The sequence below is a fragment of the Paracoccus contaminans genome (genome assembly GCF_002105555.1).
GTDB classification, from domain to species: domain Bacteria; phylum Pseudomonadota; class Alphaproteobacteria; order Rhodobacterales; family Rhodobacteraceae; genus Paracoccus; species Paracoccus contaminans.
Genome location: NZ_CP020612.1, coordinates 1170001 through 1227671, shown reverse-complemented (window position 1 = coordinate 1227671; position 57671 = coordinate 1170001). Strand labels below are relative to the sequence as shown.

Annotated in this window: 50 protein-coding genes, 1 tRNA gene and 1 pseudogene (2 of these 52 only partly in view); 28 read left to right on the top strand and 24 right to left on the bottom strand. The window is 66.8% G+C overall.

Annotated features, from left to right (window positions below; translation table 11 throughout):
- The 4 genes in view from B0A89_RS05765 to B0A89_RS05750 are tightly spaced (each overlapping or abutting the next) and all read right to left on the bottom strand, a layout consistent with a single transcriptional unit that may run on beyond the window.
- On the bottom strand, nucleotides 1–723 hold the 5' portion of the coding sequence (locus tag B0A89_RS05765; protein WP_240558658.1) for a YihY/virulence factor BrkB family protein. Its footprint begins 246 nt before the window's first position; only the first 723 of its 969 coding nucleotides appear in the window; its start codon is at nucleotides 721–723; the stop codon falls past the left edge of the window.
- A complete protein-coding gene (gene dnaQ, locus B0A89_RS05760; protein ID WP_085378774.1) occupies nucleotides 707–1417 on the bottom strand; it encodes a DNA polymerase III subunit epsilon in 711 nt (236 codons plus the stop codon). The genes B0A89_RS05765 and dnaQ overlap by 17 nt, the downstream gene beginning before the upstream one ends.
- Complete coding sequence (gene coaE, locus B0A89_RS05755) at nucleotides 1410–2006, bottom strand: dephospho-CoA kinase (protein ID WP_085377315.1); 597 nt, start codon at nucleotides 2004–2006, stop codon at nucleotides 1410–1412. Before coaE ends, dnaQ begins: the two co-directional genes overlap by 8 nt.
- On the bottom strand, nucleotides 2003–2887 hold the full coding sequence (locus B0A89_RS05750; RefSeq protein ID WP_085377314.1) for a shikimate dehydrogenase: 885 nt from the start codon (nucleotides 2885–2887) through the stop codon (nucleotides 2003–2005). The genes coaE and B0A89_RS05750 overlap by 4 nt, the downstream gene beginning before the upstream one ends.
- A gap of 439 nt (nucleotides 2888–3326) precedes the next feature.
- Between B0A89_RS05750 and B0A89_RS05745 the strand changes: the two genes are divergently transcribed.
- From B0A89_RS05745 to B0A89_RS05715, 7 genes are all read left to right on the top strand, one after another.
- Nucleotides 3327–3773, top strand: a complete 447-nt coding sequence (locus B0A89_RS05745; protein WP_085378773.1) for a CopD family protein — start codon at nucleotides 3327–3329, stop codon at nucleotides 3771–3773.
- A gap of 124 nt (nucleotides 3774–3897) precedes the next feature.
- Nucleotides 3898–5169, top strand: a complete 1272-nt coding sequence (gene rho, locus B0A89_RS05740; protein WP_085377313.1) for a transcription termination factor Rho — start codon at nucleotides 3898–3900, stop codon at nucleotides 5167–5169.
- Nucleotides 5170–5226: 57 nt separating this feature from the next.
- On the top strand, nucleotides 5227–6429 hold the full coding sequence (gene mnmE, locus B0A89_RS05735; protein ID WP_085377312.1) for a tRNA uridine-5-carboxymethylaminomethyl(34) synthesis GTPase MnmE: 1203 nt from the start codon (nucleotides 5227–5229) through the stop codon (nucleotides 6427–6429).
- Nucleotides 6430–6437: 8 nt separating this feature from the next.
- Entirely contained in the window at nucleotides 6438–8294 is a 1857-nt protein-coding gene (mnmG, locus tag B0A89_RS05730) for a tRNA uridine-5-carboxymethylaminomethyl(34) synthesis enzyme MnmG (protein ID WP_085377311.1), read from the top strand.
- Complete coding sequence (gene rsmG / locus B0A89_RS05725) at nucleotides 8291–8869, top strand: 16S rRNA (guanine(527)-N(7))-methyltransferase RsmG (protein WP_085377310.1); 579 nt, start codon at nucleotides 8291–8293, stop codon at nucleotides 8867–8869. The genes mnmG and rsmG overlap by 4 nt, the downstream gene beginning before the upstream one ends.
- On the top strand, nucleotides 8862–9647 hold the full coding sequence (locus B0A89_RS05720) for a ParA family protein (RefSeq protein ID WP_085377309.1): 786 nt from the start codon (nucleotides 8862–8864) through the stop codon (nucleotides 9645–9647). The genes rsmG and B0A89_RS05720 overlap by 8 nt, the downstream gene beginning before the upstream one ends.
- Nucleotides 9640–10518, top strand: a complete 879-nt coding sequence (locus B0A89_RS05715) for a ParB/RepB/Spo0J family partition protein (protein WP_085377308.1) — start codon at nucleotides 9640–9642, stop codon at nucleotides 10516–10518. Before B0A89_RS05720 ends, B0A89_RS05715 begins: the two co-directional genes overlap by 8 nt.
- Nucleotides 10519–10524: 6 nt before the next feature.
- On the opposite strand, the gene hemW is transcribed toward B0A89_RS05715, so the two are convergent.
- From hemW to rph, 3 genes are read right to left on the bottom strand one after another with little or no spacing between them, the layout of a single operon-like run.
- Nucleotides 10525–11721, bottom strand: coding sequence for a radical SAM family heme chaperone HemW (hemW, locus tag B0A89_RS05710; RefSeq protein WP_420814434.1), 1197 nt, complete (start codon nucleotides 11719–11721; stop codon nucleotides 10525–10527).
- A complete protein-coding gene (rdgB, locus tag B0A89_RS05705) occupies nucleotides 11718–12323 on the bottom strand; it encodes an RdgB/HAM1 family non-canonical purine NTP pyrophosphatase (RefSeq protein ID WP_085377306.1) in 606 nt (201 codons plus the stop codon). The genes hemW and rdgB overlap by 4 nt, the downstream gene beginning before the upstream one ends.
- Entirely contained in the window at nucleotides 12320–13033 is a 714-nt protein-coding gene (gene rph, locus B0A89_RS05700) for a ribonuclease PH (protein ID WP_085377305.1), read from the bottom strand. The genes rdgB and rph overlap by 4 nt, the downstream gene beginning before the upstream one ends.
- A gap of 79 nt (nucleotides 13034–13112) precedes the next feature.
- On the opposite strand from rph, the gene hrcA reads away from it, so the two are divergent.
- From hrcA to B0A89_RS05685, 3 genes are read left to right on the top strand one after another with little or no spacing between them, the layout of a single operon-like run.
- On the top strand, nucleotides 13113–14165 hold the full coding sequence (hrcA, locus tag B0A89_RS05695; protein ID WP_085377304.1) for a heat-inducible transcriptional repressor HrcA: 1053 nt from the start codon (nucleotides 13113–13115) through the stop codon (nucleotides 14163–14165).
- 58 nt (nucleotides 14166–14223) lie between these two features.
- Nucleotides 14224–14727, top strand: a complete 504-nt coding sequence (locus tag B0A89_RS05690; RefSeq protein ID WP_240558681.1) for a nucleotide exchange factor GrpE — start codon at nucleotides 14224–14226, stop codon at nucleotides 14725–14727.
- A 2-nt stretch (nucleotides 14728–14729) separates the two neighbouring features.
- On the top strand, nucleotides 14730–15830 hold the full coding sequence (locus B0A89_RS05685; RefSeq protein WP_157115257.1) for an N-acetylglucosamine-6-phosphate deacetylase: 1101 nt from the start codon (nucleotides 14730–14732) through the stop codon (nucleotides 15828–15830).
- Nucleotides 15831–15834: 4 nt separating this feature from the next.
- Here the strand turns inward: B0A89_RS05685 and B0A89_RS14945 are convergent, their stop codons facing one another.
- The 7 genes from B0A89_RS14945 to B0A89_RS05660 form a co-directional block, all read right to left on the bottom strand.
- On the bottom strand, nucleotides 15835–16533 hold the full coding sequence (locus B0A89_RS14945; protein WP_205949784.1) for a hypothetical protein: 699 nt from the start codon (nucleotides 16531–16533) through the stop codon (nucleotides 15835–15837).
- The gene (locus B0A89_RS05680; protein WP_205949783.1) at nucleotides 16476–18200 is read right to left on the bottom strand and encodes a glycosyltransferase family 4 protein; all 1725 of its coding nucleotides are present in this window, start codon (nucleotides 18198–18200) and stop codon (nucleotides 16476–16478) included. Before B0A89_RS05680 ends, B0A89_RS14945 begins: the two co-directional genes overlap by 58 nt.
- Nucleotides 18193–19179 carry a zinc-dependent alcohol dehydrogenase gene (locus tag B0A89_RS14940; RefSeq protein ID WP_205949782.1) on the bottom strand — a complete coding sequence of 329 codons (987 nt, stop codon included), beginning with the start codon at nucleotides 19177–19179 and terminating at the stop codon, nucleotides 18193–18195. Before B0A89_RS14940 ends, B0A89_RS05680 begins: the two co-directional genes overlap by 8 nt.
- Before the next feature lie 124 nt (nucleotides 19180–19303).
- Nucleotides 19304–21376: a glycosyltransferase gene (locus B0A89_RS14935; RefSeq protein ID WP_205949781.1), complete on the bottom strand. Its 2073-nt coding sequence runs from the start codon at nucleotides 21374–21376 to the stop codon at nucleotides 19304–19306.
- 14 nt (nucleotides 21377–21390) lie between these two features.
- Nucleotides 21391–23781, bottom strand: a complete 2391-nt coding sequence (glf, locus tag B0A89_RS05670) for a UDP-galactopyranose mutase (protein ID WP_085377302.1) — start codon at nucleotides 23779–23781, stop codon at nucleotides 21391–21393.
- Nucleotides 23781–24941: a glycosyltransferase family 4 protein gene (locus B0A89_RS05665; RefSeq protein WP_085377301.1), complete on the bottom strand. Its 1161-nt coding sequence runs from the start codon at nucleotides 24939–24941 to the stop codon at nucleotides 23781–23783. Before B0A89_RS05665 ends, glf begins: the two co-directional genes overlap by 1 nt.
- Before the next feature lie 198 nt (nucleotides 24942–25139).
- A complete protein-coding gene (locus B0A89_RS05660) occupies nucleotides 25140–25583 on the bottom strand; it encodes a cell wall hydrolase (protein WP_085377300.1) in 444 nt (147 codons plus the stop codon).
- A gap of 165 nt (nucleotides 25584–25748) precedes the next feature.
- Here B0A89_RS05660 and gfa point away from each other — a divergent pair, with 165 nt between their 5' ends.
- From gfa to B0A89_RS05615, 9 genes are all read left to right on the top strand, one after another.
- Nucleotides 25749–26324: an S-(hydroxymethyl)glutathione synthase gene (gene gfa, locus B0A89_RS05655; protein ID WP_085377299.1), complete on the top strand. Its 576-nt coding sequence runs from the start codon at nucleotides 25749–25751 to the stop codon at nucleotides 26322–26324.
- 90 nt (nucleotides 26325–26414) lie between these two features.
- Nucleotides 26415–27542, top strand: a complete 1128-nt coding sequence (locus tag B0A89_RS05650) for an S-(hydroxymethyl)glutathione dehydrogenase/class III alcohol dehydrogenase (protein ID WP_085377298.1) — start codon at nucleotides 26415–26417, stop codon at nucleotides 27540–27542.
- 67 nt (nucleotides 27543–27609) lie between these two features.
- Nucleotides 27610–28266, top strand: a complete 657-nt coding sequence (locus B0A89_RS05645; RefSeq protein ID WP_085377297.1) for an ATP-dependent Clp protease proteolytic subunit — start codon at nucleotides 27610–27612, stop codon at nucleotides 28264–28266.
- Nucleotides 28267–28268: 2 nt separating this feature from the next.
- Complete coding sequence (locus B0A89_RS05640) at nucleotides 28269–28772, top strand: GNAT family N-acetyltransferase (protein ID WP_085377296.1); 504 nt, start codon at nucleotides 28269–28271, stop codon at nucleotides 28770–28772.
- The gene (fghA, locus tag B0A89_RS05635) at nucleotides 28769–29602 is read left to right on the top strand and encodes an S-formylglutathione hydrolase (protein ID WP_085377295.1); all 834 of its coding nucleotides are present in this window, start codon (nucleotides 28769–28771) and stop codon (nucleotides 29600–29602) included. Before B0A89_RS05640 ends, fghA begins: the two co-directional genes overlap by 4 nt.
- Before the next feature lie 255 nt (nucleotides 29603–29857).
- Nucleotides 29858–31861 (top strand): methanol/ethanol family PQQ-dependent dehydrogenase, encoded by a 2004-nt coding sequence (locus tag B0A89_RS05630; protein ID WP_085377294.1) that lies wholly within the window; start codon nucleotides 29858–29860, stop codon nucleotides 31859–31861.
- A gap of 121 nt (nucleotides 31862–31982) precedes the next feature.
- Entirely contained in the window at nucleotides 31983–32591 is a 609-nt protein-coding gene (locus B0A89_RS05625; RefSeq protein ID WP_085377293.1) for a c-type cytochrome, methanol metabolism-related, read from the top strand.
- Nucleotides 32591–33406 (top strand): quinoprotein dehydrogenase-associated putative ABC transporter substrate-binding protein, encoded by an 816-nt coding sequence (locus B0A89_RS05620; RefSeq protein ID WP_157115256.1) that lies wholly within the window; start codon nucleotides 32591–32593, stop codon nucleotides 33404–33406. The genes B0A89_RS05625 and B0A89_RS05620 overlap by 1 nt, the downstream gene beginning before the upstream one ends.
- Nucleotides 33403–33951, top strand: a complete 549-nt coding sequence (locus tag B0A89_RS05615) for a rhodanese-like domain-containing protein (RefSeq protein WP_085377291.1) — start codon at nucleotides 33403–33405, stop codon at nucleotides 33949–33951. The genes B0A89_RS05620 and B0A89_RS05615 overlap by 4 nt, the downstream gene beginning before the upstream one ends.
- Before the next feature lie 12 nt (nucleotides 33952–33963).
- Here the strand turns inward: B0A89_RS05615 and B0A89_RS05610 are convergent, their stop codons facing one another.
- A complete protein-coding gene (locus B0A89_RS05610; RefSeq protein WP_085377290.1) occupies nucleotides 33964–34824 on the bottom strand; it encodes a Stf0 family sulfotransferase in 861 nt (286 codons plus the stop codon).
- Between the two features lie 20 nt (nucleotides 34825–34844).
- Nucleotides 34845–36209, bottom strand: a complete 1365-nt coding sequence (locus tag B0A89_RS05605) for a glycosyltransferase family 92 protein (RefSeq protein WP_085377289.1) — start codon at nucleotides 36207–36209, stop codon at nucleotides 34845–34847.
- A 143-nt stretch (nucleotides 36210–36352) separates the two neighbouring features.
- Between B0A89_RS05605 and B0A89_RS05600 the strand changes: the two genes are divergently transcribed.
- Complete coding sequence (locus B0A89_RS05600) at nucleotides 36353–40831, top strand: glycosyltransferase family protein (protein WP_085377288.1); 4479 nt, start codon at nucleotides 36353–36355, stop codon at nucleotides 40829–40831.
- Nucleotides 40832–41184: 353 nt separating this feature from the next.
- Here B0A89_RS05600 and B0A89_RS15140 read toward each other — a convergent pair whose 3' ends face one another.
- The 3 genes and pseudogenes from B0A89_RS15140 to B0A89_RS05590 all read right to left on the bottom strand — a co-directional run bounded on the left by B0A89_RS15140 (nucleotide 41185) and on the right by B0A89_RS05590 (nucleotide 45781).
- Nucleotides 41185–42384, bottom strand: coding sequence for an aminomethyl transferase family protein (locus B0A89_RS15140; protein WP_240558656.1), 1200 nt, complete (start codon nucleotides 42382–42384; stop codon nucleotides 41185–41187).
- Nucleotides 42385–42530: 146 nt separating this feature from the next.
- Nucleotides 42531–43742 (bottom strand): annotated as a pseudogene (locus B0A89_RS15135) (NAD(P)/FAD-dependent oxidoreductase); the annotation flags it as partial.
- A 2-nt stretch (nucleotides 43743–43744) separates the two neighbouring features.
- Complete coding sequence (locus B0A89_RS05590; RefSeq protein WP_085377287.1) at nucleotides 43745–45781, bottom strand: oxidoreductase; 2037 nt, start codon at nucleotides 45779–45781, stop codon at nucleotides 43745–43747.
- Between the two features lie 146 nt (nucleotides 45782–45927).
- Between B0A89_RS05590 and B0A89_RS05585 the strand changes: the two genes are divergently transcribed.
- From B0A89_RS05585 to B0A89_RS05570, 4 genes are all read left to right on the top strand, one after another.
- Nucleotides 45928–46605: a TetR/AcrR family transcriptional regulator gene (locus B0A89_RS05585; protein WP_085377286.1), complete on the top strand. Its 678-nt coding sequence runs from the start codon at nucleotides 45928–45930 to the stop codon at nucleotides 46603–46605.
- Between the two features lie 71 nt (nucleotides 46606–46676).
- On the top strand, nucleotides 46677–47678 hold the full coding sequence (locus B0A89_RS05580; protein WP_085377285.1) for an ABC transporter substrate-binding protein: 1002 nt from the start codon (nucleotides 46677–46679) through the stop codon (nucleotides 47676–47678).
- Nucleotides 47679–47753: 75 nt separating this feature from the next.
- Nucleotides 47754–48644, top strand: coding sequence for an ABC transporter permease (locus B0A89_RS05575; protein WP_085377284.1), 891 nt, complete (start codon nucleotides 47754–47756; stop codon nucleotides 48642–48644).
- On the top strand, nucleotides 48637–49662 hold the full coding sequence (locus tag B0A89_RS05570) for a quaternary amine ABC transporter ATP-binding protein (protein ID WP_085378771.1): 1026 nt from the start codon (nucleotides 48637–48639) through the stop codon (nucleotides 49660–49662). Before B0A89_RS05575 ends, B0A89_RS05570 begins: the two co-directional genes overlap by 8 nt.
- Nucleotides 49663–49720: 58 nt before the next feature.
- Here B0A89_RS05570 and B0A89_RS05565 read toward each other — a convergent pair whose 3' ends face one another.
- Both B0A89_RS05565 and B0A89_RS05560 read right to left on the bottom strand, forming a co-directional pair.
- A complete protein-coding gene (locus B0A89_RS05565) occupies nucleotides 49721–50785 on the bottom strand; it encodes an FAD-binding oxidoreductase (protein WP_157115255.1) in 1065 nt (354 codons plus the stop codon).
- Nucleotides 50775–52061, bottom strand: a complete 1287-nt coding sequence (locus B0A89_RS05560; RefSeq protein ID WP_240558655.1) for an aromatic ring-hydroxylating oxygenase subunit alpha — start codon at nucleotides 52059–52061, stop codon at nucleotides 50775–50777. Before B0A89_RS05560 ends, B0A89_RS05565 begins: the two co-directional genes overlap by 11 nt.
- 119 nt (nucleotides 52062–52180) lie before the next feature.
- Between B0A89_RS05560 and B0A89_RS05555 the strand changes: the two genes are divergently transcribed.
- Nucleotides 52181–53104, top strand: a complete 924-nt coding sequence (locus tag B0A89_RS05555; protein ID WP_205949780.1) for a LysR substrate-binding domain-containing protein — start codon at nucleotides 52181–52183, stop codon at nucleotides 53102–53104.
- A gap of 604 nt (nucleotides 53105–53708) precedes the next feature.
- Here the strand turns inward: B0A89_RS05555 and ykgO are convergent.
- Together ykgO and B0A89_RS05545 are read right to left on the bottom strand one after the other, a co-directional pair.
- On the bottom strand, nucleotides 53709–53834 hold the full coding sequence (gene ykgO, locus B0A89_RS05550; RefSeq protein ID WP_036700801.1) for a type B 50S ribosomal protein L36: 126 nt from the start codon (nucleotides 53832–53834) through the stop codon (nucleotides 53709–53711).
- 81 nt (nucleotides 53835–53915) lie between these two features.
- Nucleotides 53916–53990, bottom strand: a tRNA-Val gene (locus B0A89_RS05545).
- 156 nt (nucleotides 53991–54146) lie between these two features.
- Here B0A89_RS05545 and B0A89_RS05540 point away from each other — a divergent pair.
- Both B0A89_RS05540 and B0A89_RS05535 read left to right on the top strand, forming a co-directional pair.
- A complete protein-coding gene (locus tag B0A89_RS05540; protein WP_085377281.1) occupies nucleotides 54147–55016 on the top strand; it encodes an N-formylglutamate amidohydrolase in 870 nt (289 codons plus the stop codon).
- Entirely contained in the window at nucleotides 55013–55471 is a 459-nt protein-coding gene (locus B0A89_RS05535) for an NUDIX domain-containing protein (protein ID WP_085377280.1), read from the top strand. The genes B0A89_RS05540 and B0A89_RS05535 overlap by 4 nt, the downstream gene beginning before the upstream one ends.
- A gap of 79 nt (nucleotides 55472–55550) precedes the next feature.
- Here the strand turns inward: B0A89_RS05535 and pyrF are convergent, their stop codons facing one another.
- On the bottom strand, nucleotides 55551–56255 hold the full coding sequence (pyrF, locus tag B0A89_RS05530; protein WP_085377279.1) for an orotidine-5'-phosphate decarboxylase: 705 nt from the start codon (nucleotides 56253–56255) through the stop codon (nucleotides 55551–55553).
- Nucleotides 56256–56524: 269 nt separating this feature from the next.
- Between pyrF and clpB the strand changes: the two genes are divergently transcribed.
- A protein-coding gene (gene clpB / locus B0A89_RS05525; RefSeq protein WP_085377278.1) for an ATP-dependent chaperone ClpB crosses the window boundary here: on the top strand, nucleotides 56525–57671 show its start. The gene runs 1481 nt beyond the window's last position; only the first 1147 of its 2628 coding nucleotides appear in the window; the start codon lies at nucleotides 56525–56527; its stop codon lies off the right edge, out of view.

The window sequence follows — 57671 nt, the reverse complement described above, 5'->3', positions numbered from 1 at the left end:
AAATCCCACCGAAGCCGCGCCCCAGGCCATGGCGGCGAACAACGCGCCCCAGGTGAAGATCGGGGTGCGCGGCGTCTTTACGTTGGGACCATAGCGGTAAAGAATGCCGATTCCGAAGATCACGATGACGAACATCGCCAGCCACGGGATCGCGCCGATCAGCCAGCTGCGCAGCGGGCCGACCTCCAGAAAGTTGAAGGCGAGCGGCACGATCAGGATCATGGCCAGCCCCATCAGCACCACGCCCACGATCACCAGCGTCAGCACATAGGCCAGAACCCAGCCAAAGATGGTCGAATGCGAGCGCACCCCATAGGCGGCGTTCAGCCCCCGCACCAGGGCATCGACGCCCGCTCGCGCGGCGATGGTGGCAACGACGAAGGATATCCCCGATGCCCAGCCAAGCTGGGTGCGCCCGCCGGCGGTCAGCGCATCGATCTGCGAATGCAGGATCTGGGCGGCGCCTTCGGGAAGAAAATCGTCAACATAGCGGTCATATTGCTGGATGATCGCCGGGTCGAACCACAGCCCCCAGAGCGTGATCAGGGCGGCCAGACCGGGAAAGACCGCGAACATGGCGTAAAAGGCCACGCCGGCGGCGATCAGGCTCATGTGGATCTTGTCCATCCGTTCGGCCAGCGAAAGGATGAACTTGAAGGATTCCCGCAGATAGCTGACAACCGCACCGATCTGGCGGCGCAGCCATTCAAGAACCGCCATCATCCCCATACCGCAACCAGACCGCATTCTGCCCCAGCCGCGCCACAAAGGCGGCATGGGCCTCCGTCTCGGCCGGCGTGATCCGGGCGGGCAGCGGGACGGGCCGGGGAAGGCGGCGGGTGATGCCGCGGCCCGGGGCGGCGCTGGGACCGGCCGCGGGCGTGCTGACGAGGACAAGGTCGGGTTGGCGGCCGCCGATCAGTTCCAGATAGACCTCGGCAAGAAGCTCGCTGTCCAGCAGGGCCCCGTGCAGCGTCCTGCCCGAGTTGTCGATGCCCCAGCGCCGGCACAGCGCGTCCAGCGAAACGGGGGCGCCGGGAAACTTTTCCCGGGCCATGGCAACCGTGTCGAGCGCCCGCGTCATAGGGATCGGGGCAAGGCCGGCCCGGCGAAGTTCCCAGTTGATGAACTTCATGTCGAAGGCCGCATTGTGTATCACGAGCCGGGAATCGCCGATAAAGGCGGTAAAGTCGTTGCAGATGTCGGCAAAGCGCGGCTTGTCGGCCAGAAATTCCGTGGTCAGCCCGTGGACGGCCAGCGCCTCGGCCGGCATGTCGCGTTCGGGGTTGATATAGACGTGAAAATGCCGCCCCGTGGGCAGATAGTTCATCAGCTCGATTGCGCCGATCTCGACCAGGCGGTCGCCGGTTTCGGGATCAAACCCGGTGGTTTCAGTATCTAGGACGATTTCACGCATCAGGCCCAACCTGTGCGACATCATGAAGGATGGCGTCAACCGCCGCTTCGGCCTCGGCCGGCGATTCGGTGGGAATGATCCAGTCGGCACGGGCGCGCCTGTCGCTATCGCTCATCTGCCGGGCCAGGATCAGCTCCAGTGTTTCGGCGGTCATCCCCGGCCGCGACAGCACCCGCGCCCTTTGCACCGCCGCCGGGGCCGATACGACCGCAACGCCGTGCATCTGCCGATCCGCGCCTGTTTCAAAAAGCAAAGGGATGTCCAGCAGGATCACGGACGCATCGGCATGGGCGTCGATGAAGGCTGCGCGGTCGGCCGCGACGAGCGGATGGACGGCCGCCTCAAGCTCGGGAAGGCGGTCAGGGGCGTCGGCAAGCAGCCTGCGCAGGATGCCTCGGTCGATACCCTGCGTGCCAATCGCCGCCGGGAAAAGCCGGCCGACCGGCGCGACCGCGTCCCCACCGGGAGCATAAAGCCGGTGAACGGCGGCATCCGCATCCCAGACCGGTACGCCCCGCGCGGCGAACAGGGCGGCGGTGGTCGTCTTGCCCATCCCGATCCCGCCTGTCAGTCCAAGAAGATAGCTCATTCAAGGACGGCCATGCGCAAGGCCGCGTCAACCTCGGGTTTGACGCCGAACCAGCGTTCAAATCCCGGCGCCGCCTGGTGAAGCAGCATCCCCAGACCATCCACTGTCCGGCAGCCGCGAGCGCGCGCCTCGGCAAGGAACAGGGTGTCGAGGGGGGTATAGACGAGATCCGTCACCAGCGCATCGGGGCGCAGCGCGTCCAGCGGCATGCGCAGGGGCTGCATGCCCTCCATTCCCATTGAGGTGGAATTGACCACCGTCGCCGCGCCTTCGAGCATGTTGCCGATCTGCGCCCAGTCATAGACGACGACGCGGGCGCCGAACTCGGCCCGGATCTGGTCGGCGCGGATGCGCGTGCGGTTGGCGATGCGCAACTCGGGCACGCCGTGTTCAAGCAGCGCCGCGACCACGGCGCGCGCTGCACCCCCCGCCCCGATCACGGCGGCCGGTCCTGCGGCGGCCTGCCATTCGGGGGCATGCTGCTGCACATTGGCAATGAAGCCGTAGCCGTCGGTATTGTCGGCATGAATTCGCCCGTCGGGCCGGAAGATCAGCGTATTGGCCGCCCCGATCAGCGCCGCCCGATCGGTCACGACATCGGCAAGGGCCAGCGCCGCCTCTTTATGCGGGATGGTGACATTGACCCCGACAAAACCTGCCCGCGGCAGGCTGTGCAGCACCTGCCCCAGATGTTCCGGCGCCACCGCCAAGGGCACGTAATGCCCGCGCAGGCCATATCGCTTCAGCCAGTGCCCATGCAGCCGGGGCGAGCGGGAATGCCCGATCGGCCAGCCGATCACCCCGGCCAACGGGACGGCTGACGACCCGGCGGGCAGGGGCGGCTGCGCCGGGATGCCGGTGAAATGCGGCTCGTCGGTCATGATGTCCTCGGTTGCCTGTCATTCCTGTCTAGCCGCCCTGCCGCGCATAGAAAAGCAACTGTGGACAGATCAAGGGACAAGCGCGGGGCAAGGCACGCATGAAAAGCCCGAAACAAGCCGGCGGCACCGGAAAGGCGGGAAACCGGCCAGTCCGGCCCGGCTTGGCCGGGCGGCGATCCACAGGCGCATAATTTTCCACAAGCCGTTCACAGGCTGGGGACAGCCTGTTCATGCACAGCCGGTGATCTTGAATAAATATATGAAAAAAAATGATTTTCCGGGATGCTGCGCAGAATGATCACAGATTCATCCACAGGCTTGGGATTGTTGATGGAATCTGGCGAGGCGCTGTTATTCCCATGTTCCACCCCCCTACAACCACATCATCCCTTTCTCTCTTATCCATGTTAGAGAGAAGGCTGTGACGGAGCATGAGATGATTTCAGACCTGCTGAGCACCCTTTATCCGTGGATGAAGGCGTTTCACGTCATGGCGGTGATGTCGTGGATGGCGGGGTTGTTCTATCTGCCGCGGCTATATGTCTATCATGCGGAACGGGGATCGGGACCGGGCGAGCCGGGCGAGAGCCTTGCCGTGATGGAAGCCAAGCTGTTGCACTTGATCATGGGTCCGGCATCCGTCGCGACCTGGGTGGCAGGGCTGATCCTTGTCATGACGCCGGGCATCGTCGACTGGTCGATGATCTGGCCATGGACCAAGGCCGCCGGGGTCATCGCGATGACGCTGTTCCATCACTGGCTGATGATCCAGCGGCGCAGGATTGCAAGCGGCAAGGGGTTGAGCGGGCGGCATTACAGGATGATGAACGAAGTGCCCACCTTGTTGATGGTGGTCATCGTCCTGTCCGTGATCGTCAAGTTCTGACGTTTGACTCTGTGATCGTTGCCGCCTATACGCCCCGTCGCGGGCCGTCCGGCGCGTGACCTTCCACATCAGAAAATCCGCCGGCTGCCGTCCTGACAGGATGCAGTCCGCGCATGGTAGCATCATGAGCGACGAACGTCTCAACCTGGCCGACCTCAAGGCCAAGAGCCCTGCCGATCTTCTGGCGATTGCCGAAGAATGGGAAATCGAGAATGCCTCGACCATGCGCAAGGGCGAGATGATGTTCTCGCTGCTGAAGGAACATGCCGAGGAAGGCTTCGAGATCGGCGGAGACGGGGTTCTGGAGGTCGTGCAGGACGGTTTCGGCTTCCTGCGCTCGCCCGAGGCGAATTATCTGCCTGGACCCGATGATATCTATGTCAGCCCCGACATGATCCGCCAGCACAGCCTGCGCACCGGGGACACGGTCGAGGGTGTGATCCGCGCGCCCGGCGAGAATGAACGCTATTTCGCCCTGACGAAAGTCGAAAAGATCAACTTCGAAAGCCCCGAGAAGGCGCGCCACAAGGTTGCCTTTGACAACCTGACGCCGCTTTATCCCAATGAACGGCTCAGGCTGGAGCTGGATGATCCCACGACCAAGGACCGTTCGGCCCGGATCATCGACCTGGTGTCACCCATCGGCAAGGGCCAGCGCAGCCTGATCGTGGCGCCTCCTCGGACCGGCAAGACGGTTCTGCTCCAGAACATTGCCAGTTCAATCGAGAAGAACCACCCGGAATGCTATCTGATCGTGCTGCTGATCGACGAGCGCCCCGAGGAGGTGACCGACATGCAGCGTTCCGTCAAGGGTGAGGTGATCTCATCGACCTTTGACGAACCGGCCACGCGGCATGTTGCTGTCAGCGAGATGGTGATTGAAAAGGCCAAGCGGCTTGTGGAGCACAAGCGGGATGTGGTGATCCTGCTGGATTCGATCACCCGATTGGGCCGGGCGTTCAACACGGTCGTCCCCTCCTCCGGCAAGGTGTTGACCGGGGGTGTGGATGCGAACGCCCTGCAACGGCCGAAGCGCTTCTTTGGTGCGGCCCGGAATATCGAGGAAGGTGGCAGCCTGACCATCATCGCGACTGCGCTGATCGACACGGGAAGCCGCATGGACGAGGTGATCTTTGAAGAGTTCAAGGGCACCGGCAACAGCGAGATCGTGCTGGACCGCAAGGTGGCGGACAAGCGCGTCTTTCCGGCCATGGACATCCTCAAATCCGGCACCCGCAAGGAGGAGCTGCTGGTTGATTCCAAGGATCTGCAGAAGACCTATCTGCTGCGGCGTATTCTCAACCCGATGGGAACGACGGATGCCATCGAGTTCCTGATTTCCAAGCTGAAGCAGACCAAGACCAACGCCGATTTCTTCGAGTCCATGAACGCCTGAGGATGGCATGGATACGATCTATGCCGAAGCCACCCCCCCGGCCGGGGCGGGGTTTCGATTGTCCGCCTGAGCGGGCCGGATGCGCGGCGGATCGGCGAGGATCTTGCCGGGCCGCTGGAACAGGCACGCCATGCCTATTTACGGCCTGTGCGGGATGGCGAACTGATCGATACCGCCTTGGTGATGCGGTTTGATGCGGGGGCGAGTTTCACGGGCGAAGACGTCGTGGAATATCACCTGCATGGCGCGCCCGTTGTCGTGCGCCGACTGGAACGGGCGCTGCGCGATCGCGGCGCGCGTCTTGCCGAAGCAGGCGAGTTCACGCGCCGCGGGTTTCTGAACGGTGCCATTTCCCTGAGCGCGGCCGAGGCTCTTTCCGATCTGTTGGTTGCGGAAACCGAAGGGCAGCGCAAGCAGGCGATGCGGGTCGTGGCAGGCGATCTGTCGCAATGGAGCCTGAACCTGCGCGAGAAGCTGGTGCGGGCCGGGGCGCTGGTTGCTGCATCCCTGGATTTCGCGGATGAGGATGTGCCGGATGCGGTGCCCCAGGAAGCCTATGACCTGGTTCGGGTCGTGCGGGACGAGATCGCGGCGCAAATTGCCGCTTTCCCTGCGGCCGAGCGTCTGCGCGCGGGGTTTGAAGTTGCCATCGTGGGGCCGCCCAATGCGGGCAAATCATCGCTGCTGAACCGGATTGCCGGCCGCGAGGTGGCTTTGGTCAGTGACCAGGCTGGAACGACCCGTGACGTTCTGGAGTTGCGCACTGATCTTGGAGGTCTGGCGGTCACTTTCCTTGACACGGCCGGGCTGCGCGAGGCGCAGGACAGGGTTGAGCAGCTTGGGGTTGCGAGAGCACGTGATCGCGCGAACCAGGCCGATCTGCGTGTGCATTTGTCGGAAGATGGATCTGCGCAGGTTGCCTTGTGGCAGGACGGCGACATCTTGGTAAGGTCCAAGGCTGATCTGGGAATGGGTGATCTGTCTGCGCTGACCGGGGCAGGCATTGATACGCTCCTTGATCAGATCCGGTCGAATTTTTCGGCTAGGGTGGCTGGGGCTGGTTTGCTCTCGCGTGAGCGTCACTGTCAGGCAATGCAGGATGCTGGCGAGGCATTGGCCCTTTGGTGCGGACCGGCCGAACCCGAGTTGCTGGCCGAGACGGTGAGGCTGGCCAGCCAGCGTCTTTCGGAATTGATTGGCCGTGTGGCACCGGATGATTATCTGGATCAGGTCTTTTCCTCTTTCTGCATCGGAAAGTGAGGCTTCACGTGAAGCAATATGATGTGATCGTGGTTGGCGCTGGTCATGCAGGCGTCGAGGCTGCAGCGGCCGCAGCACGGATGGGCGTGTCCGTCGCCTTGGTCACATTGACCCAGGAGGATGCAGGCACGATGTCGTGCAATCCGGCCATCGGCGGGTTGGGCAAGGGCCATCTCGTGCGCGAGGTCGACGCGCTGGATGGATTGATGGGACGTCTTGCGGATGCCGCCGGGATTCAGTTTCGCCTGCTGAACCGTCGCAAGGGGCCAGCGGTCCAAGGTCCGCGGGCGCAGGCTGATCGACGCCTTTATCGCGCCGCTGCCCGGCAAGCTCTTGCTGGCATCCCCGGTCTGTCCGTGGTGTTAGGCGAGGTTTTCAGCCTGGAGCTCGAAGGTGGACGGATCCGTGGGCTCACCCTGTCGACGGGTGAAAGCCTGCTTTCGGAAAGGATCATCCTGACTGCCGGCACCTTTCTGAACGGACTGATTCATATCGGCGATGTTTCGCGCCCGGCAGGCCGCTGGGGCGGCGCATCATCCAGCGGACTTGCCCGCTCGCTTCTATCATTAGGCCTGCCGCTGGGCCGTCTGAAGACGGGCACACCGCCTCGATTGTCCAGGTCGTCGATCAACTGGATCGCGCTGGATCAGCAGGCGGGTGATGACCAGCCGACCATGCTGTCCTTTCTCAGCGACGCGCCAATCGCGCCACAGGTGACCTGCGCCATTACCCACACCACAGCCGCCACTCATCAGATCATCCGGGACAATCTGTCCCGGTCAGCCATGTATGGCGGGCGGATAGATGGTGTCGGGCCCAGATACTGCCCTTCGATCGAGGATAAGGTCGTTCGTTTTGCGGAAAAGGAATCCCATCAGATCTTCCTCGAACCCGAAGGCTTCGACAGCGATGTCGTTTATCCGAACGGCATCTCGACCTCACTGCCCGAGGATGTGCAGCTTGCCTATGTGCGCTCGATCCCCGGCTTGGAAGAAGCGGAAATCCTTCAGCCCGGCTATGCGGTAGAATATGACTACATCGACCCCAGGGCTTTGACCAGGTCGCTGGAAACCCGCGATGTCGCGGGTCTTTTCCTGGCTGGTCAGATCAACGGCACGACTGGCTACGAAGAGGCGGCTGCGCAAGGCCTTGTGGCCGGGGTGGCTGCTGCCTGTTCGGTATTGGGTAAGGAACCAGTCCAGTTCAGCCGGACCACCAGCTATATCGGTGTGATGATCGATGATCTTGTCACCCGCGGGGTGACGGAGCCCTATCGCATGTTCACCTCACGGGCCGAGTTCCGCCTGTCCTTGCGTGTCGATAATGCTGATCGGCGGCTTACCGGGTTGGGAATCGATTTGGGATTGGTGAGGCCGCCGCGGGCTGAAAAATTTGCCGACAAGATGCGGCGTTATGGCGCCGTCAGAGCCTTGGCCGAAAAGGCTCAGTTCACCCCTACCGAACTGATGGCTGCGGGTCTTTGTGTCCGTCAGGATGGCCAGCGCCGTACCGCATTTGAACTGCTGGGCCAACGCGGTTTGTCCGAGGATATCGTTGAATCCCTGCTTCCTGCCGAAGCAAGGGCCGATCAGCCAAGCCTTGATCTTGTAAGGAACGACGCGCTCTACGCACAGTTCACCGAACGCCAGCAGCGTGACGCCGCCGATCTTCAGCGACAGGAATCCATCGCCATTCCATCCGATTTGGATCTGGGTGCATTGCCGGGCCTCTCTCATGAGTTGCGGGCCAAGCTGAAACAGCGTCGTCCGACGACGATTGCTGCCGCGGCAGCCATCGAGGGCATGACTCCGGCGGCACTGACGCTTCTTCTTGCCACGGTTCGAAATAATCGGCCTGCTGCATGAATGCTTCACGTGAAGCGCGCTTTGCCGCCTATGCTGCGCTGTTGCGCAAGTGGAACCCTTCCATCAATCTCGTCGCGCCGAACTCTCTTGCTCAACTGGAAGATCGGCACTTGGCCGACAGTGCTCAACTGGCCCAGCTTGCCCCGGATGATGATGAGCCTTGGCTTGATATCGGCAGCGGTGGGGGCTTGCCGGGCCTGGTCCTCGCTATCGAACAGCCTGATCGCCCGATAAGGCTTGTCGATTCAGACGGGCGCAAGGTCGCTTTCCTGCGAACCGTCATTCAGTCGCTTGGGCTTTCCAACTGCACGGCTCTCCAGGCCCGAATCGAGGAACTGCCGCCTGCCTCTGTCCGCCATATCAGCGCCCGCGCCCTTGCCCCGCTGCCGCGGCTTGTGCCATATCTCGACCGACATCTGGCAGAGGGTGGAACCGGCTGGCTGCTGAAAGGGCGCAACTGGCAGGCCGAGTTTGAACAGCTCGGTTCTCTGGATCACTACAGGCTGACTGTTCATCCCAGCAGGACAGACCCACAGGCCGCCATATTGCAATTGGACAGGAAGACGATTGGCTGACCGGCACATCATTGCGATCGCAAACCAGAAAGGCGGCGTCGGCAAGACAACGACGGCCATCAATCTCGGGGCTGCTCTTGCTGAACAAGGGCAGGCGGTGACGATCATCGACCTTGATCCCCAAGGAAATGCTTCGACCGGGGTCGGCGTCGATGCGGCCGACCGCAACCCGAACAGCTATGACCTGCTGACCGGGGATGTGTCCTTTGGTGCGGCGCAAAGGCCGACGGCCCATCAGAACCTTTCGGTCATTCCGGCAACGGCCGATCTCGCTTCGGCCGAAATCGACATTGCCGCGCGCCCGCGCCGGGTCCAGCTTCTCTCGGATGCCTTGGCGGATGCGGCAGGAACGGTGCTCATCGATTGCCCGCCCGCGCTTGGCCTGCTGACGCTGAATGCCATGGTTGCGTCGGATAGTGTCATCGTTCCCCTTCAGGCAGAGTTCTATGCTCTGGAAGGATTGTCCCAACTGATGCTGACTATTCGGCAGGTGCGTGCCAGCGCCAATCCCGGCCTGCGGATCGAAGGGGTCCTGCTGACCATGTCCGACAACCGCAACAACCTGTCCTTGCAGGTCGAGGCGGATGCCCGCAAAACCCTTGGCCCCCTGGTCTTCCAGACGGTCGTGCCGCGCAATGTCCGGGTGTCCGAATCCCCCTCGCACGCCATGCCGGTCATCCATTACGATCCGACCTCGAAGGGCAGCACGGCCTACCGGGCGCTTGCCCAGGAAATCCTGTCTGCCGAACGGCGAAGAAAGGATCTCGTGCATGGCTGAAAACCGTACCCGCAAGGCCGGACTCGGGCGCGGCCTGTCGGCACTGATGGCTGAAGTAGACCTTGCCCCTGGTCCTCTGTCCCACGCGCCTCAGCTGGTTCCGGTCGAACAGATCATACCAAACCCTGATCAGCCGCGCCGTGCCTTCGACCCCGAAGCACTGGCGGAACTTGCTGCATCGATCAAGAATCGCGGTGTCCTGCAGCCGCTGATCGTCCGCCCGCATCCGACCGAACCGGGCCTTTACCAGATCGTCGCAGGCGAAAGGCGTTGGCGCGCGTCGCAGATGGCGCGCCTGCATGAACTGCCTGTCATCATCCGTGCCCTCAACGATACCGAGGTGCTTGAAGTCGCGCTGATCGAAAACATCCAGCGCGCCAATCTCAACCCCATCGAGGAAGCGGCCTCTTTCCGCCAGCTGATGGACCGTTTCGGGCATACCCAGGAAAAGCTGGCCGAAGCCCTGGATAAAAGCCGCAGCCATATTTCCAACCTGCTGCGGCTTCTGACCCTGCCCGATCAGGTTCAGGTTTACGTGCAGGAAGGCAAGCTGACGGCGGGCCATGCCCGCGCCCTGATCACGACCCCTGATCCCGTCGCCCTCGCCCGCCGCGTCATTGACCGCAGCCTTTCCGTCCGCGAAACCGAGGCATTGGCCCGTCAGGCCGCACAGCCTTCCGAACCATCCGCTCAACGCGCGCGCAGCGATAAGGATGCCGATACGCGCGCATTGGAAAACGACCTCAGCGCGCATCTCAGAATGCGCGTCAGGATCGATCATCAAGGGAACGAGGGTGGACGGCTTACCATCACCTACCGCGATCTCGATCAGCTGGACCGTTTGTGCCAGATGCTGAGCGGGGGCAGCTAAGCCTCCTCAGGCAAGCGCCCTGAGGATCGCGTTCAGGACCGGCCGCCCGGCGGGCGTGACTCTCAGCCGTTCCCCTTCAACGACGATCAGCCCCATGCCGGCAAGATCGGCAAGCGCGCCTTGATCCAGCGCCTTTCCGGCCAAGGCGGCGTGGCGGCTCATGTCCATGCCCTCGGACAGGCGAAGCGACATCAGCAGATATTCTATTGCCTGTTCGTTCAGGGGGATGGCGTGGCGCGGCATTTCTCCCGACCCCTGCAGGGCTGCCGCCAGCCAGGCCGATGGGGCACGGATCGCTTCGGTGGCATGGCGCATCCCGCCATGCAGCGTAAGCCGGCCATGCGCGCCAGGCCCGATCCCGACCCAGTCGCCTTGCCGCCAATAGACAAGGTTGTGGCGCGACTCTGCCTCAGGCGCGGCATGGTTGGATATTTCATAGGCAGGCAATCCGGCCGCCGCGCAGATCTCCTGCGTGTCCAGATACATGTCCGCTGCAAGATCGTCGCATGGCAGGCCGGCCAGCTTGCCCGCAGCGGCACGAGCCCCGAAAGCCGTCCCATCCTCGATCGTCAGCTGGTAAAGGGACAGGTGATCCACCGCCATCCCAAGGGCCTGGCGCAGTTCCTGCCGCCAAGCTGCGCGGCTCTGATGCTGGCGGCCATAGATCAGGTCAAAGCTGACGCGGCTAAACTGCGCCCGCGCAATGTCAAAGGCAGCTTGGGCATCGGCAACGCTGTGCAGCCGTCCCAGGCGGCGCAAGTCCTCGTCATTCAGCGCCTGCACCCCCATGGACAGCCTGTTGACCCCCGCGCCAGCATAGGCCCGAAAGCGGCCCTGTTCGACGCTGCCCGGATTGGCCTCCAACGTGATCTCGATGTCATTGGCAAACCGCCATGCCAAGGCGGCTTCCTCGATCACGCCCGCGACCACGTCCGGGTCCATCAAGGACGGGGTTCCCCCGCCAAAAAAGATGCTGCGCAGCACCCGTCCGGGCGTTTCCGCGGCTGCCCGCCGGATCTCGCCCCGAAAGGCCGCTAGCCAGGCAGACTGGTCGATCGCGGCAGCAACATGGCTGTTGAAATCGCAATAGGGGCATTTCGAGGTGCAGAAGGGCCAATGCACGTAAAGGGCAAAGCCCCCCGCCTGCCAGTCCTCGACGCTGGCCCTGTCCGGGCGCGTGCTTGGCGGGGCCAGGGCGGTCAGGTCAGCGCCTCCTGCAGCAAGCGCACAGCCATCGCACGATGGCTGATGACATTCTTTTCGTCGGCGCTCATTTCGGCATAGGTGCGCTCATGCCCGTCTGGCACGAAGATCGGATCATAGCCGTGCCCCAGTGCGCCGCGCGGCGGCCAGACCAGACGGCCGGGCGCGACACCCTCGAACACCGCTTCCTCGCCATCCGGCCACAAGACCAGCAGCGTGGCGCGAAATTGCGCCCTGCGCGGCTCGGGCACGGCTTTCGCCTCCAGTGCGGCCCAGGTCCGGCTCATCGCCTGCATGAAATCGCGTCCATGTTCCGTTTCGGCCCAGTCGGCCGTATGAACCCCAGGTGCGCCATCCAGGCCATCAACGGTAATGCCGCTGTCATCGGCCAGCACCGGCAGCCCGGTTGCCGCCATCGCAGCCTTCGCCTTGATCCGGGCATTGCCGACAAAGCTGTCCTCGGTTTCGGCGGGCGCTTGCAGGCCCAGTTCAGCTGCGCCGATGACCTCGACACCCGCAGGGGCAAGCAGCGCCCGCATCTCCTCCAGCTTGCCGGCATTGTGGGTCGCCACCAGCAGCCTGCCTTCGCTCAGGCGCCTCATGCGACGGCCGCCTTCTGCGCGGCCACCAGCTGGGCAAGGCCCGCCTCGGCCAGATCCAGCAGCGACTCCATCTCGGTCCTCGTGAAGGCTGCCCCCTCGGCCGACATCTGGATCTCGACCAGCCGACCCGCGCCGGTCAGGACAAAATTCCCGTCCGTCCCAGCGGCGCTGTCCTCGGCATAATCGAGATCCAGCACCGGCTGCCCGGCATAGATCCCGCAACTGACCGCCGCGACATGATCGATGATGGGATCACTGGTCAACAGGCGGGCCTCAAGCAGGCGGTTGACGGCCAGGCGCAGCGCCACCCATCCGCCGGTGATGGCCGCACAGCGGGTTCCGCCATCAGCCTGGATCACGTCGCAGTCGATGACGATCTGCCGCTCTCCCAGCGCCTGGCGATCCACGCCGGCGCGCAAGGCCCGCCCCACAAGCCTCTGGATCTCCTGCGTGCGGCCGGACTGCTTGCCCGACGCCGCCTCGCGCCGGTTGCGGGTATGGGTCGCCCGCGGCAGCATGCCATATTCCGCCGTCACCCAGCCCTGCCCGGTGCCGCGCAGAAAGGGCGGCGGCTTGTCCTCGACTGATGCCGAACACAGCACATGGGTTCCGCCGATGCGGACCAGGCACGATCCCTCTGCATGGCTCATCACGCCGGTTTCGATTGAAATCGGTCGCAACTCGCTTAACTTCCGGCCTGAGGGTCGCATGAGGTGGTCCTTTCTGGCCCGCGAAGGGGCTTTTTGCTATCCGTCAGATACAGGCCCCGTGCCCCACATCGCAACCCGAATGCCCGGACCCAACCTGCTGGCCGATCTGAATGACCGCTCGCGCGAAATCTTTCGCCGCGTAGTTGAAATGTATCTGGAAAACGGCGAGCCGGTCGGCTCGCGCACGCTGACCCGCGGCATGTCCGTATCCGCCGCGACGATCCGCAATGTCATGCAGGATCTTGAACTGATGGGGCTTCTGGAAAGCCCCCATGTCTCCGCGGGCCGCTTTCCCACCCAGCTGGGCCTGCGCATGTTCGTGGACGGGCTGATGGAGGCCGGCCCGATCGGCCCCGAGGACAGGGCCATGATCGTCGATATCGTGGGTAACACGGCAAGGGATACGGGGGCATTGCTCGACCGCGTCTCGACCGCGCTTTCGATGCTGACCCGCGGGGCCTCTGTCGTCCTGATGCCCCGCCAGGAAGAAGCGCCGGTTCATCACATCGAGTTTGTCAGCCTCGCCCCCGACCGGGCATTGGTCATCCTCGTTCTGGCCGATGGGCGGGTGGAAAACCGCCTGTTCGCTCCCCCGCCCGGACAGACACCCGGTTCGCTGCGCGAGGCGGGCAACTACCTGTCCGCGCGCGCGGCGGGCCGGACCCTGTCCGAGCTGCGGCGCGATCTGGCCGACCATATCGCCGCCGACCGCCGCAAGCTCGACAGCCTCGCCGCGCAGCTTGCCCAGGCCGGCCTTGCCCAATGGGAGGATGCGGCATCCGATCCCCGGCTGATCGTGCGCGGACGCGCCAATCTTCTCGATCACGAGGCAGCCGATCTCGACCGGGTGCGCAGCCTCTTTGACGATCTTGAACGAAAGCGCGACATCGCCCGCTTCCTCGAACTCGCCGAAGAGGCGGAAGGGGTACGGATTTTCATCGGATCGGAAAACGAGCTTTTCTCACTTTCCGGTTCCTCTCTCGTCGTTTCATCCTATATGAACGCTGACCGAAAGATCGTGGGCGCTGTTGGCGTGATCGGGCCGACCCGGCTCAATTACGGACGGATCGTCCCGATCGTGGATTACACCGCCCAACTCGTCGGTCGGGTGCTGTCCGACCGGAAAGGATGAGACGATGAACGACGCGACAAACCCCGCCGACCTGACCGATGTTCCGGTGCAGGACGACATGATGGCCGAACTGCCCGGTCAGGCCGATGCCGATGCGCTCAGCGCGCTGGCGGCCGAACGGGATGATTATCGTGACCGTTTCATGCGGGCGCTGGCCGATGCGGAAAACGCGCGCAAGCGGGCTGACAAGGATCGGCGCGAGGCGGAAAACTACGGCGGCTCAAAGCTGGCGCGCGACCTGCTGCCCGTCTATGACGCGCTCAGCCGGGCCATCGACGCGGCCGGCGCCGAACGTTCCGCGGCCCCCCAGCTGATCGAAGGGGTGGAGCTGACGCTGCGCGAATTGCAGAACGTCTTTGCCCGCCATGGGATCAAGGTCATCGTCCCGCAGGTCGGCGACCGCTTCGATCCGCAAAGCCACGAGGCGATGTTCGAGGCGCCCGTGCCGAACACCGTGGCGGGCGACATCATCCAGGTCATGTCCAACGGCTTCATGCTGCATGACCGGCTGTTGCGCGCGGCGCAGGTGGGGGTTTCCTCGCTGCCGGGCGGCGCGGGCTGAACTTGCCGGCCTCGGGCACAGCCGCAACCATCCTGCCCGATGCGGTTTTCGATGGCGAGCGGCTGCGGCCCGGACTGGCCCTTGACCTGTCCGGCGGCGCGGTGCGGATCGTTCCGGCAAACGGGGGCCACAGGCGCATGGCCGGGATCGTCACGCCGGGCCTCGTCGATCTTCAGGTCAACGGGGGCGGCGGGGTGCTGCTGAACGCCTCGCCGACGCCCGAAGGCATCGCCGCCATCATCGCGGCGCATCGGCGTTTCGGAACCACCCGCCTGCTGCCCACTCTCATCACCGATGCGCCCGAGGGGGCCGAGGCAGCGGCAGCGGCGGTCATCGCGGCTTGGGGCACCCCCGGTCTGCTCGGCCTGCATCTCGAAGGGCCGCATATCAGCCCTGCCCGGCGCGGCACCCATGACGGCCGCTTCATCCGCCCGTTGGATGAGCGCACCATCGCCTTGGCCGAAGGCCTGTGCGGACGCGGCATCCCCGTTCTGCTGACCCTTGCGCCCGAAATGGCACGCCCTGCACAGATTGCCCGCCTTGCCGCCGCCGGCGTGACGGTGTCGCTTGGCCACAGCGATGCAACGGCGGATCAGGTGCAGGCCGCGCTGGATGCCGGCGCCAGCAACTTCACGCATCTTTACAATGCCATGTCACAGATGACCGGCCGAGAGCCGGGCATGGTGGGCAGCGCCATCCTCTCGGGCGCGGACATGGGCATGATCTGCGACGGCGTGCATGTCAGCGATGCGATGCTGCGGCTGGCGCTGGCCGTTCATGGGGTCGGGCGCAGCCATATCGTTTCGGACGCCATGCCGACGGTTGGCGGGCCGGATGCTTTCCAGCTTTACGGGCGATGGGTACGGCTGGCCGGGGGCCGGCTCGTCAATGACGAAGGAAACCTCGCCGGCGCTCATACCACCATGGCCGAAGGCGTTGCCCGGCTTGTCCATGTGATCGGGCTGGCCTTCGAGGATGCCCTGCGGCTGGCCATCACCAATCCCGCCCGCGTCATGGGCGCCCCCAGCGCCATCGAAAGCAGCCCGGCTGCCGACCTGCTGCTGTGGCAGGACGGCAGGCTGACGGGCTTCGTGCTGCCCTAGGCGCTCAGCCCACGCGGCCGGCGATGGCCTTTGCCAGCCATTCGTCCACCGACCGCCCGCCCTGTTCGACATGGGGGCCAAGCAGGCCATTGGGGCACATCCGGTCATCGTCCCAGCCTGGATGCTCGGCGATGGGGTAAAGGCAGATCCCCTCTACAGGGGCGCCCCTCTGGCGCGCCCGCGCTGTCTCGGCCGCGACATAGTCGAACCACGCCCCGCGCCTGATGCCCTCGGTGCCGGTTTCGGCCACCATCAGCGGGCGATCATAGCGGGCGGCGACCTCGACCAGCAGGTCCGACAAGGGACGATAGATCACGTCGTCCACGTCAACGGGCTGCCCGCCATGGATCCACTGGTTGTTGAAGTAGTAGTTCACCCCGACAAGGTCGAGCCATTCCTCGCCCCCCCCGATCTGGGGCCAGAGCCGGCCCGACACGAGATCGAAGGCCTGGAACTGGGCGTCGTGCCAGCCATGCGCCTCCCACAGGGGCCGGCCGCTCCATCCGACATGGTGAATGGCGATCAGCGGCTCGGCCATCAGGAACCGTGCCCGGCGATCCAGCGCGCGCAGCTCGGCCGCGGCGGCCAGATAGGCGCGGGCAAGCTGGACCTTCAGCTCGTAGCCGCGTCCGGCGGCAAAGGGGTTCAGATAGCGCGCGTCCCCCCGGCCCAGGAAAAGAAGCTGATCTCGTTCACAGGGCACCAGAACGGCACCGTGTCGGTGAGGTTGCGGATATGGTTGCCGGCGGCGCGGGCCATGGCGGCGAAGCGGTTCACGAAGGCCGGCGACCAGATGTCCAGATCGTCCGGCCAGCCATAATGCAGCAGATCCCACACGATCTGCGTGCCCGTATCACGGGCCGCCTCGACCATCGGGGTCAGGCTGGAAAAGTCATATTGCCCCGGCGACGGCTCGATCAGGTGCCAGCGGATACCGTCGCGGCAGGCATGGATGCCGTGCTGCTGAAGCTGCCGGTAATCGGATGCGGCATGGCGGTCGTGCCCGGTCGCCGCCAGCACGTCCAGCCGCCGCCCGTCATGGCGCCGATGGGTCGAGCTTTCCCACCCCCCCAGCACGAAACTCGAAAAGGTCGAGGGTGGCGGTGCCGGCCGGCGCTCGGCCAGCACCTCGGCGAACAGGCGTTCCCACTGCGGCACGACCGCTTCGGCCGAATAGCTCGCCTCGACATGGGTGCGCAGCCTGCGGCCCAGGCGCTGGCGCTGGCCCTGGTCGGCAAGCAGGCGCCGGATCGCCGCCGCCACGGCGGGGGGATCCTCGTGCGGAACGAACAGGCCCGTCTCGCCATCCCTGATCTGCTGGCAGGCGCCATTGTCGGGCGTGGCGATCACCGGCAGCCCTGCCGCGCCTGCTTCCGCGATGACATGGGGCATTCCCTCGCCGCGCGACAGCCAGCACAGCATGTCCATCCCCATCAGCAGGTCGGGCACGTCCTTGCGATCGCCGGTAAAGATGATCCGTTCGCCCAGCGGGGCGGCCAGATGGCGCAGCTCGTCGGCATATTCGGGCATGAAGGCATCGGGGCCGCCCACGACGATGAACCGCGCCTGCGGATCATCGCCCGCGACGATCATGGCGGCGGCGATGAAATCCTCGACCCGCTTCTTGCGGTCCAGGCGGCCGACCCAGCCGATCAGGCACTGATCCGGCGCGATTCCCAGCGCCGCGCGCGTGCGATCGCGCGCCGCAGGATCGAACTCGGCCAGATCGACCATGGACGGGATTTCAAGGGCATGGTGCGGCCGGTCGGGCATCCGTCCGGCCGCGGCCGCGCGGATCGAATCGCACACGCCGACATAGCGCGCAGTGTGGTGCTTGGGACCGGACAGGGCCTCGCGGACCAGCCCGCCATGTTCGATCAGCGGCGGGCGCACGCCCAGCCGGTCGAGCGCCGGATAGATATCCGCCACGTCCTGCGACGAAATGACGATATCCGCGCCGTTCAGCTTGCGGCGCAGATAGTCGATCGTGTCCCCGAAGCTCAGCCCATAGGCCGTGGTGTCCACGTGGATTCCCAGCGCGCGCAGCTGTTCGTGGCTCTGGTCGGGCATTCCGGGCTTGCGGAAACAGGGAATCACGTCGATGCGATAGCGGCTGCGATCCAGCTTCTGCGCTAGCAGGCGGACCTCGGTTTCCTCGCCGCCCACGACCAGCCAGGCAAAGACCCACAGGATGCGGATTTTGCCGGCGTCGGGATGCGGCTCGGGGATGCGGCCCGAATGCAGCGCGGCAAGGGCGCGCATTTCCTCGCGCTCACGCTCGGTCGGCTCGCGCAGCGGCACTGTCCCGCCCTGGGGCGGGGCGGTGACGGCGGCGGCGTCGGCTTCGTTCAGGTGCTGGTGCTCAGTCATGCTGGAATACGACCTGCAGGAATTCGGGCCGGTCCCGGACCAGATGGCGCAGGAAGGCCGGCGCCTCGTCATAGGGCACGACATGGGTGATCATCTCGCGGCGGATCAGATCACCCTCGGCCGCCAGCAGGCGCAGCGTTTCCTGCGCCAGCCGGCGCTGGTCCCATGCCGCCGCCACCGGGCGGGGCATCCGGTTGATCTGCGCGCAGCGGATCGACAGGCCGTTGTGGTGGAACTCCTCGCCCAGGCGCAGGCCGTCCATGCCCCCTTGATAGAAGGCCAGGTCGATCACCGTCCCCTGCGGGCGCAGCGCCCGCAGGCACAGGTTCAGGCTGCCCGAATGGGCGCGGGTCTGGAACACGATCTCGGCCCCGCGTCCGCCGGCCTTGTGGTGCCAGCGGGCTTTCGCATGGCGCCAGGCCTCGTCCTCGCCCATCGCCTCGAAACCCATGCGCCGCGCCAGATCCTGCCGCCAGGGCGAGGGGTCCACGACCACGATCTCGGACGCGCCGCCCTGGCGCGCGAACAGCGCGCAGAACAGCCCGACGGTGCCGCCGCCCCAGACCAGCACGGGCCGGCCTTCGACCCCCGCGCCCAGGGCGGGCACGGCGGCGCCGAACTGTTCGGCATCGGCATGCAGGATGCCGTTCGCCGCGATCGGACCCATCTGGGCGACGAAGATGCCCAGCATCGGGTCGATCCCGGCCGGCATTGTCAGCAGCAGGTCATGGCCCGGGTTCGCGGTATGGCCTGTCTTGTGGCCGAAGGTCGTCGCCACGATGTCGCCATAGGCAAAGCCGCGGGCGCGGCTGTCGATGACGCGGGCGACTTCCATATAGCCGAGGAAATTGACCGGAAAGCGCGCCGACGGCTCGCCCGGAACAAAGACGCCCTGCCAGTCGTCCCAGCGGCTGTGCAGATAGGGGTTCGATCCCTTCATGAAGGTCAGCTCGGTCCCGGCCGAAAGGCCGGTATACATCAGGTCCAGCCGGACCTGCCCGTCGCCTGCCGGACCTTCGTCATAGCCGAAGAAGTAGGGCTCGTTCTCGCGTTCGATCCCGAGGCTGCGGATGTGCCGGTGCTGATGGGGCAGCGTCGGGATCTTACGCAGAGGCTTGGCGAAAAAAGGGCTGCGGGTTCAACCGCAGCACCTCCATCTTCACGAGTTCGCCCGAGGTGGCCGATTTCGACACGGCCAGCGCGACACGGTGGGTTTCCAGCGCCTCGGCATAGGGGCAGCGGATGCGGTTTTCGCGGCCCTGCACGGCGTCGATGAAATCGCGGTCCTCGCGCCAGACGGGATCGCCCTCGGCATGGCGCACGGGCCGCCCCTGGCCCACGTCGATCATGATGTCGTGGTCGGTGATCTCCATCGCCAGCGCATCGGCAAAGACATGCAGGCCGACCCGGTGGTTCCAGCGCAGAAGGCAGGTCGCCGCCAGGTTGGCGATGGTCCCCGAGGCAAAGCGCAGCGTGGCCGTCGTCGCGGTGGGCACCGTCAGCCCCTGGAAATCGGGACGCTCGCGCAGGGTGGACAGGCCGAACACCTCGGCCACGTCGCCCGACAGGAACCGCGCCAGGTCGATGATGTGGGTGGCCTGCTCGACCACCTGCCCGCCCGAGGCATCCTCGCGCCACCACCATTGCGGCGGCGGCGTCTGGTCCAGCCAGAAGCCGGTCATCAGCTGCGCCGGGTTGTCCTTCAGGATGGCGCGCGCTTCGTCCACCGTGTCGAGATAGCGCCAGTGATAGCCGACGGCGGTGATCAGCCCGGCGCGTTCCACCTCGGCCGCGATCTCCTCGGCCAGCGACAGGTCCAGCGACAGCGGCTTTTCGACAAAGAACGGCAGCCCGCGCGCGATGCAGGCCCGTTCCGCATCGCCATGGGCAAAGGGCGGCACGCAGATATAGACGGCATCGACCTCGACCGCTTCCAGCATCGCCTCATGGCCGGCAAAGGACTGCGCGCCGAAACGCTCGGCCGCCTCGCGGGCGCGGCCTTCGTCGGGGTCGGCGACCGCGACGATCTGCACATCGGGCATCTGTTCCAGCACGCCGAAGTGCCGGTGGGCGATGCCCCCCGCGCCGATAAAGCCAAGCCGAGTTGTCATTCGTTCAGTCCCTTTCTGGCCGCGCATGACCGCGGCATAGATACGGGCGGTGTCTTCGCCCATGCGTGTCGCCGTGTAGAACGCCTCATAGCGCGCGCGCGCGGCGGTTGCAGCCCCCTTGCGGCCCTGCACGTCATCCAGCGCCCTGGCCAGCGCCCCGGCCAGGGCAGAGGGATCGCCCGGGGGCACCAGCCATGGGTGATCGGGACCAAGCGCCTCGATCACGCCGCCGATGCGGGTGGCCACGACTGGCGTGCCCACCGCCATCGCCTCAAGCACGACCAGCGGCAGCCCCTCGAAGGACGAAGGCAGCACCAGCAGGTCGGCCGCGGCCATCAGCGCGGGCACGTCGCTGCGCGTGCCCAGGAAATCGACGGCGCCGGCGATCCCCAGTCGCGCGGCCCGCGCCCTCAGCTGCGGGGCAAGCTGCCCGTCGCCGGCAAGCTGCAGCCGCGCCTGCGGATGGGTCCGGCGCAGCCGCGCAAAGGCGGACAGCAGCGTCCGGTGCCCCTTCTGCGGCGTGAAGCGTGCAACGCACAGGATCGTCTGCCCGCCCGCGGGGTCATGCCGCGTGCCCGGATCGGGGATTCCGTTCGGAATGCAGGCCAGCGGCAGGCGCGGCCCCGCCATGCCGGCAAGGGTCTGCCGCCAGCCGGGCGCTGCCCCCCGGCCCACCGCGATCACGGCATCGACCTGCTGGACCATATGGGCATAGTCGGCGCGCTGATGCGCGTCGGTGATCAGCCATGGCAGGTGTTCGGTCCGCACCACGGCCGCACCGGCCCGGCGGGCGGCGCGGACGATCCCGTGCCCTTCCCACCCGATGCCGGCATGGACGTGAACCAGCGCCGCCCCGCGCAGGGCGCGTTCCCAGTTGCCTGCGTGGACGACCCCGGCGACCAGCCCCTGCGCCCGCGCCTCGGCCGCCAGCGCCAGGCCGGGGGGGTGCCAGGGGAACAGCACCCGCAGGCGCAGGCCCGGATACAGGGCCGCCAAAGCCGCGGCCAGGGCAAGCATGTGCCGGCCGACCCCGGAGGGGTCGGGGCTGTCCGTGGCCAGAACCACCTTTGCGTCAGGGGTCAGCAATCCTGGGCGGCCATCGTTCCTGCGGACCCGCCGGCCGCCATCCGTTCGGCCATCCGGCGGTGGACCGACAGCGCCTGACCGACCACCTGGTCCATGTTGTAGTAACGATAGCTGCCCAGCCGGCCGGCGAAGATCACGTCCGGCTCGGCGTCGGCCAGCGCCTCATAGCGCTTGAACAGCGCCTGGTTTTCGGGCCGCGGGATGGGATAGTAGGGCTCGCCCTCATCCGACGGGATTTCATAGGTGATCGACGTGCGCGGATGCACCTGCCCGGTGAGATGCTTGTATTCGGTGATCCGCGTCCAGGCCACGTCCTCGGCCGGATAGTTGACGACAGCGACCTCCTGAAAGCGTCGCCTGTCCACGGTTTCGTGCCGGAACTGAAGGCTGCGATAGGGCAGCGGGCCGAAGCGGTGGCCGAAATAGGCGTCGATCGGGCCGGTATAGACAGTCAGCGCGCCGCGATCCTGCGCCGGCAATTCGTGGAAATCCACACCCAGCGCCAGATCGATGTTCGGATGGTCCAGCATCCGCTCGAACATGCGGGTGAAACCCTCGCGCGGCATCGCCTGGAAGCTGTCGGTGAAATAGCGGTCGTCGTCCGAGGTGCGGGTGGGCACCCGCGCCGTCACCGACTTGTCCAGCTGGCTGGGGTCCAGCCCCCATTGCTTGCGCGTATAGCCCTGGAAGAACGTCTCATACAGCCGCGTTCCGACCGCATTCACCACCACATCCCGCGCGGTTCGGATCTCGGCGACCGGCTCGGCCAGGCGGGCCAGGAACGCCGCCGCTTCCGCATCGGTCGACATGTCGAGGCCGTACAGCGCATTCAGCGTCGTGCGGTTGATGGGCATGGGCACCCGCCGGTCCCCCACCTGCGCCAGCACCCGGTGTTCATAGGGCCGCCAGGCGGTGAAGCGGGACAGATAGCGCACCACCTCGTCGCTGTTGGTGTGAAAGATGTGCGGGCCATAGCGGTGGACGAGGATGCCCGCCTCGTCCAGATGGTCATAGGCGTTGCCCGCGACATGATCGCGCCGGTCCACGACCAGCACCCGCTTGCCCGAAGCCTCGGCCAGGCGTTCGGCCAGCACCGCGCCGGCGAAACCCGCGCCGCAGACGGTCACGTCATATTTGCGCGCGCCCCGGCGGATGCCCGGCGCCGGAAAGCGGTCCGAGGGCGCGGGGCCGGCGGCCCGGCTGCGGGCCGCCTCGTTCACCAGGCGGCTCATGTGGTGGAAGGTGGTGTCCCAGCTTTGCGTGGCCAGCATCCGGTCAGCCTCGCCGCGCCATTCCGCATCAGCCCCGTTGGCAGCCAGCGCGGCCTCGCAGGCGGCGATGAACCCCCCGGCATCGCCCGCGATGCGCACGGCAGAGGTGGCGCCGTAATGGCGCACCACATCGCGCACCGGGGTGGACACCACCTGCCGCCCCCCGGCCAGGTATTCGGGTGTCTTGGTCGGGCTGATGAAGCGCGTCGCCTCGTTGATGGCAAAGGGCATCAGGGCGACATCCCAGCCGGCCAGATAGGCAGGCAGTTCGCCATAGGATTTCTGGCCCAGCCAGTGGATGTTCGCTGCCTGCGGCAGATCGCCGGGCGACAGCTTGGCGACCGGGCCGACCATGACGATATGCCAATCGGGCCGCGCCGCGGCCATGTCGCGGATCAGGCCCAGGTCCAGCCGTTCGTCGATGACGCCGTAATAGCCCAGCCGCGGGCGCGCAATCCCGGCCTGATCGGCCGGCTCGGGCAGGCCGCCCCGCGCCTGTGCGAAATGGGGCGCATCGACGCTGGACGGAAGGGCATGGATGTTGTCATGCCGGTCGCGCTTGGCCTCCCAGATCGACCAGCCGCCGGTGAAGACGACATCGGCCGCCTCGATCAGCTGCGCCTCGCGCGAGACAAGGTCGGGCGGAGCAAAGCGGAAGGCCGACAGCTCGTCCATACAGTCATAGACCACGGCGGCCGCATCAACATGCCGCGCGATCGGCCACATCATCGGGGTATAGAACCACAGCACCGGACGCTCGATCCCCGTGAGGCCGAGCATCTGGTCCAGCAGCCCCGGCAGCGCGCGCTCCTGGTCCTCGGGCGACCAGCGATCGGGAACCCGGGGCCGCACCGACTGGACCGAGGTGCCCTCGAAGGCGTGGAATTCCAGATAGGGCAGGTGATGGGTGGTGGGAATCGCCTCTTCCCAGAACAGCACGCGCCGGCCCTGGGCGGCAAAGCGGCCGATCAGGTGCTGGGGACGCTGCAGGACAAAGTCCCAGCGCAGATGTGAAAAGCAGATCAGCGGGGCCGTTGCGGCACGGCCCTCGGCCAGGACCGGACAGGCGATGTCCACGGCCGGCGTTTCCTCAAGTGGGGTGGCGTCGTTCATCAGGCGTCCTTTTCGTCCTGCGCGCGGCGGATGTCATCGATTTCCGCGCCAAGTCGCGCGATGGAGGCAGGCCAGCCCCAGCGATCAAGCGCGGCCCTGCGGGTGTCATACTGCCCGGCCCCGTCCAGCAGCTGGCGCAGCGCCGCGGCAAAGCCTTCCCCCTCGTCGGCGGCCAGCCCGGTCTGGGGCGTGATGTATTGCCGTCCGCAGACCAGCCCGGCATTAGCCAGCACCGGCAGGCCGGCCAGCATGTATTCGGTCAGGATCGCCGGCGCGCCGTCATCGCGCCCGCAGACGACGCCCACGCGGGCGCGGTTGATCTGGACATTGACCTCGTCATGGCTGAGCGGGCCGACGATCTCGACATCAAGGCCGCGCCGCGCGGCATCCTCGCGGATGGCTTCCGTCAGATGCCCGTAGCCGACCACCAGCAGCGCCGTGGTGCCCGGCAGCCGTTCCAGCGCATCCAGCAGCACCTTGTGGCGCTTGTAGGGCTGGGTGCAGGCCACATAGACCACGTCCCGGTCCTTGGGCTGGCCGGTGGGAAAGAACGTGTCGCCCGAGGCGAATTCCGGCCCGATCGGCAGGACCAGCGTCCGGGCGCCCGGCACGCGGGCGCGGATCTCGTCCGATTGCCATTCGGCGCCGGTCAGGAACAGGTCAAAGCGCGCCGCCTCGTCATCGGGGATGCGCAGCGCCGGGGCGTCGATGGAATTATAGATGCGCACCGAGCCCGCGCAGGCATCCAGCAGCGCGCAATCGACACCGATGCCCCAGACGCACAGGATGTCGGGCGCGCCGGTCCGCGCCAGATGCGCCAGCGCATCGGCCGAGCCATAGGGCGCGGGATGCCCATCCGCCCGGAACAGCCGCCGCGTCAGGCCGGGGCGCCCCGGGTCCGGGGTGCCTTGCGGCCGCCCGGTTTCACTGTCCGCCCGCCCGTCCGTGCCCGTCCAGCTCCAGATCTCGGCGCGCGGGGTCAGCCCGGCGGCAACGGCTGCCAGGGGCAGGCGTTCCAGATACCCGCCGGTGACGCGCACATCGGCCCGGGGGACCGGCCCTTCCAGCGCATCGCTGCCCCATGATGCGCCCGGTGCATGCACCGGATGGGGCGGCACGGTATCGCAATGATCGGAAATGCACACGATGCGCCCCGACATTGGGGGGGGCGAAGCTTGGCGGCCAGCGGGGGTATGCAGGGTCCGCCGCAGCGGGCCAGAGAGAAGGGTCATGGCGCGGTGCTTATCGCGGCGGCGGGAAGGTTTCCCGGTGCGTTCGACATAAATTATGTTGCATGCTGCGCACTCGGCTCGCAGGCCATCCCCTTCGCATGGGGACAGCGCCCCCCGGCCGATCGTTCAGATCCGTTCGTAAAAAGCATTTCCCCCCGCAATGAGAACATAGTGCGCGTTGTCATAGCCCGTGCGCAACCCGGCCTGGTGAAAGAACATGGCATTCCCGATGCGGGGATGGCGTTCGCCGCGCAGCACCGCTGCCGCGGCCTCTTGCGCCAGGCGCATGTCGCGCGCCTTCATCGGCCGCGTCAGCACGCCCGGCGCGAACTGCCTGGGCTGTCCGACGACGCCGCAGACCGAACGGGGGTATTTTCCCGACTGAAGGCGGTTCATCACCACGCTTCCGACGGCGATCATGCCCTCGCGGCTGGAGCGGTTCGATTCGAAATACATCGCGCGCATCATGCAGTCCTGCTCGCTCTGGCGCCGGGCCAGGCCGCAGCCCGACAGCGCAAGCCCCAGCATCAACCAGAGCGCGGGGCGGATCGGCGGGCGGGATGGCAGCATCGGCAGGCTCCTTCAAGCTGGCGTTCAGCATGGCCCGGTTCGCGCGCGAAGGCCACTGCCCGCAAAGGGGGCCATACAACCTTCCGCTGACTTGCCGCTCGCCTGCGGGGCCGCCAAGCTGGCCGGGACAAGGGCGGCGACAAGAGCGGCAAGGGGGGGGCGGCCATGAACATCCATCCCGCGGTCAATGACGGCGCAAGAACGGGCAGGCCGGGTTTTTCGGGGGGGATGCTGGCCTGCCGGTGCAAGGATCACCCTGTCCGGGTGCGCATCGGCGCGCAGGTCGCGCATAACCATGTCTGCGGCTGCACCAGGTGCTGGAAGCCCGAGGGCGCGATCTTCAGCCAGATCGCCGTGGTCGGCCGCGATGCGGTCGAGGTCGTCGAGAACGCCGACAAGCTCGACATCGTGAACAGCGACGCGCCGATCCGGCGCCATGCCTGCACGGGCTGCGGCGTACACATGTATGGCCGGATCGAAAACACCGACCACCCGTTTTACGGGCTCGATTTCGTCCATACCGAACTGTCCGAGGAAGACGGCTGGTCCGCGCCGGAATTTGCCGCCTTCGTGTCCTCGATCATCGAATCGGGTGTTGATCCGCAGCGGATGGGGGATGTACGGGCGCGGCTGAGGGAACTGGGCCTGGAACCCTATGACATGTTGTCGCCGCCCCTTATGGATGCGATCGCCGCCCATGCAGCCAGGAAATCGGGCAAGCTGGGCACGCTGCCTGTCTGAGCCGCCCTTCCTGGCGCGCGCAGCCGGGGCCGGTCATCGCCGGCCCCTTTGCCATGATCCGGCCCGAGCGGCCGCCGAAAGGAGAAAACGATGAGAACCCGCGCCGCCGTCGCCCTGCAAGCCGGCAAACCGCTGGAAATCATGGAGGTGAACCTCGAGGGGCCGAAAGCCGGCGAGGTCATGGTGGAGATCAGGGCCACCGGCATATGCCACACCGACGACTTCACCCGCTCGGGCGCCGACCCGGAAGGCATCTTCCCCTCGATCCTGGGGCATGAAGGCGCGGGCGTGGTGGTCGAGGTCGGACCGGGCGTGACCTCTGTCAAGCCGGGCGATCACGTGATCCCGCTCTATACCCCCGAATGCCGCCAATGCGCGTCCTGCCTGTCGGGCAAGACCAACCTGTGCACGGCGATCCGCGCCACTCAGGGCCAGGGGCTGATGCCGGACGGGACCACCCGCTTTTCGATGCTCGATGGCACGCCCATCATGCATTACATGGGCTGCTCGACCTTCTCGAACTACACCGTGCTGCCCGAGATCGCCGTCGCCAAGGTCCGCGAGGACGCGCCCTTCGACAAGATCTGCTATATCGGCTGCGGCGTGACGACGGGCATCGGCGCCGTCATCAACACCGCCAAGGTCGAGATCGGCGCCAAGGCCGTCGTCTTCGGCCTGGGCGGGATCGGTCTGAACGTGATCCAGGGCCTGCGGCTTGCCGGCGCGGACATGATCATCGGCGTCGATCTGAACCCCGAAAAGAAGCCGATGGCCGAGCATTTCGGCATGACCCATTTCATCAATCCCAAGGAATGCGAGAATGTCGTTCAGGAAATCATCAACCTGACCAGGACGCCCTTCGACCAGATCGGCGGCGCGGACTATACCTTCGATTGCACCGGCAATGTCACCGTCATGCGGCAGGCGCTGGAATCGGCGCATCGCGGCTGGGGCCAGTCGATCGTGATCGGCGTGGCGCCCGCGGGGGCCGAGATCTCGACCCGCCCGTTCCAGCTGGTCACCGGCCGGGTCTGGAAGGGATCGGCCTTCGGCGGCGCGCGCGGGCGGACCGACGTGCCCCGCATCGTGGACTGGTACATGGACGGCAAGATCGAGATCGACCCGATGATCACCCACACCATGCCGCTGGATGACATCAACCGGGGCTTCGACCTGATGCATTCGGGCGAATCCATCCGGTCGGTCGTCATTTACTGATCGCCAACGGATGCTTAGGTAAGGTTGCGGCGGGGGGTTCCCCGCCGTGTCACTGAAAGGACGACCCATGCTGCGCCCGTTTCCGCCCCACCTGCTGAACGACGACGACGAGGAAGAGGACGAGCCGCGCGAGGATCGCCGCCACGACGACGAAGGCGGGGGCGAGCTGGGGATGCCCGCCGGGGACAAGATCGCCAAGCTGTATTTCAAGTCGCGTACCGTGATTGTCGCCGGCACCATCAACGACAAGCTGGCGCAGCGCACCGTCTCGCATCTGCTGGCGCTGGCCGAGGACAGCGACCGGCCGATCAACATGCTGATCTCCTCGCCCGGTGGCCATGTCGAATCGGGTGACATGATCCATGACGTGATCAAGTTCATCCGGCCGACCGTCCGCACCATCGGGTCGGGCTGGGTCGCCAGCGCCGGGGCGCTGATCTTCGTCGGGGCCGCGCGCGAGAACCGCTTCTGCCTGCCCAATACGCGCTTTCTGATCCATCAGCCTTCGGGCGGGATCGGGGGCACCTCGTCGGACATGATGATCCAGGCCGAACAGGTGCGCCTGATGCGCGACCGGCTGAACCAGATCTTTGCCGATGCCACTGGCCAGCCGGTCGAGCGGATCGCCAGGGACACTCAGCGCGATTTCTGGCTCAACACGCAGGAGGCGCTGGATTACGGCCTGCTGGGCCGCGTCATCCACAGCGCGGATGAATTGAAGTGAGCATGGATGTGGTGATCCGCCCGGCAGGTCCGGGCGATCACGACGCCATCTGGACGATCCTCGGTCCGGTGTATCGCGCCGGGGAAACCTACTGCATGCCCCGTGACATCGGGCGCGACGAGGCGCTGGCAGACTGGCTCGCGCCTCCCTTCACGGCCTTTGTCGGTGAGCTGGACGGGCAGGTGCTGGGCATCAGCCATGTCGGCCCCAATTGGCGCGGCGGCGGTGCGCATGTCGCCAATGCCGGCTTTGCTACCCACCCGCAGGCGCGGGGGCGCGGCGTGGCGCGGGCCATGGTCACGCACGCTCAGGACTGGGCACGGGGCCGGGGCTTCCGGGCCATGCAGTTCAACTTCGTCGTCTCGACCAACGCCGACGCCGTCCGTTGCTGGGAAAAGGCCGGGTTCAGGGTAGTGGGCCGCCTGCCGGGCGCGTTCGACCATCCGCGGCTCGGCCATGTCGATGCGCTGGTGATGTTCAAGAACCTGGCCGGAGCAGCCCCATGAGCCTTGAAACGATATCCGAGAACCGCAGTTTTGGCGGGGTGCAGGGCGTCTATCGCCACCGCAGCGCCGCGACCGGAACCGATATGACCTTCGCGGTCTATCTGCCGCCCCAGGCCGAGGACGGCCCCGTCCCCCTGCTGTGGTATCTGTCGGGCCTGACTTGCACGCATGAAAATGCCATGACCAAGGCCGGCGCCCAGCAATGGGCGGCCGAGGCGGGGCTTGCGCTGGTCTTTCCCGATACCTCGCCGCGGGGCGAGGGCGTCGCCGATGACGCGGCCTATGACCTGGGCCAGGGCGCGGGCTTTTACGTCAATGCCGCGCAGGCCCCATGGTCGCCGCATTTCAGGATGTGGGACTATGTGGTCGAGGAATTGCCCGGCCTCGTCCTGGACGCCTTTCCGCTCGACCCCGCGGCGCAGGGGATCACCGGCCATTCCATGGGCGGGCACGGCGCGCTGACCATCGCCATGACCCACCCGGATCGCTATCGCAGCGTTTCCGCCTTTGCGCCCATCGCCAACCCGACCGAATCCGACTGGGGCCGCAAGCAGTTCACGGCCTATCTGGGCGAGGACCGGGCGGCGTGGTCGGCCCATGATGCCTCGCTGCTGATGGCCATGCGCGGCTATCCCGGCGAGGTGCTGATCGACCAGGGGGCTAGCGACCAGTTCCTCGACCTGCTGCGGCCCGAAGCGCTGGCCCATGCCATGGTGGCGCGCCGGCAGGCGGGGATGTTCCGCATGCAGCCGGGCTATGACCACAGCTACTGGTTCGTGCAGAGCTTCATGCGCGACCATGTCCTGTGGCATGCCGAGCGGCTGGCCTGACGGCGGCTTTCACCCACGGATCAAGGCTGGCCCCGCGCCGCGTTCCCCTTGGGGGGCGCGGCTTTTCCCATGCGCCGATGCGAAGGCCGGCGCAGGCCCTTCCGGCCGGTCCTTCCGGCCATTCCCCCGGGGCTAAGACTTTACGCTGACAAGCGGCCAGCGAATGTTGACGGACGGCCGACTTGGGCAAAGCCTTGGCTCGAGGCCCTGCGCCAAGGGGAAGAGGGCGCAGCCGGCACCCATGGGAGGAAACCGATGACCCACGTTCTGAAGGGGGCGGCGCTGGCGCTCCTTGTGTCCAGTTCGGCGCTGATGGCCAATGACAGCGTCACCGAAGCGATCAAGAACCCCGCCCAATGGGCGATCCAGACCGGCGATTACGCCAATACGCGCTATTCGACGCTGGACCAGATCAACCGCTCGAATGTGGGCGACATGCGCGTTGCCTGGACCTTTTCGACCGGGGTGCTGCGCGGGCATGAGGGATCGCCCCTGGTCATCGGGGACATCATGTATGTCCACACCCCCTTTCCCAACAACCTGTTCGCGCTTGACCTGAACAACGACGGCAAGATCCTGTGGCGCTATCAGCCCCAGCAGGATCCGAACGTGATCGCGGTGATGTGCTGCGACACGGTGAACCGCGGCGTGTCCTATGCCGACGGCATGGTCTTTCTGTCGCAGGCCGATACCACGGTCGTGGCGCTGGACGCCAAGACGGGCGAGGTCAAGTGGTCCACCAAGGTGGGCGACGCCGCCATCGGCGAGACGCTGACCGCCACCACGATGCCGGTCAAGGACAAGCTGATGGTCGGCGTGTCGGGCGGCGAATACGGCGTGCGGGGCCGCATGACGGCGCTGAACATCAAGGACGGCTCGGTCGCCTGGAAGGCCTATTCCACCGGCCCCGACGACGAGATGCTGATGGACCCGGAAAAGACGACCACGCTGGGCAAGCCGGTCGGCAAGGACAGTTCGCTGAAATCCTGGGAAGGGGATCAGTGGAAGATCGGCGGCGGCTCGGTCTGGGGCTGGTTCGCCTATGATCCGGCGCTGAACCTGATGTATTACGGCACGGGCAACCCCTCGACCTGGAACCCCTCCCAGCGCCCTGGCGACAACCGCTGGTCGATGACCATCTTTGCCCGCGACGCCGATACCGGCATGGCACGCTGGGTCTATCAGATGACCCCGCATGACGAATGGGATTATGACGGCGTGAACGAGATGATCCTGACCGATCAGGATTTCAACGGGGCGCCGCGCAAGCTGCTAACGCATATGGATCGCAACGGCTTCGGCTATACGCTGGACCGCGAGACGGGCGAGCTGCTGCTGGCCAAGAAATTCGATCCCGCCGTCAACTGGGCGACCGAGGTCGTGATGGACCCAGCGTCGGATCAGTATGGCCGCCCGCAGGTGGTCGCGCAGTATTCCACCCAGCAGAATGGCGAGGACACCAACACCACCGGGGTCTGCCCCTCGGCGCTGGGCACCAAGGACCAGCAGCCCTCGGCCTTCTCGCCGCGCACGAACCTGGTCTATGTCCCCACCAACCATGTCTGCATGGATTACGAACCCTTCCGCGTCGCCTATACGGCCGGCCAGCCCTATGTGGGCGCGACGCTGTCGATGTATCCGGCCCCCAACAGCCATGGCGGGATGGGCAACTTCATCGCCTGGGACAATCTCAAGGGCGAGATCAGGTGGTCGTTGCCCGAACAGTTCTCGGTCTGGTCGGGGGCGCTGGCGACGGCGGGCGATGTCGTGTTCTACGGCACGCTCGAAGGGTATCTCAAAGCCGTCGATGCCGAAACCGGCAAGGAGCTTTACCGCTTCAAGACCCCGTCGGGGATCATCGGCAACGTCATGACTTATGAACATGGCGGCAAGCAGTATGTCGGTGTTCTGTCCGGGGTCGGCGGCTGGGCGGGCATCGGCCTTGCGGCAGGCCTGACCAATCCGAGCGAAGGGCTGGGCGCTGTGGGCGGCTATGCGGCCCTGTCCGACTATACCGCCCTGGGCGGACAGCTGACAGTGTTCGAACTGCCGGGCGAGCGCACGGCCCAGGCCGGCACCACCGCCACCGATGCCACGCCCGCGCCGGCGGCCGCTGTGCCCGCGGCCACTGCCGCCGTGCCGGCGGCGGGCGGTGCGGCCTCGGACCCTGTCGCGCCGGCCCCCGGCGAGGCGGCGGGCACCGCCAAGGAAGTCGGCACCGTTTCGCCCAACGAGGGCGCGGCCAAGCCGTCGAACTGATGCCCCGACCCTGCCGGAGGGCAGGACTGCGCAGGCCTGATGCCCCGAGGCCATTCTCGGGGCATCCGCTTCGCGGCCGGTCGCCAGGGCCGCCGCCGCAACCTTGAGGGAGAGATTACCGATGACCGTTCCAGCCCTTGCCAGCGCATTGGCGATCGGCAGCCTTGTCGCGCTGACGGGGGCCATCCCCGCGCTTGCGCAAAGCGCGCCCGGCAACGCCGCCGCCGGGGGTGCCCCCGCGCAGACCGCCGCACCCGTCGTTCCCGGCCCCGTCCTGCCCAGCGGCATGGACATCACGCCCGACCACATGGAAAACGGGCGCTGGTATAACAAGGACGACATCCCGACCTTCAAGATCGAGAACGGCGCGCTGGATTTCGCCAGTTTCTCGGGCTATCGCCGCTATCATTCGGAATGCCATGTCTGCCATGGGCCGGATGGCGAAGGGTCGACCTATGCCCCCGCGCTCAAGAACTCGGTCGTGAACACCATCGACTATTACGCGTTCCAGCAGACGGTCGCCTCGGGCAAGCAGAATGTCGGCACGGGTCAGGCCAACCAAGTCATGCCTGCCTTCGGCACCAACAAGAATGTCTGGTGCTATGTCGATGACATCTACAGCTATCTTCTGGCGCGCGGCACGGGCGCGATCCCGCGTGGACGGCCCGCCAGCAAGGCCGCCAAATCCGATGCCTTCATTGCGCAGGAAGATTCCTGCATGAAGGGCTGATGCGCGCGGCCCTGCCGGCCGGCTTGGCGCTTGCCCTGCTGATCGGGGCGGGGGCGCAGGCGCAGGTGGCCGATCTGCGCTCGACAACGGCGTTGCGCGTCTGCGCCGATCCGGCCGCGGCCCCCATGTCGGCGCAGGACGGGTCGGGGTTCGAAAACAAGCTGGCGCGGCTGATCGCGGACCGGCTCGGCCTGCCGCTGGAATACAGCTGGTTCCCGCAGGGACCGGGATTCGTCCGCCGCACGCTGCGGGCCGGGCTGTGCGATGTCGTGATCGGCTATGCCCAGGGCGATGAGCTGGTGCAGAACACCAACCATTACTACACCTCGGTCTATGGCATCGTGGCGCGCAGGGACGGGCCGCTGGCTGCGGTGGACCGCCTCACCGATCCTGCGCTGCATGGGCGCAATCTGGGGGTGGTCGCCGGCACGCCGCCCGCCACGCATATGGCGCGGGCAGGGCTGGCCCGCGACATGCGCGGGGGAAAGCTGAATGTTGACCGGCGGACGGAAAATCCCGTGGCTGACATGGTGGGCGCCGTGCGGGACGGCATGCTGGATGCCGCCGTGCTGTGGGGCCCGCTGGCCGGTCCGCTGGTCAGGGACGATCCGGCGTTGCGGTTCACCCCGCTGCTGAGGGAAGAGGGCGCGCCCCGTCTGTTCTATCGCATCACCATGGGCGTGCGCCCCGGCGAGGACGACTGGAAGCGGCAGCTCAACAGCCTGATCCGCCGTAACCAGCCCGAGATCGACCGCATCCTGCGCGAGGCAGGCGTGCCGCTGGTCGATGATTACGGCAAGGCGCTGAAACCATGAGGATGGCCTGGCCGCTGGCGGTGCTGGCTGCCGGGCTGGCCCCTGCGCCGGTAACGGCCCTGGCCGACCCTTCGGTGCCCGAGCCGGCGGGCTATCGGTCCGAGCCCTATCGCGCGCCTGTGCCCGACAGCCTGGCCGGTGCGACGGTCCTCGATGCGGCCGGGGTGGCGGCCTGGCAGCAGGCGGGTGCCGTTCTGATCGACGCGCTGCCCGCGCTCAGCCGGCCTGATGGCCTGCCGGCCGGCACGCTGTGGCGCGCGCCGCCCCATGAAAGCCTGCCCGGCGCGGTATGGCTGGCCGGCATGGGCTATGACCGGCTTTCGCCCGCGGACGAGCGGCGCTTTGCCGATGCGCTTGACCGGCTGACGGGGGGCGACAAGGGCGCGGCGCTGGTCTTTTTCTGCAAGGCGGATTGCTGGATGGGTTGGAACGCCGCCAAGCGCGCCCTGGCTTGGGGCCATGCGCGGGTGGGCTGGTTCCCGCAGGGCGTCGAGGGCTGGACTGCCAGCGGCAGGACGCTGGCGCCCGTCGAGCCGGCGCCATAGGGGCGTTTCGCGTCACGCCCCTGCGGACGGCCGGGCAAGGCTTCGGCCGCGGGCATCGGCGATCAGGCGTTGTTTCAGGGCATCGTTGCGCGCCGTCGCCTGTCGGCTGATCCGGGGGGCGGCGGGCGTCCAGCCGTCAAGCGACAGCCCTGCGCCCGCCCCGATCCGCGCCAGCGTCGCCGCCGGATCGTGGACCAGTTCCTCATAGCTGACCGACAGATAGTTCAGCGCGGCCGCCGCGCATTGCCAGCGGATCGAGCCATCCTGCCTGAGGACATCGGCGGCGATGGTCAGCATCGCGTCCGCATCATATCCCTCTGCCTCGCCCTGCCGGTCGTGATCGCTGGTCCACTGGCCTGTCTGCCTGGCGATCCAGTGGGAGACGGCCTGGGCCATCAGGTCGTCGCGGTGGATATGCACGATGCTGGCCGAGCGGAACATGCCCAGCAGCCCGCCCTCGATCAGCAGCTGCAACTGTTCGGCCGAGGCCTTGACCCCGAACTGCTGGTGCCCCGAACAAAGCCGCCCGGCAAGGTTCTGCAGATAGGCCGGCACGCTGTCGATGCCATAGCGGTCCGCCTGCCGGGCGACCGTTTCCTGGTTGAGGTATTCGCCGATCCCCGCGACCTGCCCGGTCTGGCGCAGATAGTCGGCCAGCAGGTTCGATCCCGATCGGTTTGTGAAGGCAAGCACCAGCACCGGCCGGTCGATCACCGGCGCGGTTCCCGACCAAGCGACACGGTTCTGAAAGATCGCCCGGATCCCTGCCTCGTGCACGCGGACCGGGGCGGGATCGACGATCGGGGATGACGAAATCACGCCTAGGGCCGGAACCCGGCGGCGGCGAAGACGGTCAAGAAAGCGGTTCAGCATGATGATGGCCGGTCAGTGGATCAATGCGCGGCGAACACGCGGCATTCCCTGACCTGAACCGCGGACGGGTCCGAGGACAGGGTAGTGAATGCCGTGGGAATGAAAGGCTCGGCCGTAACCGTCATCAGCGTCAGAACCCGGCCCGTTTCGGGCAGCGACTGGCGGCGGCGCTGCGTTACGGAACGCCCGTCGCGCAGATGGCCGCTTGCCGCAAACTCGACCCAGCCGCGGGCCTGAACGTCGATGATCGCCGCGGCCCAGACCGTGCCGACGATATCTTCGGGCATGGCCAGCCCGGATGGATCCAGCGCCGCCGGCGCGGCGGGGTTTTCGGGCAGCATCAGCCGCCCGGCCGAGGGCACTGCCCGGCACATCCGGTCGAGCGCCTCAAGCGGCAGGGGATCGCCCGGCGCATCCGGGGTCGTGATGGCGGTGCCATGGTTGGTGTGCTGCAACCGCCCCGTCACGCCCAGCGCCTCAAGCGCCCCCAGATGCGCCTTGACGGCGCTCTGGCTGGCGACGACGAAATTGCGGTCCGAGCCGGTGACGCCGAAACGGGTCAGGTTGCCATAGCGCATGGGTTGCCTGCCGCGATCCCTGACGATGTCCAGCAGCCGCGCCACCGCCGGGCCCATGCGGACGATGCGGTCATCGACATGCCGGAAATCCCATTTCTCGAAGGGTTCGAGCTTTTTCTCGCTGCGCCCGTCCGCCTGGCCGCGTGCGATCTTGGCGCGGTAATCGTCGTAGGATCGCGTGAAATAGTGGTTCACCGCCACGCGCTGGGCGGTCGGCGCATCGCGTTCATGCATCCAGACCTGACGCACAGGCCGGCCGAGTTCATCGACGCTGGTGCGGTTGACGGTTTCGGCGTGGTGGATATGCATCAGCCGCACGCGATCGGGGCGCACGAAGCATTTGCTGATCTGCCAGATCGCAGGATCGCAGCGGGTGAAGTTCTGGATGGTCAGGCCGGCCGGGCGGGCATGGTGCCCGGAATGGCCATACATGCGCCAGAACAGGACGACCTCGTCCGTGTCGGGCGACTGGGCGCCAAGGAAGGCGGGCAGGGACAGCTCGGCCGGCAGGGCGACGAATTCGTCGATGTCGAGAAAGCCCATCCAGTCGCAATTGGGGCCGAGGACAGCCAGCGCATGCTGATAGGCCTCGATCTGGCCGGGAAACAGCGGCCAGTGGATGAGGGTGACGATCCCGCAGTTGACGAAAGGGGTCAGCTCGGCAGCGGTCGTGTCGGACGAGCCGTTGTCGTAGATAAAGAAATGCTCGACCCCCAGCAGATAGTGATAGGCGACCCATTCGGCGATGAAGGGGCCTTCGTTCTTGGTGATGGCCGCCATGGCGACACCGAGGGGGGGCAGTTTCATGAGCTCTCCGAACGATCGGGAAGATCGACCTTACCGGAAAGGGGCGGCCAGCGACAGGCCTTGGCCATCTTGCTGGGAACAGGCGGGCGGGATAGACCGGCAAGATGTTGCCTATGGCATTGCCCTGCATGACGATGTGATCAATGGATGTTGACGTTTCGGTAAGTTCTGCCGCCCCTTTGGCTGCCGATGCGGTGCAGGGCAGGTGGGAACATTCCTTCGAGGAGGGCCTGAACCGGATCCTGCGGGGCTGGGCCTATTGCGTGGCCGAGCCGTCCCGTCCCGTGGCGATCACCGTCAGGGCGGGGGACGAGATCGTGGCCCATGCGCTTGCCTGCGAGCAGCGAAACGACTTGGTGGCGGCGGGCAAGGGCGATGGCTGGTGCGGCTTTGTGGTGCGCATCGATACGCGCCGCGTGGCGGGCCGGCCGCTGAGCGTGACCGGCGGCAACACGCCGCTGCGCGGCCCGACCGGCCCTGCGGCGCCGCCTGCCCGCGCGCCGCGCTGGCTGGGCGAGGTGACGCGCAGCGAGATCGCCGATGGCCGCCTGCTGGTCGAGGGCTGGCTTGCCGACCTGGCCCATCCTTCGATGCGCCCCGAGATCCGCCTGCATCTGCGCGGCTGCGAGGGGGATGACCTGCGGGATTTCGCCTGCCGGCCCGAGCCGCTGCCGGCGCTGTGGGGCAAGGGCCAGGAGGACCGCGGCTTCCGTTTCGACCTGCCCGCGCCTGAGGGGCTGAAGGTCGAGGATATCAGCGTCCTGCTGCCGGATGGGGCGATCCTGAACGGGATCGTCGGTCCGGTTCTGAGAACACAGGCTTTCTCGTCCGCCTGGCCGCGGCCGGGGGCCGCGGCGACGCTCGGCGGTCTGCGCGGCAGCGCGGTTCTTGATCGCCGCATGGTCCGCGGCTGGGTCGAGGATAGCGCCGCGCCGGGCCAGCCCCTGGCGGTGCGCGTCTCGCTGGACGGGACGGCCGTGTGGGAAGGCATGGCCGACCGGATCGAGACGATCGGCAGCGCCGAGGACCAGCCTTCGGGCAAGCGGCGGGCGCTGGGCTATCGGGTGCTGCTGCCGCCCCATGATGCCGGCCGGCTGGCGGGAACGGTGGATGCGGTCACGGCGGATGGCCGCCCGCTGCCCGGCTTTCCGCTGCACTGGGGTGCGGCCGATGCGCTGATCGGCGCGATCACCGATGTGCGGCTTGTCGGCGAACATCTGCGCCTTGGCGGCTGGTGCGTCGATTCGCGCGAGCCGCCAAGGCCGGTCGAGATGGTGGCGCGGCGCCATGACGGGGTGTTGATCGCGCGGTTCAGCGCCGATGCGCCGCTTGCGGCCGGTATCCGCACCCAGGCCGAAAACGCGCCGGTCGGGGCTTTTTCGGTGAATCTTTCCCTTTCGGCCCTGCGCCTGCCAGAGGGCAGGCCGCTGGATCCGCGGACATTGCCCATCATCTCGCCGGCCGGGACGCTGGCATCGCTGCCGCTGAGCCGCGAGGCGGCGGCGCTTGCGGCGCGCTTGGTGCCGGGCAATCACCAGTGCTTTGCCACGCGCGATGCGCGCATCCAGGGCGCCGTGGACGGGCTGGAGGGCGACGTTCTGCGCGGCTGGATGCGCAACCCGGACGAGCCGGACGAGCTGTGCTATGCCGATGTGTTTCTGGACAATGCCTGGTATGCCACCATCCCGGCAAACCGGGCGCGGGGCGATCTGGCCCGCCGCTTTGGCGATCATGGGGCCTATGGCTATGCCGTGGAAATGTCGCCGGCGCAGCGCTGGCAGGTGCCTGGCGACATCACGGTGCAGCCGCGGGCAGGCACCTGGGCGGAACCCAAGGCCCGCCTTGCGGTGCTGCCCGATTCCAAGCGCAATGCCACCATCAGCCCGCTGCGGCCGCTGGACGCGTTTCTTCGGCCAATGCCCGCGCGCAGCGGATCGGGACGGGTATCGGTCGTCGTGCTGAACCGCAACGGCGGGGCATTGCTGACGCGGCTGTTCGAATCGTTCGAGCGCCATAACACCCATGCCGATCTTGAATTCATCGTTGTCGATCACGCATCGACCGATGACAGCGCCGCGGTCTGTGCGCGCTGGGCCGGGCCGCTGAAGGTCAGCCTGATCCAGCGCAGCGGCAACTTCTCGTTCTCGCAGTCCAACAACCTTGGCGCGCAGCATGCGACCGGAGACATCCTGATCCTGGCCAATAACGACGTGCGGCTGTGCCAGGACATCGTGCCGCAGATCGTGGCGGCGCTTGACGATCAGGATATCGGTGCGGTTTCGCCTGCCCTGCTGGACGATGTGCCCGATCGCGCGCTTGAATCGGCCGGCCTGCCGGGACCGATCCAGCATCTGGGCGTGCATCTGTCGATCGGGGCAGGCAAGGCCCCGGGGGTGGTTCCCTTTGAAACGCGCCCCTCGCGCGAATGGGTCGGGATCGAGGCTGCGGCGATCGAGGTTCCGGCCGTGACGGGCGCCTTCATGGCCATGCGGCGGGCGGATTTCCTGTCGCTCGGCGGGCTGGACGAGGCATATTTCTATGGCCACGAGGATATCGACCTCAGCCTCAGGCTGCGCCGCGCCGGCAAGCGCATCCTTGCGCTGAACCAGCTGCGGGCGCTGCACCTGCGCGCCTACAGCCGCGACACCATGAGCGGCGACTATGCCCCCGTCCGCCTGCGCAATCGCAGGATCTTCGACGAACGCTTCGGCTCATGGGCGCGCCGGATCATGGCGGCCGACCGCTTTGGCCGGACCGGCTTCTGGACCGGGCGGCGGCTGCGCATCGCCTTTGTCGTCACCGAAAACGATACCGAGACGCTGGCGGGCGATTTCTTCACCGCACGCGAACTGGCCGAGGCGCTGTCGGCGCAGTTCCCGGTTGACTGCCATTTCATCCCCCATCGGTCGCCCGACCTGCGCGATCTGCGCGGGATCGACGTGCTGATCTCGATGCGCGACGATTTCGACCCGCGGCGGGTGCACGCATCCGATCCGACCATGCTGCGGGTCGCCTGGGTTCGCAACTGGGCAGAACGCTTTGCCGCCCGGCCATGGACGCGCGATTTCGACCTGCTGTGGGCGTCCTCGCGCCATGCCGCCGACCAGCTTTCCCGTCTGCTCCGGCGCCCGGTGGAGCTGGTGCCCATCGCCACCGCGCCCGCCCGCTTCGCCGCGGGGCGCGTCGATCCGGCCCTGCAGTCGGACTATTGCTTCACGGGAAGCTTCTGGGGCGTTCACCGCGAGATTTCGCAGACCCTTGAACCGGCCGCCCTTCCCTATCGCTTTGCCGTCTATGGCACGGGATGGGAGGCGGTGCCCCAGATGGCCCCCTTTGCCCGCGGGCCGCTGCCCTATGAGCGGATGCCGGACGTTTATGCCAGTACCCGCGTCGTCATCGACGATGCCAACCATGCGACCAAGCTGATGCAGTCGGTCAACAGCCGCGTCTTTGATGCGATCGCCGCGGGCTGCCTGGTGCTGACCAATGGCCGCGAGGGCGCGCAGGCCCTGTTCGGCGACCTGCTGCCCACCTATGACAGCCCGCAGGAGCTTGAGGCGCTGCTGCGCCGCTTTCTGGATGACGAGCCGCTGCGCCGTCGGACCGTGGCGGCCCTGCAACGGGTCGTGGAGGCCGAGCATACCTATGCCCTGCGCGCCCGGCAGGCCTGGGACAGCCTTGCCCGCGCCAGCGCGGCCGTCCGCATCGCCATCAAGATCGGCGCCCCGAACCGGGACGTGATCGCCGAATGGGGCGATTACCACTTTGCCGACAGTCTGCGCCACGCGCTCGAGCCGCTGGGCTACAGGGTGCGCATCGACACGCTGGACGAATGGGCCAACCCCCAATCGAACGGGGATGATGTGGTGCTGGTCCTGCGCGGGCTGTCGGGCTATGCGCCGCTGCCGCATCAGGTGTCGCTGTGCTGGGTCATCTCGCACCCCGACAAGATCAGCATCGCCGAGCTGAAATCCTACGATCACGTCTTCGTCGCCTCTCATGCGCTGGCGCGGGACCTGGGCGCGGAACTGGGCGAAGATGTCTCGGTCCTGCTGCAATGCACCGATCCTGCCCGCTTTCATCCCCAGGCGGACGAGCCGGTGTTCCGCGAAGACATCCTCTTTGTCGGCAATTCGCGCGGGGAATACCGGCAGGTGATCCGCGATGCGCTGGCCGTCGGGCTGAACCCGGCGATCTACGGCAATGGCTGGCGCGGCCTGGTGCCTGATGGCCATCTGCGCGCCGAGAACGTTCCCAATGCCCGCCTTGCCCATGAATACCGCGCCGCGGGGGTCGTGCTGAACGATCATTGGGACACGATGCGCCGTTACGGCATGATCTCGAACCGCGTGTTCGACGTGCTGGCCTGCGGCGGGCGGCTGATCAGCGATCCCGTCGAGGGGATGGAGCAGTTGTTCGGCGATTTCGTCCGCACCTATCGCGAACCCGCCGAACTGGCCGCCCTGACCGCCGAACTGCAGGGGGAAGGCCCCGACCGTCAGGCCGAACGCGATGCCTTTGCCCGGCGGATCATGGCCGAACACGGCTTTCCCGCACGCGCCGCCCAGCTTGACGACATGATCCGCGCCCTGCTTGCCCGCAAACTGGCCTGCGGATCGTGACGCATGGCCGCCAAGCCCCGCGGCCTGCCGCCAAAGCGGGCCGATGACTGTCATCCGCCCCGAACCCATCGTCCGGCGGGGGCTTTGCGTGAAAGCCAGGCGCCCTTGGCCAGCTGGAAGGGCCTGTCCTGGCGCAACCCTGTATTCGCCCAAGGCTGCGGCGTTGCCGCCCTGTGGGCAGCAGCGATGGCGCGGGGCCAGCCCGGATGTGACGCCGCAGGGATCGGCCCTGCCGCAGCCGTCCTGCCCCCTGCCGCCTGACGCAAGAATCAGGCGGTTCCTGCTCTGTCCGCCTGATCCCCTGCGGCCGGGCCTTCATGAATGGCAGCCCATGGCGCATGCCAGCCGTGGCGTCAGCTGCGCGGGCGCAGGTTTTCCGGATCATACAGGGCCTTGTTCCCGACCGCCGCGATCTCGACCGGGAACTGCTCTCCCATATATTCGACGATCAGCCGGCGGCCCTGCTGGCAATATCGCCAGGGCAGATAGGCCAGCCCGATGTTGCTGCCGATGGTCGGGCCATAGGCCATCGAGGTGACATAGGACCGGCGGCCCAGCTCATCGACCAGCGTCTCGCCCGTCGCGGGGTCGAGCACCGGAAGGATGCCTACGGGATAGCGGGCAATGCCGGCGGAATCGACATTGTCGGTCATCACCAGCGTGCACAGCATCGCCGGCTGGTGATCGCGCGCGCGGTATTCCAGGTGCCTGGCCTTGCCGCGGAAATCGGCGTCCTTGACCTTGGGCCGGGCAAGGTCCGCCTCGAACAGGTTGTATTCGGTCCGCAGGTCCGCGTTCTGCAGGCGCAGGCTTTTTTCCAACCGGCGCGAATTGGCGTAGGTTTCCACCCCGACCGCCGGCGCGCCGGTGGACCGCAGCGCGTCCCAGACGGCCAGCCCGTCCTCATAGGCCATGTGCAGTTCCCAGCCCTGCTCGCCGACATAGGAAATGCGAAAGGCCATGACCGCGCGCCCCGCGATGCGGATGGTGCGAATGGCGGCAAAGGGAAAGGCGCCCGGCTCCAGCGCGGCCGGGTCTTCGACCACCTTTTGCAGGTTGGTTCGGGCGTTCGGTCCCCAGATCCCAATGGTGACGAAGCGTTCGGTCACGTCGGTGATGGTGACGTCCAGCCCCCGATCCTCGGCCACCCGGCGCATGTAGGCCAGATCGCGCGGCCCGGCATCGGCGCCGTTGACCAGCCGGCAGCGGTCGGCCAGCCGGATGACGGTGAAATCGGCGCGGACATGGCCCTCGTCGTCGAGGAAATGGGTATAGATGCCCTTGCCGATATTGGCGTCGCCGCCGATCCGCGCCGCGCACAGCCATTCCAGCAGCGCGACATGGTCGGGGCCGGACAGCTCGGTGACGTGGAAATGCGACAGGTTGATGATGCCGTAATTCTCGGACAGCTCAAGATGCTCGGCATTCGACACCCGCCAGAAATGCCGGTTGTCCCATTCATGGGCGCGCACCGGCACGCGGTCGCCGTATTTGTCCAGCAGGTGATCGTTGGAGGCATAGCCATGCGCGCGTTCCCAGCCGCCCAGTTCCATGAAATGCCCGCCCAGTTCGACCTCGCGCTCGTGGAAGGGCGAGCGGCGGATGTTGCGCCCGCCCGCGAACGGCTCGCGCGGGTGGACGGGGGGTTATAGATCGCCGCCGCGGTCTGGGTGCAGCGGGCCTCGATATAGTCGGCTTTCAGCTGGTGCGGGGCAAAGCGGGCATAGTCGATGCTGGCGTGATCGACGGCGGTGCGCCCGTCGGTGATCCAGTCGGCGACCAGCTTTCCATAAGCGGGCGCGTCCTTGACCCAGATCGCCACCGCATACCACAGCCCGCGGGCCTTGATGCTTTCCCCGACCGAGGGCATCGCGTCGGTCGTGGCCTGCAGCAGCCCGTTGAACGAATGGCTTTCGTTATAGCCCAGCTCGCCCAGGATCGGGGTCAGTTCGATGGCGCGTTCCAGCGGGCCCATCAGATCCTCGATGTCCAGATCGCGCTGCGAGGGCGAGAGCCGCGCCTGTTCCTTTTCCAGGATGTCGCGCGGGTGGCACAGGCGCGGCTGGGCTTCGTAATAATAGCCCCATTCGATCTGCCCGCCCTCGGCCGTGGTCGGATCGCCGGTGTCGCGCATATAGGCCGAGTTGCCCTGATCGCGCAGCAGCGGATAGCCGATATCCTTGCCGGTGCCGGCGAATTCATTGAAGGGGCCGAAGAAGGTCAGCGGGTGATCGACCGGAAAGACCGGCAGATCCTCGCCCGCCATCTCGGCGATCTGGCGGCCCCAGAGGCCGGCGCAGACGATCACCAGGTCGGCCCGGATGGTGCCGCGCGGGGTGACGACGCCGCGGATATGGCCGTTCTCGATCACCAGCGCGGTCGCCGGTGTATTGGCATAGGCGGCCAGCTTGCCGGCCGCCATGCCCATGTCCACCAGCTTGCCCGCCACGGTCTGCGAGCGCGGGATGACCAGCCCGGCATCGGGATCCCACAGGGCGGCGGCCACCAGATCCTGTTCGATCAACGGAAAGCGCTGCTTGACCTCGGCCGGGGCGATGATCGTCGCGCGGGTGCCGAAGGCCTTGCCCGAGGCGACCTTGCGCTTCAGCTCGTTCAGCCGCGCCTCATCCCCAGCCCGCGCGATCTCGAGCCCGCCGACACGGGCGTAATGGCCCAGCCTGTCATAGAAATCGACGGAATAGAGCGTGGTCCAGGTGCTGAGGAAATCATGGCTGGTCGTATAGCAGAAATCCGAGGCATGGGCCGTCGAGCCGATATCGGTGGGGATACCCGACTTGTCGATACCCACGATGTCGTCCCAGCCCCGTTCGATCAGGTGATGGGCAACCGAGGCGCCCACGATCCCCCCCAGGCCGACGATGACGACGCGTGCGCGTTCGGGAAACGCCATGATTAGAGATCCTTGACCAGTCGCAGCGCGTCATGGACAGCGGCATGTGTGTTGCGGGCGGAAACGGCGTCGCCAATGCGGAACAGCTGGAAACGCCCTTCTGGGTTGCGGACGACCTGCTGGGGGTGGCCGGCGATCATGGCGCCGTAATCGACCTCGCCCAGATTTGACGACAGCGGTTTCAGGTCGAAATACAGCTCATCCAGCGGCCTTGTGCCGTGGTTGACGACGACCTGATCGACCAGCCGCTCGCGCGCCGCCTCGCCATAGTCGCTGCCCAGCGTGACGCGCAGCAGGTTGCCCTCGCGCACCACCGCGCGCAGGCGCCAGGTGACGGTAAAGGTCGTCTGCCCTTTCTGCAGCGCGCGCATGTAGGGCACGAGGTTCATCGCCATGATCTCGGGCGCAAAGCTGCGGTCGGGGGTGACGATTTCCACCGCCGCGCCGGTTTCGGCAATCGCCTGCGCGGCCTGCAGCGCCGCATGGTCCCCCGCGTCGTCAAAGACCAGCACGTTCGCGCCGGGGCGCATGTCGCCCGACAGGATGTCCCAGGCAGACACGACCAGCTCATTGCCCTGCGCCAGCACCTCGGTATGCGGCAGCCCGCCGGTAGCGACGATGACCACCTCCGGATCGGTGTCCAGCACCTCGCCTGCTTCGGCATAGCTGTTGAAATGGAAGGCGACGCCCATGCGATCACATTCCGCCTGCCGCCACGAGATGATCTGCCCAAGCTCGCGCCGGCGGGGTTGCAGGGCGGCAAGGCGGACCTGCCCGCCGGGCTGGTCCGCGGCCTCGAACACCGTCACCGCATGGCCGCGCTCAGCGGCGACACGTGCCGCTTCCAGCCCAGCGGGACCGGCGCCCACGATGGTGACGCGGCGCGGCCGGGCGGCGGGGGCGGCGGCATGAGGCAGCGTCTCCTCCCGCCCCGAGGCGGCGTTGTGGATGCACAGGGCCATGCCGCCCTGATAGATGCGGTCGAGGCAGTAATTCGCGCCGACGCAGGGGCGGATGCGGTCCTCGGCCCCGGCCATGATCTTGCGGACGATATGGGGGTCGGCGATATGGGCGCGGGTCATGCCCACCATGTCCAGCAGCCCGCTGGCCACGGCGTGGCGGGCGGTGGCCACGTCCTGGATCCGGGCGGCGTGGAAGGTCGGCATCCGGGTGCTGGCGCGGATCTCTCCGGCAAAGTCGAGATGCGGCGCAGACGGCATGCCGTGGATCGGGATCAGGTCGGTCAGGCCGGCATCGGTGTCGATATGGCCGCGGACGATGTTCAGGAAATCGACCTGGCCGGTGCCCCGCAGCAGGCGGGCGATCTCGGCCCCGTCCTCGCGCGTCACGCCGCCGGGCATCTGCTCGTCCGGCACGACGCGCATGCCGACGATGAAATCCGGGCCGACGCGGGCGCGGATGGCGTCCAGCACCTCGAAGGTGAAGCGCAGGCGGTTTTCCAGGTTGCCGCCATAGGGCGGGCCGAGGTCGTTGATCGAGGGCGTCCAGAACTGCGCCAGCAACTGGCCATAGGCCTGCAGCTCGATCCCATCGACGCCGGCGGCCTTCATCCGCTCGGCCGCGTCGGCGAACTGCGTCACGATCCGGGCGATGTCCCAGTCCTCGATCCGCTTGGGAAAGGCGCGGTGCGCGGCCTCGCGTTCATGCGAGGGGCCCAGAACCGGCAGCCAATCGCCGCGGTCCCAGCGGGTGCGGCGGCCCATATGGGTGACCTGGATCATCACCGCCGCGCCGTGGTCGTGACATTCGTCCACCAGCCGCTTCATCCACGGCACGACCTCGTCCTTGTAAAGCAACAGGTTGCCGAAGGCGGGCGGGCTGTCCGGGCCGACCACCGCCGATCCCGCCGTCATGGTCAGGGCAACGCCGCCCTTGGCGCGTTCGACGTGATAGGCGCGGTAGCGATCCTTGGGCAGCCCGTCCTCGCCATAGGCCGGCTCGTGCGAGGTCAGCAGCAGGCGGTTCTTGAGCGTCAGGTGGCGCAGCTGGAAGGGCTGCAACAGCGGGTCGGTGGACATGGCGCGCTCTGGGAAAGACGGGTCGACTGACACCAGCGTGCGGCCACTGTTCAGGGCTGTCAAGAAATTAGAACATGGCGAACATTGAATGTTCGGCCTTGAACATTTCCGTTGCCATGCGGGGTCGGCGCGGTAATCATCGGCCCATGGACAATCCCTCGCCCCATCTCAAACGGCCCAAGGAACGCGGCTCGCGCGACTTGTGGCTCGATGCCGCGCAGGGGGCGCTGGTGGACAACGGCGTGGACAGCCTGCGCATCCAGTTGCTGTCGGACCGGCTGAGCTTGTCGCGCACCAGCTTCTACTGGTTCTTCGACAGCCGCGAGGAACTGCTGGAGGCGCTTCTGGATCGTTGGGAGCAGACCAACACCCGCGCCTTCCTCGCCGCGACCGAAGCCTATGCCGAAACCGCAGCCGAATCGGTGCTGAACCTGATGGCGATGTTCATCCGGGGCGATCGGTTCGATGCCGGGTTCGAATTCGCCGTGCGCAGCTGGGCGCTGCAATCGGGCGATACCATGCGCCGCGTGCGGCTGGCCGACGAGGCCCGGATGGAGGCGCTGCGCGTCATGCTGCGGCGCTTTGGCTATGACGGGGTCGATGCCGACGTGCGGGCGCGAACCATCTATCTGGTCCAGATCGGCTATATCTCGATGCAGCCCGACGAGACGGTGGAAACGCGGCTGGCGCGGATCGCTTCCTATGTCCGCATCTATACCGGCAAGGACCCGACCCAGAGCGAGATCGGCCGCTTTCTTGCCCCCTTCGGCTATCAGCCGGATGACGATGGCCGGCCGGTGCCTGTCAAACGCGGCGTCGATTGACGCAGCGCCAGCCAGCCGGCGATCCAGAGCCCGCCGGCCAGCCAGCCAACAAGGCTCTGACGGAGGTGGAAATGCGCACAATCCTGACCCTCGCCGCGCTGGGGTTCGGCCTTGCCGGTGCCCCCGCACTGGCCCAGGACCAGACATGCGGCGATCTGTCGCTGTCGAACATGAACTGGCAGAGCGCCGAGGTGCTGGCGGCGCTGGACCAGTTCATCCTGAACAAGGGCTATGGCTGCAACGCCGAGATCGTCGCCGGCGATACCGTGCCCTCGATCACCTCGCTGATCGAGCAGGGCCGCCCCGAGGTCGTGCCCGAAGCCTGGATCAACCTGCTGCCCGACCTTGTCGCCAAGGCCAAGGACGAGGGCCGGATCGTCTATGGCGCCAAGGCGCTGTCGGACGGCGGCCAGCAGGGCTGGTTCGTGCCGAAATATTTTGCCGACGCCCATCCCGAGATCACCACGATCCAGGAACTGCTCAAGCATCCCGACCTGTTTCCCGATCCCGAAAAGCCGGGCAAGGGCGCCATCTATAACGGTCCCGAGGGATGGGGCGGCACGATCGTGACCACGCAGATGTTCAAGGCTTACGGCGCCGAGGCGCAGGGCTGGAACCTGATCGACACAGGATCTGCCGCGGGCCTCGATGGCGCCATCGCGCGCGCTTATGAAAACAAACAGCCGATCGTGGCCTTCTACTGGGAACCGACGGCGCTGCTGGGCAAATATGCGATGGTGCGTCTGCAGCATGGGGCGCCGCTGGACGATGCGGAATGGGAACGCTGCACGTCCAAGGCCGACTGCACCGATCCCAAGGTCAACGACTGGAAGGCGGATGTTGTCTATACGCTGATTTCCAGCGACTTCGCCAAGCGGGCGCCCAAGGACGTGATCGACTATCTCGACAAGCGGTCCTGGACGAACGAGACGGTGAACAGGCTGATGGCCTGGATGTCCGACAACCAGTCCACCGGCGAGGATGGCGCACGCGAATTCCTGCGCACCCAGCCCGATCTGTGGACCCAGTGGGTGACACCGGCCGCCGCCGAAAAGATCAAGGCCGCCCTGTAAGCCAGCCCTTCGCCGCGGGCCGCCCTGGCCTGCGGCGCCCTCGGCCCCCCTTGCGCCCTCACGTCAGGATTCCGCATGCCCGACTGGCTGAATCGCTTTCCCCAGATGGATGAGACAACGCTGCGCGATCTCAAGCGCGTGATCGACGAGGGATTCCGTCAGTTCTCGCGCAGCCATGGCAGCGGGATCGAAGCGGTCTTCGATCCCCTGCGCCGCCTGCTGATCCAGGGCGAAAGACTGATGCTGGGGATGCCCTGGCCGCTGGTCCTGGCCCTTGCCGCGGCGCTTGCCTGGTGGGGCAGCCGCAGCATCCGCCTGACGATCGCCAGCGTCCTGACGCTGGCCGCGACGGGCTATTTCGGGATGTGGGAGGACACGATGCGCACCATCGCCATGATCCTCGTCTGCACCCTGGTGGCCATCGCCATCGGCATCCCGCTTGGCATCCTGATGGCGCGGTCGGACCGCATGCGCGGGATCATGAACCCGCTGCTGGACGTGATGCAGACCATGCCCAGCTTTGTCTATCTGATTCCGGTGGTGATGCTGCTGGGGATCGGCCGCGTCGCGGGCATGATCGCCGTCGTGATCTATGCCCTGCCGCCGATCATCCGCCTGACCAATCTGGGCCTGCGCGAGGTTGACCGCGAGGTGATCGAGGCCGCCGACGCCTTCGGCTCGTCCGCCTGGCAACGGCTGTGGAAGGTTGAACTGCCGCTGGCGCTGCCGACGATCATGGCGGGCGTGAACCAGACGATCATGATGGCGCTGGCGATGGTGGTCATCGCCTCGATGATCGGGGTTCAGGGCTTGGGCCAGCCGGTGCTGAAGGCGATTTCCAACCAGTATTTCACACTGGGCCTGTTCAACGGCTTTGCCATCGTCGGCATCGCCATCATCTTCGACCGCATCAGCCAGGCCTTCGGCCGCCGCCTGCAGAAGCACCGGGGAGGCCATGATGCCTGAGCCGCTCGCCATCGAGATCCGCGATCTCTACAAGATCTTCGGCGCCCATCCCGCCGCCCATGTCGAGGCCGTGCGCGCCGGCATGACCAAGACCGAGCTGAACCAGCGCCACCGCCACGTCCTGGGCCTGCGCGATATCAACCTGTCGATCGATCCCGGCTCGATCCAGGTGGTCATGGGTCTGTCGGGGTCGGGCAAGTCCACGCTGATCCGCCACATCAACCGGCTGATCGAGCCGACCGCCGGCCAGATCGTCATCGGCGGGCAGGACGTGCTGGCGATGGCCCCCGCCGCGCTGCGCGATTTCCGCCGCCACCAAACGGCGATGGTCTTCCAGAAATTCGCCCTGCTGCCGCACCGGACGGTGATCGACAACGTCTCCTATGGCCTTGAGGTGCAAGGCGTCGCGCAGGACAGGCGCCATCGCGAGGCGTCGCGCTGGATCGAGCGGGTGGGCCTTGCCGGCTATGAGAACCGCTATCCCAGCCAGCTGTCCGGGGGGATGCAGCAGCGCGTCGGGCTGGCGCGCGCGCTGACCAATGACGCGCCGATCCTGCTGATGGACGAGGCCTATTCGGCGCTGGACCCCTTGATCCGTTATGACATGCAGACAGTGCTGCTGGATCTGCAGAAGGAGATCCGCAAGACCATCGTCTTCATCACCCATGACTTTGACGAGGCGCTGCGGATCGGCGATCGGATCGCGCTCTTGCGCGACGGCTCGGTCATCCAGGAAGGCACCGGGCAGGATATGGTCCTGCGTCCTGCCGACGACTATGTGGCCAGCTTCGTGCAGCATGTGGACCGTGCCAAGGTCGTGCAGGCGGCCTCGGTCATGCAGCCGTTGTCGGGCGAGGCGACCGGTCCGACCATTCCCGCCCGCAGCGGACTGGGCGAGGCGATCCGCGCCATGTCGGCGGGCGGCATCGACCGGGTGACGGTGGTGGACGAGGCCGGTCGCGCCATCGGCGTTCTGCCGATGACCCGCGCCATCGCCGTGGCCGCGGGCGACAGCTGAACGGCAAGGCCGCCCCCGCGCCTGCCGGAGGCGGGCGTTTGCAGCGCCTGCCGGCAGACTAGCGGTCGATCACCAGATCGCTCAGCGGGCGCGAGCAGCAGGGCAGGAACATCCCCGCGTCGATCTCGCGCTGGCGGATGCCGCCTTCGTGCTTCATGTCCACGCTGCCGCTGACCAGTTTCGATTTGCAGGTGCCGCAGATGCCGTTCGCGCAGGACGACGGGATGCGGATGCCTTCACGCTTGGCGCAGGACAGGACAGTCTGTTCCACGCCGACCTCGATGCTGCGGTTCTGCTTGGCGAAGGTCACCTTGAACGCCGAGGCGGCCGGAGGTTCATGCACCGGGGGTTCCAGCACGGCGGCGTCGAAGCTTTCCTCGAAATAGCGTTCGGCCGGAACGCCGATGGCGGCAGTGATGGTGCGGGCGGCGGCCATGAAGGGCGCAGGGCCGCAGCACATCACCGCCCGCTCGGCCAGATCTGGAACCATCAGCCGCAGCATCTCGGCCGAGATGCGCCCGGTCAGGCCCGGCCAGGCGGGATCGCCCTGCCGGCTTTCGGGCAGCAGGACCAGCCGCAGGCCGGGCATGCGCGAGGCCAGCAGCGCAAGCTCGTCACGGAAGACAAGGTCGCGCGGGCTGCGGCCGGCATGCATGAACACCACATCCGCAGGCTCGGCCCGGTCGGCGATCTCGCGCAGCATGGACATCACCGGTGTGATGCCCGATCCGCCCGACAGGAACAGGTATCTGGGCGCCCCGGTTGCCGGCCGCACGAAGCTGCCGCGCGGCCCCTGCGCCCGCACGAGCGCGCCGGGCCGCAGATTGTCGTGCAGCCAGTTCGACACCCGCCCGCCCGGCACGCGCTTGACGGTGATCGTGATGGTGCCCGGCCGGGTCGGCGGGGACGAGACGCTGTAGCAGCGGCTTTCCTCATCCCCGCCCAAGGGAAAATCGAACAGGAAATACTGCCCCGCTTCAAAGCGGAAATGCTTTCCCGCGGGCGAGACGAAGGTAAAGCTGCTGACATCATGGGTTTCCTGGTGGACCGCGATGCAGCGCAGCTGATCGTCGGCCAGCGGATCCCACCAGCCCGGCGCTGACATTGCCGGCTCAGTAGCCATGCGCGCGCATCCGGTCCACATACCAGCCGGCAAACCAGTCCAGCTGCTTTTCGGTGAACGGCGAATACATCCCCGGCACATAGGCAGGATCGGATACCCCCGCATGGGACCGGCCGACCAGCGCCGCGTCCTCCTCGTTGGTGGCGACCCAGACGCTGGTCAGGTTGTGCAGGTCATAGTCCATGCCCTCGACCGCATCCTTGTTGACCAGCCATTTCATCCGCAGAAGCGTCTTGTCCGGCCCCAGCGGGATGACTGCGGCGACGATGATGTGATCGCCCATGAAATGGTGCCAGCTGTTATGGCCCCACAGATGCGTGTCGCCCAGATCCTTGCGGCCGATGCCGGTCAGCTTGGCCACGGCCGCGCGCGCATCGGGCGTCTGCGATTCCCCCGCGCCCGAGATGATCAGCCGCTGGGTGCGGAAGTTCGATTCGGTCTTGGACAGATGCTCGATGGCGGCCGAGGGATAGCCCTCGGCCTCCCAGGCGACGATCTGCCGGGCATACAGGGCCTCGTGGCGGGCCGCCCGTTCCCGGTCCTCGGGCGACAGGCTCTCGGGGTCGAACCCGAAGTCAAGATCGATGTAGGACACGCACAGTTCTGGATGATTGGCGGCGCAGTGATAACATTCGCGGTTGTTCTCGATCGTCAGCTTCCAGTTGCCGTGTTCGATCACGTCCTGCGTGAATGCGACGCGCGTGTTCTTGAGGTCATAGGGCAGCAGCCGGTCGCGGCCCACCGCCTCCAGCGCGTCGATGTCGGCGGGCGGGTCGTCGGACAGGCAGACATGGATCAGCCCGCCGATATTGCGGAAGTTCACCGGCTTGAGGCTGTTGCAGGTCTTGTCGAAGTCGCGGCCCATATGGGGGGCATAGGCCAGTTCACCCGTCAGTTCGTAGGTCCACTGGTGATAGGGGCAGACCAGCTTGGAGACGACCGATGTGCCCTCGTCCAGGATGCGCGCGCCGCGATGGCGGCAGACATTGTGGAACACCCGCACCTCGCCGTCGTCATCGCGCAGCATGATGAGGCTGGAACCGGCCACGTCGATCACGCTGGCATCGCCCGGCTCGGGCACGTCGCATTCCGGCCCGATGAAGATCCAGTGCTTGCGGAAGAACACGTCCAGATCGGCCTCGTAGACATCCTCGCGCGTGTAGAGACCGGCGGGAAGGGAATGGCCCTCGCGCCGCTCATCCAGCAGGGTCGAGATCGCGGAACGGGACTGGTCGAGCATCGGAAAACCTCTGGGCGTGACGGTTGGCAGGGCCAAGCTAGCGGTCAGGAACGGGCTTTCTTCAACTGCATTAATGGTTTCTGCTCGCATGACTGAATGTAATGGCAGGGCGGCGAATCGCCCCGCCGGCAGGCGAGGGGAACAGGATGCCGGGATTGCGCCGCAGGCTGCCGCCGCTGACCGCGCTGGTGACATTCGAATCGGCCGCGCGGCTGCGCAGCTTCACCCGCGCTGCGGCCGAGCTGGGGGTAACGCAGGCGGCCGTCAGCCGGCAGGTGCATCTGCTTGAAACCGCCCTGGGCTTTCCCGTGTTCCGCCGTCTGCACCGGCGCGTCGAGCTGACCGAGAACGGCCGCATCCTTGCCAATGCTGCCAGTTCTGCCCTGACGCTGATGGCTGATGCCATCGACGAGATCACCGACGCTTCGGCCCCCGACGAGCTGGTGATCTCGGCCTCGGTCGGGTTTTCGCATTTCTGGCTGCTGCCTCGGATTTCGGGGTTCAGCCGGGAACATCCGCAGTTCAAGCTGCGGATCGTGGCGCAGGATCAGCTGGTGGATCTCGGCCGGGGGGATGCCGATCTGACGATCCGTTACGGCAATGGGCTGTGGCCGGATGGCCGTTCGATCCTGCTGTTTCGCGACGAGGTCTATCCGATATGCAGTGCCGAATACCTGCAGGCCCACGGGCCCATCGACACGCTGGATCAGCTGGTGCGGCACCCGCTGATCATGCATCAGTCCCACGATCCCGTCTGGACCGGATGGGAGGCGTGGCTGTCCGCCTTTGGCGCGGCCATGCCGCGGCGCGGTGCGCAGATGGTGTGCAGCTCGTTCACCGATTCGATCTATGCGGCACTGGCCGGGCAAGGCATTTCGCTGGGCTGGGCACGGCTCATTCCCGACCTGATCGCCCAGCGGCGGCTGGTGCGGCTGACCGATCACGTCGCACGGACCAGCGACGGCTATCACGTCGTGGTCCCGTATCGGGCCCGGCCCAAGGCATCGGCCGAGCTGTTCCTGCACTGGCTGTCCGACAGGGCGGCCGAGGCCGGTTCGGACCCAGCGACCAGCGGCTGAAGCCCGGCCGCGTGCCCCGTGCATGCCAAGGCGAAAGGGGCTGCAAGAGCGTGGACATCGGCCGGGTTTTCCGTCCGCCAAGGCCCCTGCCTCAACCGCGCCATGGCTTCTTTGCAGGCCGGCAGAGAGCCGGCCCCGCTTGCCAGCCCGCGCAGAGATCATCCGGCCAGGGCATGGATGTTCCTTGCCCTGCGGACCCGGCCGGTGCCGCTGCAAGGCAAAGGCCCGTCCTGCCGGACCGTGAGCGGCCGGGATCGGCTGCCCGGACGCAAGACGCCGCCCTATCCTGCGGAACGGGAGCGCAGGCCGGATGGCCCAGGGCAGATGCGGCCCGGACCCGTCCGGTGCAGCTCTGCCGCACGCTGCGCAGGCAGGCGGGGACCATGCCGTGCATTGCCAGACAGAGCAGCCCCGCCGCCGAAGCCAAGCAAGCGGCCGCGGCCCTTGCCGTCACAGGGGCAGGCGATGCCGTCCCAAGGCGGCTCTATCATTCCAAAAGCAGGCCATGCCCTTTCACGAAAGACAGGGCGCAACACCGGAGAACACAGCAGAACGCCCGCGGCGCGAACCGCGGGCGTTTATCATCTGCACAAGAGGCGGGCGTTCAGCCCTGCCGCGCCTTGAACCGGCGGTTGGTCTTGTTGATGACATAAATGCGGCCCTTGCGGCGCACGATCTGACAGTCGCGGTGACGCTCTTTCAGCGAACGCAGCGAGTTGCGAACCTTCATCGGTCTCTCTCCTCTCGGCGCTCGCGAGTTGCGCCCGGAAAACTGAATGCCCCCGGTGACAGGCCGGGGGCGGCGAAATCATGGTGGGCGGTACTGGGATCGAACCAGTGGCCACTACGATGTCAACGTAGTGCTCTACCGCTGAGCTAACCGCCCTTGCCTGCGACACCGGGCCTCAAACCCTGAATCGCGTTGGTCCGCGTGTCTATACAGGCCGATTCCAAGGGCCGCAAGCCTCCTTTTCTATCCCGTGCGGCGCGTTATACTGGGCATGGGCGCGTACGGGGCAGGCGCCCGGATCCAAGGGGACCGATGACCGCTGGCCCGGATTTTCCACAGGGCACCTTCGATCTGGTGCGGCCGCCCGACTGGGCGTGCGGTGTCATCATGGCGTCGCCCCATTCCGGCCGCGACTATCCGGGCTGGTTCCTGGCCGAATCCATCCTTGATCCCCTGGCGCTACGATCGTCCGAGGATGCCTTCGTGGACCGCCTGATCGCGCCGGCTGCCGATGCGGGGGCAGCTGTCCTGCTGGCGCGGGTGCCGCGCACCATCGTGGACCTGAACCGGGGTGCGGACGAACTGGACCCGGCAGCGATCAGCGGCATCGCGCCTGCGCGTGTCGCGCCGCGCGCCATGGCGGGCCTGGGCGTCATCCCCCGCGTCGTTGCCCATGGCCGTCCGATTCGGCAAGGCAAGCTGACCGCCCCTGAGGCGCGGCGGCGCATCGAAGCCTATTGGCAGCCCTATCATGCTGCGCTGTCTATCCTGATGGATGAGGCAGCGACCCGATTTGGCCAGGCGATCCTCATCGATGTCCATTCGATGCCGCATGCCGCCCTGTCCCATGTGGCCGGCCCGCCGCCCGACATCGTTCTGGGCGACCGCAACGGCCGGTCGGCTGCACCCGGCGTCACGGCCGCGGTTCATCAGGCGCTGGCTGCCGAAGGCTTTGCCGTGCGCCGCAACACGCCCTTTGCCGGCGCCCATACCGCCGCGGTCCATGGGCGGCCGTCCTGCGGCCGCCATGTCGTCCAGATCGAAATCGACCGCAGCCTCTATATGGACGAGGCGCGGATATGTCCTCATCACGGCTATGATGCCTTTGCGGCGCGGCTGGCCCGCGTGGCCCGAAGGCTGGCCCGGATGGCCGCCGATCCCTCGCAGCTGGCGGCCGAATGAAGCCCGGCAGCGCGCTTTGCGATGACGATCTGGGGCTGGACTGGCGCGGGGCCAAGCTGGTGCTGACCTGCGGCGATTCGCTTCTGGTCCTGCGCCGCGATGATATTGCCGGCATTCCCTGGCCCGGCATGTGGGATCTGCCCGGCGGTGCGCGCGAGCCGGGCGAGGGCCCGCGTGCCTGCGCCCTGCGCGAGCTGTTCGAGGAAACCGGCCTCAGGCTGGACCCCGCTCGGCTGAGCGGCTTTGCCCGTGCGCTGCCGCACCGGCCGGGGCGGCACGGGTTCTATTTCACCGCCGTCCTGACCCCGGCAGAGGCGGCGTCCGCCCGGCTGGGCGACGAGGGAACGGAACTGCGCCTGATGCCGGCGGCCGAGTTCGTGGCCCATCCCCAGGCGGTGCCCCATTTCCGGGCGATTGTCGCGGCAATGCTGGGCCTCGACCAGCCCCGGCCCTGAGCATGGGCCTTTGCCATGGGATGACGAGCCAAGGCCCTGTCCCGCGGCATGGCCGCGACAGCGCGGCCCGTCAGAGCCGTCAGGCCTTGTCGGGCAGGGCTGCTGGGGGCAGATCGTCAAGGATTGCCTGCGCCGCGGCGCGCGGGTCGGGCGATTGCCAGATAGGACGGCCCACCACGATGTGATCGGCGCCGGCGCCGATGGCGGCGGCGGGCGTCTCGATCCTTTTCTGATCGCCTGCGGCGGCGCCGGCGGGCCGCACGCCGGGGGTGACGATCAGCCCGGCGCCCGGCAGGGCGCGGATCGCCGCCGCCTCGCGCGGGGAACAGATGACCCCGTCCGCGCCGGCTTCGAAGGCGCGGGCCGCGCGTTCCACCGTCAGGGCGTGCAGGTCACCCTCGCGCATCAACCCGGCATCGAGGTCGGCACGGTCCAGCGATGTCAGGATGGTGACGGCCAGGATGCGGGTGCCCGACCCCGCCGCGCCCTGCCGTGCAGCGCGCACCACATGGGGATCGCCGTGGACGGTCAGCAGGTCGATGTCGAACCGCGCCAGCCCGCGCACCGCCGCCTCGACCGTGGCGCCGATGTCGAACAGCTTCATGTCCAGGAAGATGCGCTTGCCGTGTTCGTCCTTCAGCTCGCGCGCGAGAGCAAGGCCGCCGCCGGTCAGCATGCCCAGGCCGATCTTGTAGAACGACACCGCATCGCCCAGGCGGGTGGCAAGATCCAGCCCTGACAGCGCGTCCGGGACGTCAAGTGCAACGATCAGGCGGTCGTCCATGTCATTCTCCTGCGCCCCGGCATATGGCGGCTGGTCTAGGGCATGGCCGGTCCGGCTTGCAAGGCGGCACCGCCTCGCCTGAAGGCCGGCCCGCCGCGGGCGGCGCGCGAGACAAGCCCCATGCGCTGCCATGGGCCCGGCGGGCCGCCGCGCCACGCCCGCCGCCGGGTTGAAGCGCCGTTTTGCCGTCCCCATCTGAACCCCAAGACCCGCACGGTGCCGTGCCAGCAGGGCGGCGCAAGGCGGGGGCTGCAAAGGAGAGATTGCCCATGGACATGGAAAAGTTCACGGAACGCTCGCGCGGGTTCCTGCAAGCTGCGCAGACGATCGCGATCCGCGAAAACAATCAGCGCGTGGTGCCCGAGCATCTGCTCAAGGCGCTGATGGACGACGATCAAGGGATGGCCGCCAACCTGATCACCCGATCGGGCGGCGATGCCGCAGCGGTGCGGCGCGCGGCGGATGAGGCGGTCGCCAGGCTGCCCAAGGTGTCGGGCGGCGACGGGCAGGTGTATGTGGACAGCGCGCTGGTGCGCGTGATGGACGAGGCACAGACCCTGGCGCAGAAGGCTGGCGACAGCTTTGTGCCCGTTGAACGGGTGCTGATGGCGCTGGCGATGGTGAACACCCGCGCCAAGGATGCGCTGGACGCCGGCAAGGTCACGCCGCAGGCGCTCAACGGCGCGATCAACGACATCCGCAAGGGCCGCACCGCCGATTCGGCCAGCGCCGAGGACAGCTTTGAGGCGCTCTCGAAATACGCGCGCGACCTGACCGAGGCCGCCGAGCAGGGCAAGATCGACCCGATCATCGGCCGCGACGAGGAAATCCGCCGCGCCATGCAGGTGCTGAGCCGCCGCACCAAGAACAACCCGGTGCTGATCGGGGAACCCGGCGTCGGCAAGACGGCCATCGCCGAGGGGCTGGCCCTGCGCATCGTGAACGGCGACGTTCCCGAATCCTTGCGCAACAAGAAGCTGATGGCCCTCGACATGGGCGCCCTGATCGCCGGCGCCAAATACCGCGGCGAATTCGAGGAGCGCCTGAAGGCGATCCTCAAGGAGATCGAGGCAGCCGCCGGCGAGATCATCCTGTTCATCGACGAGCTGCATGTGCTGGTCGGCGCGGGCAAGACGGACGGGGCAATGGACGCCGCGAACCTCATCAAGCCGGCGCTCGCGCGGGGAGAACTGCATTGCGTCGGCGCGACCACGCTGGACGAATACCGCAAGTATATTGAAAAGGACGCCGCGCTGGCCCGCCGGTTCCAGCCGGTGATGGTCGAGGAACCCACCGTCGAGGACACGATCAGCATCCTGCGCGGCATCAAGGAGAAATACGAACTGCACCACGGCGTGCGCATCAGCGATGCCGCGCTGGTCGCTGCCGCGACGCTGAGCCACCGCTATATCACCG

Coding starts and splice junctions, on each gene's coding strand:
- dnaQ (WP_085378774.1), bottom strand. CDS start 1,417: ATGCGTGAAATCGTCCTAGATACTGAAACCACCGGGTTTGATCCCGAA.
- coaE (WP_085377315.1), bottom strand. CDS start 2,006: ATGAGCTATCTTCTTGGACTGACAGGCGGGATCGGGATGGGCAAGACG.
- B0A89_RS05750 (WP_085377314.1), bottom strand. CDS start 2,887: ATGACCGACGAGCCGCATTTCACCGGCATCCCGGCGCAGCCGCCCCTG.
- rho (WP_085377313.1), top strand. CDS start 3,898: ATGAGCGACGAACGTCTCAACCTGGCCGACCTCAAGGCCAAGAGCCCT.
- rsmG (WP_085377310.1), top strand. CDS start 8,291: ATGAATGCTTCACGTGAAGCGCGCTTTGCCGCCTATGCTGCGCTGTTG.
- B0A89_RS05715 (WP_085377308.1), top strand. CDS start 9,640: ATGGCTGAAAACCGTACCCGCAAGGCCGGACTCGGGCGCGGCCTGTCG.
- rdgB (WP_085377306.1), bottom strand. CDS start 12,323: ATGAGGCGCCTGAGCGAAGGCAGGCTGCTGGTGGCGACCCACAATGCC.
- rph (WP_085377305.1), bottom strand. CDS start 13,033: ATGCGACCCTCAGGCCGGAAGTTAAGCGAGTTGCGACCGATTTCAATC.
- hrcA (WP_085377304.1), top strand. CDS start 13,113: ATGCCCGGACCCAACCTGCTGGCCGATCTGAATGACCGCTCGCGCGAA.
- B0A89_RS05690 (WP_240558681.1), top strand. CDS start 14,224: ATGATGGCCGAACTGCCCGGTCAGGCCGATGCCGATGCGCTCAGCGCG.
- B0A89_RS05680 (WP_205949783.1), bottom strand. CDS start 18,200: ATGACTGAGCACCAGCACCTGAACGAAGCCGACGCCGCCGCCGTCACC.
- B0A89_RS14940 (WP_205949782.1), bottom strand. CDS start 19,179: ATGTATACCGGCCTTTCGGCCGGGACCGAGCTGACCTTCATGAAGGGA.
- glf (WP_085377302.1), bottom strand. CDS start 23,781: ATGAACGACGCCACCCCACTTGAGGAAACGCCGGCCGTGGACATCGCC.
- B0A89_RS05665 (WP_085377301.1), bottom strand. CDS start 24,941: ATGTCGGGGCGCATCGTGTGCATTTCCGATCATTGCGATACCGTGCCG.
- B0A89_RS05660 (WP_085377300.1), bottom strand. CDS start 25,583: ATGCTGCCATCCCGCCCGCCGATCCGCCCCGCGCTCTGGTTGATGCTG.
- gfa (WP_085377299.1), top strand. CDS start 25,749: ATGAACATCCATCCCGCGGTCAATGACGGCGCAAGAACGGGCAGGCCG.
- B0A89_RS05650 (WP_085377298.1), top strand. CDS start 26,415: ATGAGAACCCGCGCCGCCGTCGCCCTGCAAGCCGGCAAACCGCTGGAA.
- B0A89_RS05645 (WP_085377297.1), top strand. CDS start 27,610: ATGCTGCGCCCGTTTCCGCCCCACCTGCTGAACGACGACGACGAGGAA.
- B0A89_RS05640 (WP_085377296.1), top strand. CDS start 28,269: ATGGATGTGGTGATCCGCCCGGCAGGTCCGGGCGATCACGACGCCATC.
- fghA (WP_085377295.1), top strand. CDS start 28,769: ATGAGCCTTGAAACGATATCCGAGAACCGCAGTTTTGGCGGGGTGCAG.
- B0A89_RS05630 (WP_085377294.1), top strand. CDS start 29,858: ATGACCCACGTTCTGAAGGGGGCGGCGCTGGCGCTCCTTGTGTCCAGT.
- B0A89_RS05625 (WP_085377293.1), top strand. CDS start 31,983: ATGACCGTTCCAGCCCTTGCCAGCGCATTGGCGATCGGCAGCCTTGTC.
- B0A89_RS05620 (WP_157115256.1), top strand. CDS start 32,591: ATGCGCGCGGCCCTGCCGGCCGGCTTGGCGCTTGCCCTGCTGATCGGG.
- B0A89_RS05615 (WP_085377291.1), top strand. CDS start 33,403: ATGAGGATGGCCTGGCCGCTGGCGGTGCTGGCTGCCGGGCTGGCCCCT.
- B0A89_RS05610 (WP_085377290.1), bottom strand. CDS start 34,824: ATGCTGAACCGCTTTCTTGACCGTCTTCGCCGCCGCCGGGTTCCGGCC.
- B0A89_RS05605 (WP_085377289.1), bottom strand. CDS start 36,209: ATGAAACTGCCCCCCCTCGGTGTCGCCATGGCGGCCATCACCAAGAAC.
- B0A89_RS05600 (WP_085377288.1), top strand. CDS start 36,353: ATGGATGTTGACGTTTCGGTAAGTTCTGCCGCCCCTTTGGCTGCCGAT.
- B0A89_RS15140 (WP_240558656.1), bottom strand. CDS start 42,384: ATGGAACTGGGCGGCTGGGAACGCGCGCATGGCTATGCCTCCAACGAT.
- B0A89_RS05590 (WP_085377287.1), bottom strand. CDS start 45,781: ATGTCCACCGACCCGCTGTTGCAGCCCTTCCAGCTGCGCCACCTGACG.
- B0A89_RS05585 (WP_085377286.1), top strand. CDS start 45,928: ATGGACAATCCCTCGCCCCATCTCAAACGGCCCAAGGAACGCGGCTCG.
- B0A89_RS05580 (WP_085377285.1), top strand. CDS start 46,677: ATGCGCACAATCCTGACCCTCGCCGCGCTGGGGTTCGGCCTTGCCGGT.
- B0A89_RS05575 (WP_085377284.1), top strand. CDS start 47,754: ATGCCCGACTGGCTGAATCGCTTTCCCCAGATGGATGAGACAACGCTG.
- B0A89_RS05570 (WP_085378771.1), top strand. CDS start 48,637: ATGCCTGAGCCGCTCGCCATCGAGATCCGCGATCTCTACAAGATCTTC.
- B0A89_RS05565 (WP_157115255.1), bottom strand. CDS start 50,785: ATGGCTACTGAGCCGGCAATGTCAGCGCCGGGCTGGTGGGATCCGCTG.
- ykgO (WP_036700801.1), bottom strand. CDS start 53,834: ATGAAGGTTCGCAACTCGCTGCGTTCGCTGAAAGAGCGTCACCGCGAC.
- B0A89_RS05540 (WP_085377281.1), top strand. CDS start 54,147: ATGACCGCTGGCCCGGATTTTCCACAGGGCACCTTCGATCTGGTGCGG.
- B0A89_RS05535 (WP_085377280.1), top strand. CDS start 55,013: ATGAAGCCCGGCAGCGCGCTTTGCGATGACGATCTGGGGCTGGACTGG.
- pyrF (WP_085377279.1), bottom strand. CDS start 56,255: ATGGACGACCGCCTGATCGTTGCACTTGACGTCCCGGACGCGCTGTCA.